The organism is Paracidovorax valerianellae, from assembly GCF_900102625.1.
Lineage (GTDB): Bacteria > Pseudomonadota > Gammaproteobacteria > Burkholderiales > Burkholderiaceae_C > Paracidovorax > Paracidovorax valerianellae.
Genome location: NZ_FMZC01000006.1, coordinates 111,536 through 168,277 on the forward strand (window position 1 = coordinate 111,536; position 56,742 = coordinate 168,277).

Genomic DNA, 56,742 nt, shown 5'->3' on the forward strand with positions numbered 1-56,742 from the left:
TCTTGCGCGTCGTCCAGGTCGGGCACCACGTCGCCGCTCTGGCCCAGCACCTGGCCCAGAATGCTGCCGCCCATGCGCGCCTTGCCGTGGCCCAGGTCGATCAGCACCAGCGTGGTGTCGTCTTCCAACGCGTCGAGCTGCGGCGTGAGCGTGCCGCGCACATCGGTCAGCGTGGCGAAGCCGCTCACGATCAGGCTCACGGGCGACGTCACCTTTTTGGACTCGCCCGCGTCTGCGCCGCTACCGGCGGGGCTCTTCCATACCGTGCGCATGGACAGCGAATCCTTGCCCACCGGGATCGAAATGCCCAGCGCCGGGCACAGCTCCATGCCCACGGCCTTCACGGTGGCGTACAGCGCCGCGTCTTCGCCAGGCTCGCCGCACGCGGCCATCCAATTCGCCGAGAGCTTCACGCGGGGCAGTTCGATGGGCGCCGCCAGGAGGTTGGTGATGGCTTCGGCCACGGCCATGCGGCCCGAGGCGGGCGCGTCGATGGATGCCAGCGGCGTGCGCTCGCCCATGCTCATCGCCTCGCCGGCAAAGCCCTGGAAGTCGGCCAGCGTGACGGCGCAGTCCGCCACCGGCACCTGCCAGGGGCCGACCATCTGGTCGCGGTGCGACAGCCCGCCCACGGTGCGGTCGCCGATGGTAATCAAAAAGCGCTTGCTGGCCACGGTGGGGTGAGCCAGCACGTCGATCACGGCCTTTTGCAGCGGCACGCCCGTGAGGTCGATGGGCGCGAATTCGCGCTGCACCGTCGTCACGTCGCGGTGCATCTTGGGCGGCTTGCCCAGCAGCACTTCCATGGGCATGTCGACCGGATGCTTCTGGTCGGCGGATGGGGAGGCGGTGTCTTCCAGCACCAGCTGGCGGTGCTCGGTGGCCGTGCCGATCACGGCGAAGGGGCAGCGCTCGCGCTCGCAGAAGGCCCGGAACTGCTCCAGGGACTCCGGGGCGATCGCCAGCACGTAGCGCTCCTGGCTTTCGTTCGACCAGATTTCCTTGGGCGCCATGCCCGACTCTTCCAGTTGCACCGCCCGCAGGTCGAAGCGCGCGCCGCGGCCGGCGTCGTTGGTCAGCTCGGGGAAGGCGTTGGACAGGCCGCCCGCGCCCACATCGTGGATCGCAAGGATCGGGTTGGCCGCGCCCTGCGCCCAGCAATGGTTGATGACCTCTTGCGCGCGGCGCTCGATCTCGGGGTTCCCGCGCTGCACGGAATCGAAATCCAGCTCTGCCGCATTGGCACCCGTGGCCATGGAACTGGCGGCACTGCCGCCCATGCCGATGCGCATGCCGGGGCCGCCCAGTTGGATGAGCAGCGAACCGGCAGGGAATTCGATCTTCTGCGTGAGGCCGGCATCGATCGTGCCCAGGCCGCCCGCGATCATGATCGGCTTGTGGTAGCCGCGCGCCACGCCCGCCACCGATTGCTCGTACTCGCGGAAGTAGCCCAGCAGGTTGGGCCGGCCGAATTCATTGTTGAACGCCGCACCGCCCAGGGGGCCTTCCACCATGATCTGCAGCGGGCTGGCGATGTGCTCGGGCTTGCCGAACTCGCCGCCCCAGAGCTTGGAAACCGTGAAGCCCGTCATGCCCGCCTTGGGCTTGGAGCCCCGGCCCGTGGCGCCCTCGTCGCGGATTTCGCCGCCCGCGCCCGTGGAGGCGCCGGGGAACGGCGAGATGGCCGTGGGGTGGTTGTGCGTTTCCACCTTCATCAGCACGTGGTGCGTGGCGCTACTTTTTTCATAGCACACTGCCCTAGTGGTACTTGCGCTGGAGGGCATTTTGGCCAAGAACCGCTCCACGCGGGAGCCTTCCATGACCGAGGCGTTGTCCGAATACGCCACCACCGTGTGCTGCGGCGCCAGCTGGTGCGTGTTGCGGATCATCGCGAACAGGCTCTTGTCCTGCTTCTCGCCGTCGATGGTGAACTGCGCATTGAAGATCTTGTGGCGGCAGTGCTCGCTGTTGGCCTGCGCGAACATCATCAGCTCTACATCGGTGGGGTTGCGCGCCAGGCCCTGGAAGGCATTCACCAGGTAGTCGATCTCGTCGTCGGCCAGCGCCAGGCCCCACTGGGCGTTGGCGGCCTCCAGCGCCGAGCGGCCACCGCCCAGCACATCCACGAAATCCATCGGCGCGGCCGGCAGTTCGGTGAAAAGCGCCGCGGCGCCCGAACGGTCCGCCACGGCGGATTCGGTCATGCGGTCGTGCAGCAGCGCCGCGATCTGGCCGCGCTGCGCGTCGGTCAGCGCAGGCGTGCCGCCCAGCAGGCCGGATTTGAGCGAGACACGGTATTCGGTGATGCGCTCCACGCGCCGGATCGCCAGGCCGCAGTTGCGCGCGATGTCGGTCGCCTTCGACGCCCAGGGCGAAACCGTGCCCAGGCGCGGCGTGACGACGATAGCCGGGCCGTCCGCCGGGCCGCTGTAGGGGTCGCCGTAGGTCAGCAATGCGGCCAGGCGCTCGGTTTCGGCCGGGGTGGGCACCGCGTCGGTGGCCACCAGGTGCACGAAGCGGGCAGCGATGCCCGTGATGCGATCGTGGATGGCTTGCAGCTGGGGCAGCAGCTGGCGCATGCGAAAGGCGCTGAGGGCGTTGCCGCCTTCGAACGTGCTGAGATGCAAGGAGGGCTTCGTGGACGATGTCGGCGAGATCACTTCGGCGGCCTGTTGGTGATGGAAAGGGTGCGGCCCCACCCCGGAACGGCCGGCCGCTGACTGGGGCAGGCACGACGGGGTGCGGAGAATGCTGGAGCCCGGCATTTTACCGGGGGCGGATCGGGTCGCCGCAGAAGCCTTCGCCCTGGCGGGCGTGGGCCCGAGGCGCCGATGGGATAATTGCCCCCTATGAGCATCACCATCAAAGACGCCGAAGGCATTGCCGGCATGCGCGAAGCATGCCGACTGGCTTCGGAAGTGCTGGACTACATTGCGCCCCACATCCAGCCCGGCATGACCACGAATGAAGTCGACCGCCTCGCGGCCGAGTGCATGGCGCAGCAAGGCACCATCTCCGCCACCATCGGCTACCAGCCACCCGGCTACCCGCCCTACCCCAAGTCGCTGTGCACGTCGCTCAACAACGTGGTCTGCCACGGCATCCCGAACGACAAGCCCCTGAAAAAGGGCGACATCATGAACGTGGACGTCACCGTCATCACCAAGGACGGCTGGTATGGCGACAACAGCCGCATGTACCTGATCGGCGACGTCTCCATCGCGGCCAAGCGCCTGTGCAGCCTGACGTACGACGCCATGTGGATCGGCATCCAGAAGGTCAAACCCGGCGCGCGCCTGGGCGACATCGGCCACGCGATCCAGAAATACGCCGAGCACCATGGCCTGTCGGTCGTGCGCGAGTTCTGCGGCCACGGCATCGGGCAGAAATTCCATGAAGAGCCGCAGGTGCTGCACTACGGCTACCCCGGCACGCTGGACGAATTGCTGCCCGGCATGACCTTCACCATCGAACCCATGCTGAACGCCGGCCGCCGTGAGGTCAAAGAGTTCGGCAACGACGGCTGGACCATCGTGACCAAGGACCGCAGCCTGTCGGCCCAGTGGGAACACACCGTGCTGGTGACCGAAACCGGCTACGAAGTGCTCACCCTGTCGGCCGGCTCGCCCCCTCCTCCAGCCTTCGTGACCGCGACCAAGACGTAAACGTCAGGCCATCAGGGCGCGGGGGCGCAGGGCGTGTCGGGGCGTCAGGCATTGAAAGCGCCATGGTCCCGGACGGTCGGCCGGCCTGAAACCCGGCGGTGCGGTGGCTTGGCGCACGGTTCTTGCTTGGGGCCAGTGCTACCCTGCGAACCATGTTGCCCCTGAAGCGCCAGCCTCTTTTGCCGCCGTCCATGACCGACCTGCACACCCTGCGCGACGCCTACCGCCAAGACAAGGCGGCCCTGCTCACGTCGCTGCAATCCGCCGGCGCCACCACGCGCGGCGTCCGCACCCTGTTGCACAAGCTCTCCACGCTGGCGGACCGCCTGCTGCGCCAGTTGTGGCAGCGCGCCGGCATGCCGGACGACCTGGCGCTGCTTGCCGTGGGCGGCTATGGCCGGGCACAGCTCTTTCCGCATTCCGACGTGGACGTGCTCGTCCTGCTGCCCGACGGGTCGTCGCCCGGCGCCGGCAGCGCACTGTGCGCACCCATCGAATCGTTCATCGGCAGTTGCTGGGATGCGGGCCTGGAGATCGGGTCAAGCGTGCGCACGGTGGCCGAATGCCTCACCGAATCCGCTGCCGACGTGACCGTGCAGACCTCGCTGCTGGAAGCCCGGCGCGTCTGCGGCAGCGCCTCGCTGTTCTCGGTCTTCCAGGAGCGCTACGACGCGCAGATGGACGCCGAGGATTTCCTCGTCGCCAAGACGCTGGAGATGCGCCAGCGCCACAACAAATACGAAAACACGCCTTACTCGCTGGAGCCCAACTGCAAGGAGTCGCCCGGCGGGCTGCGCGATCTGCAGACGGTGCTGTGGGTGGCCCGCGCGGCCGGCCTCGGCCGCGACTGGCGCGAGCTGGCCGCCAACGGCATGGCAACCCCTTTCGAGGTGGCCCAGATCGAGCGCAACGAGGCGGTGCTGTTTCTCATCCGCTCACGCTTGCACGCCATCGCCGGGCGGCATGAAGACCGGCTGGTGTTCGATCTGCAGACCGCCGTGGCCGAATCGTTCGGCTACCGCTCGCATTCGCCCGACGGCAAGCGCCTGGCCATGCGCGCGAGCGAAACGCTCATGCGCCGCTACTACTGGGCGGCCAAGGCCGTGTCGCAGCTCAGCCAGATCCTGCTGATGAACATCGAGGAGCGGCTGAGCCCCTCCACGCACGAGTTGCACCGCATCAACGAGCGCTTCTTCGAAAAGGCCGGCCTGATCGAAGTAGCCAGCGACGACCTTTACGAAAAGAACCCGCACGCCATTCTGGAAACGTTCCTGCTCTACGAAACCACGGTGGGGCTGAAGGACCTGTCGGTGCGCACGCTGCGTGCGCTGTACAACGCACGCGGCGTGATGGACAGCGCCTTCCGCCGCGATCCGGTGAACCGCGCGACCTTCATGAAGATCCTGCGGCAGCCTGCCGGCATCACGCACGCGATGCGGCTCATGAACCAGACCTCGGTGCTGGGCCGCTACCTCTGGCCGTTTCGCCGCATCGTCGGCCAGATGCAGCACGACCTGTTCCATGTCTACACCGTGGACCAGCACATCCTGATGGTGCTGCGCAACGTGCGCCGGTTCTTCATGGCCGAGCACGCCCACGAATACCCGTTCTGCTCCCAACTGGCGGGCGGTTGGGACAAGCCCTGGCTGCTGTACCTGGCAGCGCTGTTCCACGACATCGGCAAAGGCCGCGGGGGCGACCACTCCAAGATCGGCGCCGAGGAAGTGCGCCACTTCTGCCGCCAGCACCATGTGGACGAGGAAGACGCGGCGCTGGTGGAGTTTCTCGTGCGCGAGCACCTCGCCATGAGCCAGGTCGCGCAAAAACAGGACCTGTCCGATCCCGACGTGATCGGCGCCTTCGCCCGGCGCGTAGGGAGCGAACGCCACCTGACGGCGCTGTACCTGCTGACCGTGGCCGACATCCGCGGCACCAGTCCCAAGGTGTGGAACGCCTGGAAGGGCAAGCTGCTGGAAGACCTTTACCGTGCCACGCTGCGCGCCCTGGGCGGCCACGCACCCAACGCCGCCGCCGAAATCGAAGCCCGCAAGCGCGAGGCATTGGTGATGCTCGCGCTGCAGGCCCAGCCTTTCGAAGCGCACAAGAAGCTCTGGGACACGCTCGATGTGGGCTACTTCATGCGCCACGAGGCGGCCGACATCGCCTGGCACGCACGCCATCTGTCGCGCCACGTGGGCACCGGCCGCACGGTGGTGCGCGCGCGGCAATCTTTGGCGGGCGAAGGCCTTCAGGTGACGGTGTACGCCACCGACCAGCCCGATCTTTTCGCCCGTATCTGCGGGTATTTCGACCGGGCGGGTTTCAGCATCCTCGATGCGCGTGTGCACACCGCCCATGACGGCTGCGCGCTCGACACGTTCCAGGTGGTCGCTTCTGAGCAGGCGGGGCACTACCGCGAACTCACGCACATGGTGGAAAGCGACCTGGCCCGCGCCATCGAGGACGAAAGCGCAGAACTGCCGGAGCCCGGCCGCAAACGCGTATCGCGCCGCGTGAAGAGCTTTCCGGTGGCGCCGCGCGTCACGCTGCGTCCGGATGAGAAAGCGCAGCGCTGGCTCATCAACATCTCCGCCAGCGACCGCGCCGGACTGCTCTACCTGGTGGCGCGCATCCTGTCGCGCCACCACCTGAGCGTGCAACTGGCCAAGGTCAGCACGCTGGGCGAGCGTGTGGAAGACACCTTCCTCGTGCATGGTCCCGAGCTGCAAAGCAATGCGCGGCAGATCCAGATCGAGACCGAACTGCTGAACGCGCTTTCGGAGTGAGCTCGGGGCGGGTGGCGAGCTGCGAAATCCTGCAGCGGCGCCAGGGCATAAAAGTTCTGGAACGCTATAAATTCAATAGCAATACACCGCCATATTCATTGCGCTGGAGGCACTTTTCATTCAAAGCGCCAACAGCGCACGCTTGCATCGCCGTCAATCGTCTTCGGCGGCATCGATCTCGGGAAACAGCACCTCGGTGTAGCCGAACTGGGTGAAGTCCCGCACCCGCATCGGGTACAGCTTGCCGATCAGGTGATCGCATTCGTGCTGCACCACCCGCGCATGGAAACCCTCCGCCGTGCGGTCGATGGCGTCGCCGTACGGGTCCACGCCTTCGTAGCGGATGCGGGACCAGCGGGGCACCTTGCCACGCAGCCCGGGAACGGACAGGCAGCCTTCCCAGTCCTCTTCTTCCTCATCGCCGAGCGGGGTGATCTGCGGATTGAGCAGCACCGTGCGCGGCACGATGGGGCGGTCGGGATAGCGCGGGTTCGGGCGGTCCGACCCGAAGATCACCAGTTGCAGGTCCACGCCGATCTGCGGGGCGGCGAGGCCGGCGCCATTCACCGCCTCCATGGTCTCCAGCATGTCGCGCACCAGCAGGTGCAGCGCATCAGTATCGAATTCGGTCACGGGCTGGGCCACGCGCAGCAAGCGCGGGTCGCCCATTTTGAGAATGTTTTGAACGGTCATGGGTAAAAAAAGCAAAGCCGACGCCAGGTCGAAAGTGCCGAGCAGCATAGCGCTGCCCGTCGCACCGCGGCAGGCACAATCCGCACATGCCGTCTCCGCCAGAGCCTTTGCCCCCGCCACCGCGCCCTGCCCCGCTGCCCCTGCCGGTGCGCTGGCTGCTGCTGTGCTTCGCGGTGCTGAGCTTGGTGACGGGCATCATCGGCATCTTCGTGCCGGGCCTGCCGACGACGGTGTTCATCCTCATGGCGGGCTGGGCGGCCGCCCGCAGCTCGCCGCGCTTGCACGCCTGGCTGTGGCGACATCCGGTCTTCGGCGCCATGCTGCGCGACTGGGCCAATGGCGGTCAGGTGAGCCGCCGCGCCAAATGGAGTGCCAGCGCGCTCATGGCGCTGGCGGCTGCGGTGCTCATCTTCGGCCACGCCCCACGCTGGGTGGCTGTCAGCGCATCGCTGTGCATGGCCTGCGTGCTCGCGTGGCTGTGGCAGCGGCCAGAGCCGGGCCGCTGAGCGAGTGCGCGGGCAAGCTACCGCCGGTGCGCTCGACGCCCAGGCCCTCGGGAATTTGCTCATTTTTTGTGTATATAATCTAAGTCTTGTTCCTCGATAGCTCAGTTGGTAGAGCGCCGGACTGTTAATCCGTAGGTCCCTGGTTCGAGCCCAGGTCGAGGAGCCAAGATCATCAAGGCCTTGCATGTGTACGCAGGGCCTTTTACATCGTTAGTCAGATACCGAATATTCCTCGATAGCTCAGTTGGTAGAGCGCCGGACTGTTAATCCGTAGGTCCCTGGTTCGAGCCCAGGTCGAGGAGCCATCAAGCCACATCAGTGGCTGACAAAAAGCCCGCTATTCCCATGAATAGCGGGGTTTTTGTTTTGCCAAGGCCAATGGCCACGCCCATCTTGCACATTGGCTTCTGTGGCCAGACGGCACTCACCTACATTGCAGCGTTTTCGTGTTCGGCACCCTTGGCAGGTACATCCCCAGGTTCACAAACCTGGGTACCTCAACCTTTCTCAAGGAGTGAAACCATGCAGAAATCCACCGCCGCCATCGTTCTTGCGCTCGGATTGCTGGGCGCCACCGCGCCGGCGCTGGCACAGTACACAGGCCCCACCTCGGGCGAACGCGCTGCGGCACCGTCAACTACCGGCTATACCGGACCCAGCTCGGTGCGCACGATGACCGTCAAGCAGTTGCTGGACACCGCCACCGATGACCAGCACGTGCGCCTGCAAGGCCGCATCGTGTCGCACGACGGCGGTAAGAACTACACGTTTGCGGACGACAGCGGCCGCATGCCTGTCGAAATTTCGTCCAAGCGCTTTCCAGCGGGCCAACCCATCGGCGCCGACCAGCGCGTCGAACTGGTGGGCGAAGTCGACAAGGACATCCGCAAGATGGATTTCGAGGTGGAGCAGGTTCGCCTCCTGCCTTGACGGTATTTCTCTGAGCGCCAGAGCGGTGCCAACAGGGCCATCCATTGCGGATGGCCTTTTTTTTGCGCACCTGAGATCGTTGGGGCGACGCGAGCAGATCAGGCATGCCAGTTGCCAATCTCGGGCCATGACGCTCCCTATCGATACCCGGCCTGATGTCTATGGACAAGGATGCCCGCACGCGAGCCAATCCTCCGCCGCACAAGTAGCGACGCTAAGGCCGGCCGGGCGACGCCGTGAAATCCCGAAGCTTCCGCAGTGGGACAGCTCCGCCGCCCTGCTTGCCGATCCCTACCGATTCATCGGCAATGCCTGTCGAGCAGCGGGATCGGATGTCGTGCAGGGCCGCATACTGCTCCAGCGAACGCTTTGCATGAGCGGGGCGGCGGCGGCTGAATTGTTCTATGACGCCGGCCGGCTTCAGCGAGAAGGCGCAGCACCGGAACCATTGCAGGCGACGCTCTTCGGCAAAGGCGGTGTTCAAGGCCTGGACGGGTCAGACCACTTGCATCGCAAGGCGCTCTTTATCGCCGCCACAGGCGATGAGCAGGTTCAGGCCTTGCTGCGCATTGCCCGCGCGCGGTGGCCGCACAGCATCCGTCAGTGGGCGGGACACCTTCCGATTTCGCTCTACACCGTGGCGCAGCACTGGCTCATGGAGTCAGCATGCCAGTGGCTCGGCATTCCATTGCCCCCTGCCGACATACCGCGCCGAACCCAGCAGGTCTCCGCACTGTTCGACAGTGCAGCGTCAGGCCTCTGGCGCCACGTCCATGCGCGCCGCGCGCGCCAGCGAACGGAACAATGGCTACAAAAGCTCATCGACACAGAGCGTAGCGGCGAAGCCTGCTTTACCCCAGGCAGTTCCGCACAAGCCGTGGCCTGGTTCCGGGCCACCGATGGCGCCTTGCTGCCTTCACGCGTGGCTGCGGTGGAACTCCTCAATCTCTTGCGGCCAACCGTAGCGGTCTCGGTGTTCGTCGTTTTCTGCGCCCATGCCCTCGAAACGGCCCCATTGAGCCGCGAAATCGTCCGGGAAGGAAAAGACCACCGGTATCGCGCCGCATTCGTTCAGGAAGTACGCCGCATGTATCCCTTCTTCCCAACCGTTGCCGCACGGGTTCGGGAGGATTTCGACTGGGCAGGTTACGCATTCCCGCGCGGTTACCGCGCCATGCTGGATCTTTACGGCACCAATCACGATCCCCGTTGCTGGAACCAACCCAACGACTTCAAGCCCGAGCGTTTCTTTGCGCGTGTGCCCAGCCCGTTCGAGTTCATTCCTCAAGGCGGCGCGGACCGCGTCACTCAGCACCGATGCCCGGGCGAGTCGGTGGCATCGGGCCTCATGGATCTGGTGCTGGAACTGTTGATGAATCAAACGAGATATCGGCTGCCACCGCAAGACCTTGCGCTCGACCTGCAACGGCTCCCCGCCCTGCCCCACGACGGGCTGATGCTGGACCAGTTGAAGGCGCTGTAAAAAAGTTAGGGAACAGTTGTTGGGGCGATGGGAGAAACAGAAAAACTCGAACAACTTCGCGCTGCGTGTGCGCGTGGCGAAGTCATTCTCTTCGTGGGCGCCGGCGTGTCGATGGGCCTGGGATTGCCTCCCTGGAGCGCGCTCATCGAGCACATGGCCGATGAACTGGGCATGGACCCCATCGCATTCGCGGACAAAGGCAGCTATCTGGTTCGGGCCGAATATTTCCGGCTGCAGCGCGGCAGCCTCGAACCGCTGCGCGACTGGATGGCCTGCGAGTGGCACCGCAGCGACATCAGCGTGCAGAACTCACGGGTCCACGCCTTGATCGTGCACGGCGGATTCCGAATCATCTACACCACCAACTACGACCAATGGTTGGAGCGCGCGTTCGAATGTCACGGCGTTCCTCATGTTCCCATCGTGAGCGTTGCCGACCTTGCCAAGGTGAAGCCGGGTGCGACGCAGATCATCAAGTTTCACGGCGACGTCCAGAGCGAGGAGTCCATCGTGCTCGACGAAAGCAGTTATTTTCGGCGGCTTGATTTCGAATCGCCTCTCGACATCAAACTGCGAGCGGACGCGCTGGGCCGATCAGTGCTTTTCATTGGCTACAGCCTGGCCGACATCAACATCCGCTATCTTTTCTATCGCCTGTCGCGGCTGTGGCAATTGTCGGTGCCGGGCGTGCCGCAGCCGCGCTCTTATCTGTTTTCCACGCATCCCAACGAAGTGCAACGCGAAGTCTTGGCGCAATGGGGCATCGACATGCTGTGGATCGAGCGCGCGAATCCGTCGAAAGCGTTGATTGAGTTTCTGGAAGCCATCATCTCCTCCCCACCGGCGGGCCTGCGAGAAGTCGATAGCGATGACAACGAAACGGGAGACGTCGATGGTCAATGATCCATAGCGTTTTACGAACGCCCATCGGAAGGAGTTCGTTCAGAACATTAGGTCAATGCAATGCTGGGCTGTGTGGCCGCGCGTCAGCACGCGCTGGGTGACAATGCTTCGACTATTTCACTTTGCCTGCGCGCATGCCCGCCGATCACCTGCCTTGGCTACAACCCGGAGACGATTTCCCCAGCGTAGAACTCAGCTGGGGTCACGATTCCCCAGCCCCAGGGTTGCTTGCCGCAGGCGGCGGCCTGAGTCCCGCGCAGTTGAGAAATGCTTACCACCAGGGTATTTTTCCGTGGTTCAGTCCTGGGCAACCCATCCTCTGGTGGAGCCCCGATCCCCGCATGGTGCTGCCAGTGGCGGAGTTCCGGCTGCACCGGTCACTGCGCAAGACTTTGCAAAAATTCCAGGCGTCGCCCCACTGCGAGATTCGCGTGGACCACGACTTTGGCGCGGTCATCAAAGCGTGCGCCGGCACTCCACGATCAGGGCAGAACGGCACGTGGATCGTTCCTCAAATGGTGGAGGCGTATCGCGCATTCCATGCCGCTGGCTTTGCGCACAGCATTGAAACCTGGGTCGATGGCCGTCTGGTCGGTGGGCTGTATTGCATCGCGCTCGGCAAAGCCATTTTTGGCGAGTCGATGTTCGCCCACGCCACGGATGCCTCCAAGGTGGCGCTGGCAGCCCTGGTCTGCCTTTGCCGGCACTACGGCGCGCCGCTCATCGATTGCCAGCAGAACACCTCCCACCTCGCCTCCGTGGGAGCCCGTGAAATCGCACGCTCCGAGTTCCTTGACCATGTTGCGAGGGCTTCGAAGGAACCGGCCTTCTCCTGGAAATTCGAGCCCGTATACTGGAACCAGCTGATACCCAACCTCGGGAATGCGGGATGACGCAACTCAACGACCTGCCGCTGCACACCTTGCAGTTCTACGCCACGGCCCCCTATCCATGCAGCTATCTGCCTGCGCGGCAGGCACGCTCGCAGGTCGCCACACCCAGCCATCTGATACAGAACGACGTGTATTCGGACTTGGTAGCATGGGGTTTTCGCCGCAGCGGCATGTTCACGTACCGCCCCTATTGCGACGGGTGCCAGGCCTGCACACCCTTGCGGGTATTGACACAATCCTTCAAGCCGGACCGCAGCCAGCGCCGCGCTTGGGCAAGGCACCAGAATCTGCAGGCCAGAGTGCTCCGGCTGGGCTATGTGCCTGAGCATTACCAGTTGTACCTGCGCTACCAGAACCTTCGCCACTGCGGCGGCGGCATGGACCACGACAGCATCGACCAATACACCCAGTTCCTGCTGCAAAGCCGGGTCAACTCCAGGTTGGTGGAGTTTCGCGAGCCCGATGTCGATGGCGTGACGGGCGCACTGCGCATGGTTTCGATTCTTGACGTGCTGGACGATGGCCTTTCTGCGGTCTATACCTTCTACGACCCTGAACCCGGCTGCAGCTACGGCACATACAACGTGCTCTGGCAGATCGAGCAAGCACGGGTTTTGGGTCTGCCGCACGTCTACCTGGGTTACTGGATTGAAGAGAGCCCGAAAATGAGCTACAAGGCCCGCTTTCTGCCGCATGAATTGCGCGTGGGCGGAGAGTGGCGGCCCGCTGATTGAGCGAGTGTCGAACACCAGCATTTCACAAGATAAAATGCTGGCTTCTCGTCCAATCACATCACCATGAAAAAAGACGATGCAGGCGTCCCCGCCAAACCCAGCGTCCAGGTGCTGGAGCGCATGTTTGCGCTCATCGACGTACTCACCTCGCGCGAAGAGGCCATTTCACTGAAAGAAATCAGTGAAAAGACCGGGCTGCACCCATCGACCGCGCACCGCATCCTCAACGACTTGACGATTGGCCGCTTTGTCGACCGCCCGGAGTCGGGCAGCTATCGCCTGGGCATGCGGCTGCTGGAATTGGGCAATCTCGTCAAAGCACGCTTGAGCGTGCGTGATGCCGCGCTCGCTCCGATGCGCAACTTGCACAAGCTGATCCAGCAACCTGTGAATCTCAGCATGCGCCAGGGCGACGAAATTGTGTATGTGGAGCGCGCATACAGCGAGCGGTCCGGTATGCAGGTGGTTCGAGCCATCGGCGGTAGAGCACCGCTGCATTTGACGTCTACAGGCAAGCTATTTTTGGCGGCAGACGACCCGCAACGTGTTCGTGCCTATGCGATGCGCACCGGGCTGTCAGGGCATACACGAAACAGCATCACACAGCTTCCTGTGCTGGAGCGTGAGCTGGGCAAAGCACGCCAATACGGCATCGCACGCGACAACGAAGAACTGGAACTTGGCGTTCGCTGCATGGCAGCGGGCGTCTATGACGACCAGGCCAATCTGGTGGCGGGTCTGTCGATCTCGGCCCCAGCGGATCGCCTGGACGAAAACTGGTTACCTAAACTCCAGGCGACGGCCAGCGAAATCTCCCAGGCGCTGGGTTACGCCATCCATCGCAGAGACAAAGCGGTCACCGAATAAGAGAAGGCCTCGGAGAGAGGCAGGCACATCAGTCTGCCGCTTTCAACTAGTAACCGAGGCGGCTGCGTCAGCAAAACCGCCGCTTCACCCCGTCTTTATTCCTTGGTGCCGATCGCGTGAAGGGTCGGCACAGTGCCAATCGCAGGCAGTTTTTCCACCCAGGTGCGAACCCGTTCCGCATCGCCGAGGCGGCTGAACTTCCCAGCCGAATCCAGGAACACCATGATCAGCTTGCGGCCCGAGATCTGGGCTTGCATGACCAGGCAGCGGCCTGCTTCGGAGATATAGCCAGTCTTCTGAAGACCAATGTCCCAAACCGGGCTCTTCACCAGCCGGTTGGTGTTGTTGTATTGAAGGGTACGTCGTCCGACGGCCACTTCATAGCTGGGAGACGTGGTCAACTCACGCAGCATTGGATCGCCGTGCGCCACATTCACCAGCGTGGCGAGATCACGGGCACTGGATTGGTTGTGGCTGGAGAGGCCCGTTGGCTCGACATACCGGGTGTCCGTCATGCCGAGCAGTTTCGCCTTGGCATTCATCTGGGCCACGAAAGATTCGAGCCCCCCGGGAAAAGTGCGTCCCAAAGCGTGTGCCGCCCGGTTTTCGCTGGACATGAGGGCCAAATGCATCATCTCCCCACGAGTCAGCGTGGTGCCGACGGCAAGACGTGAACTGCTGAACTTCTCGGTATCCACATCGTCTTGCGTGATGGTGATCGGTTCGTCCATCGGCAGATGCGCCTGAGAGACGAGCAACCCGGTCATCAATTTCGTCAACGAAGCGATGGGCAGAACCGCGTGGTCGTTCTTGCTGAGCAGCACTTCATTGGTGTCTTGGTCGATGACCAAGGCGACGCTTGACTTCAAATCCAGAGGATCTGTCAAGGAGTGCAACCCGGCAACTTGGCCGAACGACAATTTTTCAGGCACGGCAACCATGCGGGCTACCGTCTTGACGCTGCGAGCAGAAACACGTGTGGCCTTGACGTTCGTCACAGCTTTCCGGGAAACGGCTTTGGCAGACCTTGCCACAGGACGCTGTTTGGCGGTCGTCGAAGCCGCCTGCTTCTTGATCTGCACCTTTTTTCGCTCAGCCGCGTGCACCGTGGTGGCCGTGAGCGCAATGCTCATCGCTAGAAACGCGACGGTGCGAAAGAAGCGGGAAGAAGCGCGAGGGCGTACATGCATCAGAATGCTCCAAGCGGTAAAAAGTGTTTGTCAGTGTACAGAATCGAAAAAAGTCGCGCAAGATCAATACCTTGCGCGACCTTTCAATAAAGTGAATGAATTATAAATTCGATGACTAGCCTTGTGCGGCTACCCGATCGGCTTTACTTTGTAATTTGTTCAACGCACTGATGTAGGCTTTGGCTGACGCAACGACGATATCGGGGTCTGCACCGACTCCATTCACCACACGTCCGCTGTTTTGAAGCCGCACGGTCACCTCTCCTTGGCTCTCCGTCGAGCCACTGATGGCATTGACCGAATAGAGCACCATCTCTGCGCCGCTCTTCACATGCGATTCGATGGCCTTGAGCGACGCATCCACCGGGCCATTGCCATCAGACTGGCCCTGAACCTCTTTGCCGGCGACCGTGAACACGATGGTGGCTTGCGGGCGCTCTCCCGTCTCGCTGTGCTGCGACAGCGAAACAAAACCGTACTGCTCCTGCTCGTTGGCAGCGCTTTCGCCGCTGACCAGCGCAAGAATGTCTTCGTCGAAGATCTCGCTCTTGCGGTCTGCCAGTTCCTTGAACTTGGCGAAAGCGCTGTTCACGTCCGTTTCGCTGTCGAGTTGCACGCCCAACTCAAGCAAGCGCTGCTTGAAGGCATTGCGCCCGCTCAACTTGCCCAGCACGATCTTGTTCGCCGACCAGCCAACATCTTCCGCTCGCATGATTTCGTAGGTGTCGCGGGCTTTCAAAACGCCGTCTTGGTGAATGCCGCTTGCATGAGCGAAGGCGTTGGCACCCACCACCGCCTTGTTGGGCTGCACCACGAAACCGGTCGTCTGGCTGACCATGCGGCTGGCGGCCACGATGTGCTGAGCCTCGATGCCGAGTTCCAGTCCAAAGTAGTCCTTGCGCGTCTTGACCGCCATCACGACTTCTTCCAGTGAACAGTTGCCTGCACGCTCCCCGAGGCCGTTGATGGTGCACTCGACCTGGCGTGCTCCGCCGATCTTCACGCCAGCCAGAGAATTCGCCACCGCCATCCCCAGATCGTTATGACAGTGCACAGACCAGATGGCCTTGTCGCTGTTGGGAATGCGCTCACGCAAGGTCTTGATGAAGTTGCCGTACAGCTCGGGAACGGCGTAGCCGACGGTGTCCGGCACGTTGATGGTGGTCGCACCTTCGTTGATCACCGCTTCCAACACGCGGCAGAGAAAATCCATCTCGCTGCGGTAGCCATCTTCGGGACTGAATTCGATGTCCCCGATCAGGTTGCGCGCAAATCGCACCGATTGCTTGGCCTGCTCCAGCACCTGATCAGGCGTCATGCGCAGCTTCTTTTCCATGTGCAAAGGGCTGGTCGCAATGAACGTGTGAATACGGGCGCTGTTGGCCCCCTTCAGAGCCTCGGCGGCCCGAGAAATATCGCGGTCATTCGCACGCGACAGAGAACAAATGGTCGAGTCTTTGATGGCCTGCGCGATGGACTGCACCGCCTCGAAATCCCCATTGGAGCTGGCCGCAAAACCCGCCTCGATCACATCGACCTTCAAGCGCTCGAGTTGGCGCGCGATTCGCAGCTTCTCGTCTTTGGTCATCGATGCACCAGGCGACTGCTCGCCATCGCGCAGCGTGGTGTCGAAAATGATCAGCTTGTCTGCCATTTGTGTTTCTCCAAGAATGGGGGTTCGCCATTTGAAATTCTGGCACGCAATAGAAAAGGCCCGTCGCGAATGCATACGGGCCTTTGGAAAACTGCTCTTGTACGCTAACGTCTCAGCCCGAAAGCAGATGGCGATAGCGGTAGTGCCAGCATTTTCATGCGGCGCAATGTAGCACACCGGTCGTTCGTGAATTCAGCCTGTCATTTGTGCAGGCCGCGCTCATCCGGCTCGTCGGTAGACATGCTGATCACGCTGCTATGTTGGCCTTTTGCCTTGCGCCAGGCATAGACGAAATATCCACTGAGGCCATAAAGCACAAACACGCTGAACAGAACGGTCGGTGGATGGATGTTGATGATGGCAATGCCCAGCGCGATCAGCACGATCACGGCAAAAGGCACGCTTTTCTTCATCTGGATGTCTTTGAAGCTATAGAACGGCACGTTGGTCACCATGGTGAGGCCAGCATACAGAGTGAATCCGAACATGGTCCAGCTGACCTGCGGCCAGCTCATCCACATGTCTTCGCCGCGCCGCACGCCCAGTTCCGTCAACAGCCAGATGAACCCTGCCACCAGCGCTGCAGCGGCTGGCGACGGAAGTCCCTGGAAATAGCGCTTATCCACCACGCCGGTATTCACGTTGAAGCGAGCCAGGCGCAATGCCGCGCATGCGCAGTAAACGAAGGCGGCGATCCATCCCCATCGGCCAAGCCCTTTAAGGGCCCATTCATAGGCGATGAGTGCCGGCGCGGCACCAAAAGACACCATGTCGGACAGCGAATCCATCTGCTCGCCGAAGGCACTTTGCGTGTTGGTCATCCGGGCCACACGGCCATCCAGGCTGTCCAGCACCATCGCGCAGAAAACTCCCACGGCAGCCAGATCGAAACGCCCGTTCATGGCCATCACGATGGAATAGAACCCGCCGAACAGCGCAGCCAGTGTGAACAGGTTGGGCAATATGTAGATGCCTTTGCGCCGCTTGCGCACCACCATGGGCGTGTCATTGGCGAAATCATTGCCCTCGTGCATCAAATCAACCTCCGGCGCCCGCGCATCGGCGCAAGCAGCTATCAAATAAGAGTGTCACAGCCCAATCCCGCCGATCGGCGGACAGCGGAGTGTAGTGCCTGACCAGCTCTGGAATGGCCAAAGAAAAAGGCCACCGCAGTGGCCTCGTTCATGTCATCGCGCTCGCGGATCAAACCGCGGCACGCAGCGACGATCAGTTGCGGGTCTGGTCGACCAGCTTGTTCTTGGCGATCCAAGGCATCATCGCGCGCAGCTTGTTGCCCACCACTTCGATGCTGTGGTCTGCCGTGTTGCGACGGCGGGCCGTCATGCTTGGATAGTTCAGACGGCCTTCCTGAATGAACATTTTTGCGTAGTCGCCGTTCTGAATGCGCTTCAGTGCATTGCGCATGGCAGCGCGCGATTGCTCATTGATCACTTCAGGACCGGTCACGTACTCGCCGTACTCGGCGTTGTTCGAAATCGAGTAGTTCATGTTGGCGATGCCGCCTTCGTAGATCAGGTCCACGATCAGCTTGAGTTCATGCAGGCACTCGAAGTACGCCATTTCAGGCGCGTAGCCGGCTTCCACTAGGGTTTCATAACCCATCTTGATCAGCTCGACCGCACCACCGCAAAGAACTGCCTGTTCGCCGAACAGATCGGTCTCGGTTTCTTCCTTGAAATTGGTTTCGATGATGCCGGCCTTGCCGCCACCATTGGCCATGGCGTATGACAGAGCCAAGTCGCGCGCCTTGCCGGACTGGTCTTGGTGCACAGCCACCAGATGTGGCACGCCGCCGCCCTGGGTGTAGGTATTGCGCACGGTGTGGCCAGGGGCCTTCGGGGCCACCATCCAGACATCCAGATCGGCGCGGGGCACCACTTGGTTGTAGTGCACGTTGAAACCGTGGGCGAAAGCCAGCGACGCGCCTTGCTTGATGTTGGGCGCCACGTTGTTCGTGTAGACCTCTGCGATCTGCTCATCGGGCAGCAGAATCATGACCACATCAGCAGCCTTCACGGCATCGTTCACTTCCAGAACGTTCAGTCCGGCCTTGCCGACCTTGTCCCACGAAGCGCCACCCTTGCGCAGACCGACCACGACTTTCACGCCGCTGTCGTTCAGGTTTTGGGCATGGGCGTGTCCTTGCGAGCCATAGCCGATGATGGCCACGGTCTTGCCTTTGATCAGGCTCAGGTCACAGTCTTTGTCGTAGAAAACTTTCATGTTGGCTCCAGTTGAATCAGTGAGGGGGTAGAGGGAAAAATGAGGAAAGGCGTGGCCGCTCAGACGCGCAAGATGCGTTCGCCACGGCCGATACCGCTGGCACCCGTCCGGACGGTCTCCAAAATGGCAGTCCGATCGATCGCCTGCAAGAACGCATCGTTTTTGGACTGGTCTCCGGTCAACTCGACGGTGTAGCTTTTTTCGGTCACGTCGATGATGCGGCCGCGAAAGATGTCGGCCATGCGCTTCATCTCTTCGCGCTCCTTGCCGACGGCTCGAACCTTGACCATCATGAGTTCCCGCTCGGTGTAAGCGCCTTCGGTCAGGTCCACCACTTTCACTACTTCAATCAGGCGGTTCAAGTGCTTGGTGATCTGCTCAATGACGTCATCCGAGCCTGTGGTCTGGATGGTCATGCGTGAAAGCGATGCATCCTCCGTAGGTGCGACGGTGAGCGATTCGATGTTGTACCCGCGGGCGGAAAACAATCCGACGACGCGCGAAAGCGCGCCGGGTTCGTTTTCGAGCAGGACGGCAATGATGTGTTTCATGGGTGCAGATTCCTCTTTTCGCTGCCCTCCCCTGACGCTGGTAAGCGCCAGACTTGGCAGGCAATAGATTCGTCGTTGGGAAATTGCTATCGAATAGATAGCAGAAAACGCTTGATAGTAAAGCGCTGCGTGCAGATCTGCTTAAAGGTCTTCAGACCCCAAAAGCATTTCCGTAATGCCTTTACCAGACTGCACCATCGGAAAGACGTTTTCCGTGGGATCGGTCCGGAAGTCCATGAAAACCGTGCGGTCCTTGAGTTTGCGTGCTTCGCGCAGGGCAGGCTCCACATCTTCAGGGCGCTCGATCAGCAGACCCACATGGCCATAGGCTTCTGCCAACTTGACGAAATTGGGCAAGGCGTCCATGTAGCTGTGGCTGTAGCGTCCGGAATATTCAATCTCCTGCCACTGCCGCACCATGCCGAGGTAGCGGTTGTTCAACGCGCAGATTTTGATCGGCGTGTTGTATTGCAGGCAAGTCGAGAGCTCTTGAATGTTCATCTGCACCGAGCCTTCGCCCGTGATGCAAAACACCTCCGAGTCAGGCTTGGCCAACTTGATGCCCATGGCGTAAGGAATTCCCACGCCCATCGTGCCCAGCCCGCCGGAGTTGATCCAGCGGCGAGGCTCGTCGAAACGGTAGTACTGAGCGGCCCACATCTGGTGCTGCCCCACGTCAGAGGTGACGTAGGTGTCAGCATCCTTCGTCATGTTCCACAAGGTTTCGACAACGTATTGCGGCTTGATCACCTCGGAGTTGCTGCGGTCGTATTTGAGGCAGTCGCGCTTGCGCCAGCCTTCGATCGTGTCCCACCATGCAGCCAGAGCACCCGCATCGGCCCGGGTGCTGGATTCGCTGACCATGTTGATCAACTCAGTGAGCACGTCCTTGACGTCCCCGACGATAGGAATGTCGACCTTGACGCGCTTGGAAATGCTCGACGGATCGATGTCGATGTGAATGATCTTGCGGTCGTTCTGGGCAAAGTGCTTCACGTTGCCGATGACGCGATCATCGAAGCGCGCACCCACGGCCAGCAGCACATCGCAGTTCTGCATGGCATTGTTGGCTTCGATCGTGCCATGCATGCCCAGCATGCCCAGAAACTTGCGGTCGCTGGCAGGGTAAGCACCCAAGCCCATTAACGTGTTGGTGACCGGATAACCCAGCATGTCCACCAACGTGCGCAATTCTTGCGTGGCGTTGCCCAACAGCACGCCGCCGCCCGTATAAATGTAGGGCCGCTTGGCCGTCAACAGCAGTTGCAGGGCTTTGCGAATCTGACCGCCGTGGCCCTTGCGCACCGGGTTGTAGGAGCGCATTTCGACGCTCTGCGGATAACCGCTGTAAACCACCTTCTTGAAGGACACATCCTTCGGAATATCGACCACCACAGGGCCGGGCCGGCCAGTCCTGGCAATGTGAAAGGCCTTTTTCATCGTCATGGCCAGATCGCGGGCATCTTTGACGAGAAAATTGTGTTTCACGATGGGCCGAGTGATACCCACGGTATCGCATTCCTGGAACGCATCCAGCCCGATGGCGTGCGTGGGCACCTGGCCCGAAATGATGACCATGGGGATGGAGTCCATATAAGCCGTCGCAATGCCGGTCACGGCATTGGTCAACCCAGGGCCTGAAGTGACGAGGGCCACGCCGACCTCGCCCGTCGCGCGGGCATAGCCATCGGCGGCGTGTACTGCGGCCTGCTCATGGCGCACCAGCACGTGCTGAATGGTCTCTTGCTTGTAGAGCGCGTCGTAGATGTAGAGAACCGCGCCGCCCGGATAGCCCCAGATGAATTGCACGCCTTCGGCCTGCAGAGACTTGATGAGGATTTCGGATCCCATGAGATCCTGAGAGGCGGAATGCGAATGGCCCTGCGAGGCAGCGGCCGCCGAAGTGATTTCGGCTTTGGAGATTTCCATGATCAACCTTTGCGAATTTCTCTGACGAAAAACCTTGGGTGCCCCTCATGCGCGCTCTTGTGGAGCCGACTTGGAACTTGAGGCTTCGGACATGGGCGAGATGATTGCTGCGCCGGACCGAGACCCGTTTGCCTTTTGAATTGCAACGCGGATTATGGCACTGCAACATGCATATCGGCCATCGATCGCTGAAAAGATTTGGAATCGATGCGATAAACTCAGCGCTCCCACGCGCCGGTGCTGTCACCAGCGGATAACGCCCCACGAGCGGGCAACTTTCTCTTGGCTACTGAACAAGAACTCTCCAATTTCCTCAAAGGCGTAGAAAAACGGGCGTACAAACGCTCGCTTTATCACGTGCGAAACGAGGAATCGGCACTGGACATTGTTCAGGACAGCATGCTCAAACTGGCCGAGCATTACGGCGACAAGCCTTTGGCTGAGTTGCCCATGCTGTTTCAGCGAATTTTGTCGAACTGCACGCTGGACTGGTTTCGGCGGCAGAAAACGCGAAATGCCCTGTTTTCCAGCATGAGCGATTTCGAAGGGCCCGGCGAAGATGGCGCGGACTTCGACCTGCTGGAAGCTTATTCAGGGCCGGAAGGTGGAGAAACCGCACAGAGCGCAGAAGATCTGACACGGCGTGCCCAGGTCTTTCACAATATCGAGGCAGAAATTCAAGAGTTGCCAGGCCGTCAACGGGAGGCGTTTTTGATGCGTTACTGGGAAGAGATGGATGTTGCGGAAACAGCGGCCGCTATGGGCTGCTCAGAGGGCAGCGTCAAAACGCACTGTTTTCGTGCCATCCAGACCCTCAGCAAAGCACTGAAGGCGAAAGGAATCGAACTATGAATCACCAGTCTTTGACCCATCCTGCGGAAGTGGCAGCCGAGCGTTTTGCGCGCCGCGTCGCCACGCGCCTCAACGATGGAACCGCCGACCTCCCCTACGAGATTTCCGAGCGGCTTCGTGCGGCCCGGGTACAGGCACTCTCGAAGCGCAAGGTGGTTGCGCCCGTCAGGCAGACGGCGCCTGCTGTGCTGACCTCGGGCAACAGTGCCGTGTTGGGCTGGGGCGGTGCAGGCGGCAGCTGGTGGCGAGCGCTGGTATCGGCGGTGCCGATTACCGCTTTGCTGGTCGGCCTGGTGGTGATCAACGTCGCGCAGGATGAAAAAGGCGTGAACGAAGTGGCTGAGGTCGATGCCGCCTTGCTGACCGATGACCTTCCGCCCTCCGCCTACGCCGATCCGGGATTCCTTCAATTCCTCAAGACGTCCGCCAACCAAAATCACTGACCGACCGCCGACTGCATGCCCACCAGCCCTTTGGATGCCCCCCGCCTGATGCCAGCCGCCGTGCTGGCTTTTGCGTTGCTGGGCGCGCTCGTTTTTGGTGGCTGGCAAGCATGGACGCAGGTCGGCATGGCCCCCGTGGCGCCGCTGCCGGCCGAGGCGCTGGCCAGCAAACACACGGCCCGCGGGCCAGAGGTGCGGGTGCAAGACCCCGATAGCGCGGGCTCTGGACCCACGTGGCAAACATTGACAGCGGCCCAGAAAGAAGCGCTCCATCCCTTGGCCGCGCGTTGGACCATGCTCAGTGAAGCTCAAAAACGGCGTTGGATCACTTTGTCGGCCAGCTTTCCTACCTTGTCGCCGCAAGAGCGTGAAAAGATGCTGGGCCGAATGGCCGACTGGGCCAATCTGAGCCTGCAGCAACGCAGCCAGGCACGGCTCAACTACGCAGCCACCAAGAAATTGTCCGTGGACGACAAGTGGGCCCAGTGGGAAGCGTACCAAGCCCTTCCCACCGAAGAAAAGAAACAACTGGCTGCCCGTGCGGCGCCCCGCCCCGCCGGAGCCGCTACGGCCATCAAACCCGTGCCCGCCCGCAAACTGGCACGCGTGCCAGCAGCGACGGTCGCCAATGCGAACCGCCCCAATCCGCCCAAGATTCCGCCAGTGAGTGAGTTTCACCCCACGCAGGCGTTGCCCGTATCCGTGCCAGCGACCGGCACGGCAGTGGCCGTGGAAACGGCACCAGTCGCCGTACCCATCGCCGTTCCTGCTCCGTTGGCGCCACTGAATATGGTTGAACCTGCGCCTGAAGCGCCAGCCGCTACGCCACCGACACCGGCAACAACACCTACTGACAACGGCCCGATCCATCCGCCGCAGTAACCGCGCCATGTCTGCATCAACGCCCCAAAGCGCCATGGCCAGCCATGAACTCCAGTCCTCGACGATGAACGGCATCACGCCGTCACTGCGGCGCCGCATGGCTTGCTGGCTTTACGAAGGCATGCTGATGTTCGGCGTGGTTTTCATTGCCGGCTACCTTTTCGGTACGCTCAGCCAGACCCGCAACGCGCTGGACAACCGCCACGCGCTTCAAGCGTTTCTCTTCGTGATTTTCGGAATTTACTTTGTTTGGTTCTGGGCCAAAGGGCAGACGCTGGCGATGAAAACCTGGCATATCCGCGTGGTGGACCGCGCGGGCAAACCCATCACCCAGACCCGGGCGCTGGGCCGTTACGCATTGAGTTGGCTTTGGTTTTTGCCACCTCTGGCAGCGATCGCCCCTTTTCAGTTGTCCGGCAGTGAATCGGCAGTGATCGTGCTGGGGTGGGTGGTTGTCTGGGCATTGCTGAGCCGGTTTCAGCCGGAGCGGCAGTTCTGGCACGACATCTGGGCCGGCACGCGGCTCGTGCATTTCGAGCACGCCAAAAAGTAATCTGCGCAACCGTGCGCAGTGCGACTTGCCGTCGAGCCCGGCGAAAATGCTGATCTATGTCCGCCCCTTTCACGCCCCATCCCCACAAAGCCCGCACCGGCCTGCATCGCATCTGGCACGCAGGGCAGTATTCGATACAGGGCTTGCGAGCGGGCTGGGCTGAGAAAGCCTTTCGCCTCGAAGCATGCATGGCCCTCGTGTTGCTGCCCTCCTCCTTATGGCTGGGCGGAGGTTGGGTAGAGGTCGCGCTGCTCGCTGGCACGGTGATGCTGGTTTTGATCACCGAGCTGCTGAACTCGGGGATCGAGGCGGCGATCGATCGCATCGGGCCGGAGTTGCACGAACTGTCCAAGCGCGCAAAGGACATGGGCAGTGCCGCCGTCTTGTTGAGTTTGCTGCTGTGTTCAGGCGTCTGGGCCGCAGCGTTGTTTCAGAGGTTTTTTCATGGCTGATCCGTCCTTCTCCTTTTGCGTTTATCTGGGTTCGCGTCCTGGCGAAAACCCGCTGTTCGCCGAATCGGCCATCGCCACCGGTGAATGGATCGGCCGGCACGGCGGCCAATTGGTCTATGGCGGCGGACGCAGCGGTCTGATGGGAACCGTGGCCGAGGCCACGCGGCGCGCCGGTGGCCGGGTGGTGGGCGTCATTCCGCAGGCATTGGTGGACAAGGAATTGGCGAATCGCGACTGCGATGAGTTGCACATCGTCGAGACGATGCACGAGCGCAAAGCCATGATGGCCGAACGCAGCAATGCCTTTCTGGCCTTGCCCGGTGGCATCGGAACATTCGAAGAGCTGTTCGAAGTCTGGACGTGGCGCCAGCTCGGCTATCACGACAAACCCATCGGCCTGCTGAATGTCGACGGCTACTACGACGGCCTGCTGGCCTTCCTGCAAACCAGTGTTGCGAGCGGCCTGATGAGCGACTGGCAGATGGGACTGCTGACCGCCTCCGCCGATCTGGACCAATTGCTTCAGTCCGTGGTGGAAGCCGCGGGCACGCCAACAGGGCAGGTTCCGCTGCGTGCGGTAATCTGAGCGTTCAAGGGAAACGCCGACGGCAAGGTCGGCTCCGCTCAGTCAGCGTGCGATGTCAGACGGCCGCTTCGTCCAGGTCGCCTGTGCGGATGCGCACCACGCGTTCCACAGCGGTCACGAAAATCTTGCCGTCACCGATCTTGCCCGTGCGCGCCACGTTCACGATGGCGTCCACGCAGCGGTCCACGTCGTCGGTCTTCACGACGACTTCCACTTTCACCTTGGGCAGAAAATCGACGACGTATTCGGCGCCGCGGTAGAGCTCGGTGTGCCCCTTCTGACGGCCAAAACCCTTGACCTCGGTGACGGTGAGGCCCGTGACGCCGCACTCGGCCAGGGCTTCGCGGACCTCTTCGAGCTTGAATGGCTTGATGACGGCGGTGATCATTTTCATGGCAGAAACTCCTGGGAAAGGTGAAATGCGGGGGCGCGGCGCAGCCGGGTCGGCGTCGATCGATCAGGCCCGGAAACGGCTGGTGATGGGGTAGCGCCAGTCCTTGCCGAAGCTGCGGCGGGTGATGCGGATGCCGACCGGGGCCTGGCGGCGTTTGTATTCGTTGAGCTTGATCAGGCGCGTCACGCGCTCGACATCGGCCCGGTCATAGCCGGCATCCACGATGGCATCGATCGGTTCGTCGTTTTCCATGTACCGCGCGACGATGGCGTCGAGAACCTCGTAAGGCGGCAGGCTGTCCTGGTCTTTCTGGTCGGGACGCAACTCGGCGCTCGGCGGGCGCGTGATGATGCGCTCGGGAATGGGCTGTGCACCGGTCCCGAAGGGATCGTTTTCGTTGCGCCAGCGCGCCAGCGAAAACACCGCCGTCTTGGCCACGTCCTTGATGACGGCGAAGCCGCCGGCCATGTCTCCGTAAAGCGTGCAGTAGCCGGTCGCCATCTCGCTTTTGTTGCCGGTGGTGAGCACCACCGAGCCGAACTTGTTGGACAGCGCCATGAGCAAGGTGCCGCGGATGCGGGCCTGCAGGTTCTCTTCGGTGGTGTCTTCGGGCAGCCCGGCAAACTCACTGGCAAGCGCGGCCTTGAAGGCCTCGAATTGCGGGGCTATGGAAATCTCGTCATACCTCACGCCCAGCCGCTCGGCCATCTCGCGCGCATCGATCCAGCTGATGTCTGCGGTGTAGGGGGACGGCATCATCACGGCGCGCACCTTGTCCGCGCCCAGCGCATCCACGGCGATGGCCAACACGAGCGCCGAATCGATCCCGCCCGACAACCCGAGCAGCGCGCCGGGAAAGCCGTTCTTGCCGACGTAGTCGCGCACGCCCAGCACCAGCGCGCTCCACAGATCCGATTCCAGCGATGGGAGCGGCGCGACGTCCGCACTCAGCGCCAAGGCCCCTTCCGCCAACTCGGCGCGGATCGAAAAGCGGTGTTCTTCAAAACCAGGCGCCCGGCCCGCCACGAAGCCGCTGGCCTGCAGTGCGAACGAACGCCCCTCGAAGACGACCTCGTCCTGCCCACCGACCAGGTGCGCATAGACCAGCGGCAGACCGGTTTCGGCCACGCGCTCGCGCATGATCTGCTCGCGCTCAGCACTTTTTCCCAGGTGAAACGGTGAGGCGTTGATGGTGGCCAGCAGCTGCGCGCCGGCTTCGGCAGCCCGGCGTGCGGGGCCTTCGAACCAGGCGTCTTCGCAAATCAGCAGCCCGATGCGAAGGCCATCCACTTCGAAGATGCAGGTGCCGCTGCCGGGCAGGAAGTAGCGGCGCTCGTCGAACACGTCGTAGTTGGGCAGTTCCTGCTTGGCATAGGTCTGCTCGATCACGCCATTGCGCAGCACGCTGGCCGCGTTGTGGCTGAGGCCGCCGCCAGCGTCTTCCGATGTGCGCTGCGGATGGCCGACCACGATGGCCAGCCCTTCCAGAGGTGCCGTCTCGCGCGCCACCAGCGCCAGAGCGTCTTCGCAGCCGGACAGGAATGCGGGGCGAAGGTAGAGGTCTTCGGCGGCATAGCCGCACAGTGCCAATTCGGGCGTGAGCAGCAGGCGAGCGCCTGCGGCATGGGCTTGCTGGGCGCAGGCGATGATCTTGCGGGCATTGCCCTGCAGATCGCCCACCACAAAATTAAGCTGGGCGACGCTGATGACGAGTGGCATACGGGGATGGAAAAAGGACTCGGACGATTATGTCACCCGCATTCCACCCGGGCACTGCCCAGGCATGGAAGCCCCGGGTTATCCCCGTTTGCCTTGGAAAACCTTGTGGATAAGTCGTGGTTCGGTCTGTAAGGTTTGCGCAAGTCGTTGTCAGCGCTTGGGAAATATCGCCGTGCTGCCTATTTAAGCAACCACGCACCACTCAACCGCCCTTCCCTTCGCAAGGTACGGGCGCCATATCCGGCAGACGGCGCCCGTCTCCGCTTTCGGCCATGATGGCGACTGCTCTCTACCTGCCGCACTCCACCTTGCCTACACCCGACGACATCGCTTACGTTCTTCGCCTGCACCCTTCACCGGCTGAAGTGGATGCGAAGGCCTGGGACGCGTTGCTGGAATCCCAGCCGCACGCCACGCCCTTCATGCGCCACGCCTATCTGGCGGCGCTGCACACCAGTGAAAGCGCCGTGCCGGACACCGGATGGACCCCCGTGTTCTGCACCCTCTGGCGCGGCGAGGCACTGCACGGCGCCTGCGCGGTGTATGTAAAGCCGCATTCGTATGGCGAATACGTGTTCGACCAAGGCTGGGCAGGCGCCTATGCCCGCCACGGCATGGAGTACTACCCCAAGGCCGTGGTGGCCGTGCCCTTCACCCCGGTGCCGGGAGCACGGCTGCTGGCAGTGGATGCCGCATCGCGGCAGGCGCTGGTGCAAGCACTGGTGCAGTGGTGCGAAGAAACCGGCCTGTCGTCACTGCATCTGCTGTTCACCGCCCCGCAGGATGTGGATGCAGCGCAGGCTGCAGGCTTGATGCTGCGGCACACCGTCCAGTTTCATTGGAAGAACGAAGCCCCCGTGCCCGGCAATCAGGCCGTTTCGCCGACGCCGACGCCTTCGCAGACGGTGGCGGATACCGCGCCAGACAGCACTTCCGAAGCTGAATCAAGCGCATCAGCAGAATCGGATTCGCCGCCGCCCCAGCCGGCACAGCGGTTCGAGTCCTTCGACCATTTCCTGGCCAGCCTGTCGCAGGACAAGCGCAAGAAAATCCGGCAGGAGCGACGCCGGGTGGCCGATGCCGGAGTGACGTTTCGCTGGGTTCGCGGGACTAGCATCACGGAAGCCGACTGGGATTTTTTCTACCGCTGCTATGCGCGCACCTACCGCGAGCACGGCAACCCGCCCTACCTCACCCGAGACTTCTTCCACCGCATGGCGGCCGACATGCCCGATGCCTGGGTGCTGTTCATCGCCGAGAAGGACGATCACCCCATTGCTAGCAGTTTGATAGCTGTCGGCGCAAGCAGCCCTAGGGCAGGAGGCCAAAAAGACGCTGAACTCGTGGCTTTCGGGCGCTATTGGGGTGCGCTGGAACGGGTGGACTGTCTGCACTTCGAAGCCTGCTACTACCAGCCGCTGCAGTGGTGCATCGAGCACGGCGTTCAGCGCTTCGAAGGCGGTGCTCAGGGCGAGCACAAGATGGCGCGGGCGCTGCTGCCCGTACAGGCCACGAGCGCGCATTGGCTGGCGCACCCTGCGTTCGCGGAGGCGGTGGATCGATTCCTGGAGCGGGAAGGCGAAGGCGTTGCGCAATACCTGGAAGAGTTGCAGTCCCGCAACCCGTTCAAGCCGCCGCAATAGCCATAACCTAGCCCTGCATGGATAGGGAAGCGGATGCAGATGCAGATGCGGAGGTATGACCTTTGGCCGGCACTGCCATCTCAGTCAAAAAGCCCTCCAGCGCAATAAACACTAGGGTGATTAGCTATAAAAAATATAGCAATCACTCCCAGTGCCCTTGGGCCGTTCAAGCCGCAGCCACGGACCGCATCAATCCCATTTCGGAGCTGCTGAGCAGGGACTCGATGTCCATGACGATGAGCATGCGCTCGCCGACGGTGGCGATGCCGGTGACGAAGGCCGAGTCCACCTCGCCCTGGAACTGCGGTGCGGGTCGGATGGATTCGGGGGGCAGCGGAACGACGTCGGCCACCGCATCGACGACGGCGCCCATCACGGTGCCGCCGACATTGAGAATGATCACGACCGTGAAGTCGGTGTATTCCGCCTGGGCGCAGCGCAGTTTCAGCCGCAGATCGACGATGGGAACGATCACCCCGCGCAGATCGATCACGCCCTTGATGAAGTCCGGCGCGTGGGCCATGCGGGTGGGTTGCTCGTAAGAGCGGATTTCCTGCACACGCAGGATGTCGATGCCGTATTCCTCCTGACCGAGGCGGAAGGTCAGGTATTCCGCTGCGTTGGCAGCAACGCCCGCAGCATTGCGGGAAGACGAGGAAGCGGGGGTCGACAGCATGTCAGGGTCCTTCACAGAGCGGAGATCGGCGCGGCAGACCCAGTCTGGCGCGCGCGACAAAGGGGCAGCATATCAGCCGACTTGTTACTTGTGCTCACACTTTCCCGATGCCACCGCGTCAATGAAGGCCATTGCTGTGCTAACCAGCTCCGCAATGGCCGACCCCTTCAAGGATTCTCAAGCGAGCAGCAGGGTCACGCCGGTCTTGGCCTGCAAGGCCTCGAACGTCACGCCAGGGGCAAGCTCCACGACCTGAAGGCCCTTGGGTGTCACGTCCATCACGGCGAGGTCGGTGATGATGCGGTCCACCACGCCGACGCCCGTCAAGGGCAGCGTGCATTCAGGCAGGATTTTCAGGTCTTCGGTGCCGTCCTTCTTGCGGGCCACGTGTTCCATGAGCACGATGACGCGCTTGACGCCCGCCACCAGGTCCATGGCGCCGCCCATGCCCTTGACCATCTTGCCGGGAATCATCCAGTTGGCCAGATCGCCCTTTTCGCTGACCTGCATGGCGCCCAGGATGGACAGGTTGACCTTGCCGCCCCGGATCATTGCAAACGACTGGTCGCTTCCGAAGATGGACGAGCCCTTGACGGTGGTGACGGTCTGCTTGCCGGCGTTGATGAGGTCGGCGTCCACCGCGTCTTCGGTGGGAAACGGGCCGATGCCCAGCATGCCGTTCTCGGACTGCAGCCACACTTCCTTGTCGCCCGTGAAGTTGGCCACCAGCGTGGGAATGCCGATTCCCAGGTTGACGTAGAAGCCGTCTTCGAGTTCTTGCGCCGCGCGCGCGGCCATCTGGTCTTGGGTCCAGGGCATCTCAGGCTCCTTCTTTCTTGTTGACGGGCACCGTGACCGTGGGCACGGTCTCGCTGGTCGCAGCGGCCTGGGCGATCACCGCCTGGGCTTCGACCTGGGCGGCGGCGGCATCGACGGGTGCCGCCGTGACGGTGCGCTTTTCGATGCGCTTTTCGGGGTTGGGGTTGTGCACGATGCGGTGCACGTAAATGCCGGGCAGGTGCACGTCGTCCGGAGCGATGTCGCCCGTCTCGACGACCTCTTCCACTTCCACGATGCAGACCTTGCCGGCCGTGGCGGCAGCGGGATTGAAGTTGCGTGCGGTCAGGCGGAACTGCAGGTTGCCGGACTTGTCGGCGCGCCAGGCTTTGACGAGCGACACGTCGGGCACCAGCGAGCGCTCCATCACATAGGTTTCGCCATCGAATTCGCGCAGTTCCTTGCCCTCGGCCACCATGGTGCCCACACCGGTCTTGGTAAAGAAGGCCGGAATGCCAGCGCCGCCCGCACGCAGCTTCTCGGCCAGCGTGCCTTGCGGCGTGAACTCGAGCTCCAGTTCGCCGGCCAGGTACTGGCGTTCGAACTCCTTGTTTTCGCCCACATAGGACGAGATCATTTTCTTGATCTGGCGCGTCTCCAGCAGCTTGCCGAGGCCGAAACCGTCCACGCCGGCGTTGTTGGAGATCACGGTCAGGCCCTTCGCGCCCGAATCGCGCAGGGCGTCGATCAAAGCCTCGGGAATGCCGCAGAGGCCAAAGCCCCCCACCGCCATGAGCTGACCATCGGCCACGACGCCCTGGAGCGCCTCGTCCGCGGAAGGAAATAACTTGTTCACACCTGTCTCCTGTCAATGATGGGATGGACCGCCGTACGATACTACGTACTTTGCTACGTAGTTCTCCCTAAATACTTCCATGGATGTAGCCGATTACCGCCTTGCTTTCGAAATGGCCCCGGTCGGGCTTGTCATCTCGCGCAACCGCACCATGGTGGATTGCAACCGCCATGTGTGCGAAATGTTCGGTGCCTCGCGCGAGGTGCTGATCGGCCAGTCCTTTCGCATTCTGTACCCCAGCGCCGATGAATACGAGCGCCTGGGCAAGCGCATGGAGCCCATCCTGAATGCGCGCGGCCACTACGCCGACAACCGCATCATGAAGCGCGCCAACGGCGAGGTTTTCTGGTGCCATGTGTCAGGCCGGGCGCTCAACCGCGAAGCGCCCCACGAGTCAGGCATCTGGAGCTTCGAAGACCTGAGCTCTCAGCGGCCCGTGAAGGCTGAACTGACCGGCCGCGAGCGCGAGGTGGCGGCACGCCTGCTGGAGGGCCTGACCTCCAAGGAGATCGGCCGGACCCTGGAGATCAGCCACCGCACGGTGGAGATCTACCGCGCACGGCTGATGCGCAAATACGGCGCATCGACGGCGGCCGACCTGGTGCAAAAGCTGATGGCGGGATGACCGTGGCGGCGCTCTGCCGTTAACACTTGCTTGCGCTTGCGCTCCCTGGGTGGGGTATCGCGGCTCGCGGGCGGAAGGTACCGTTTGCGCCTTCCGAATCCCACCGTTTCACACCTTATGGCCACCAGCTTTCAATCTTTTCGCACGGCAGCCGCCTTCGCGGCTTTTGCCGCTTTCAGCGCCGCTTCCCTGACCGCATGCGGCGGCGGTGGGGGCGGCGGCGATGTGACGACACCTCCCGGAACCTCGCCGACGCCAGCACCGGCTCCCGCACCTTCCAGCGGCACCAGCTCCGCAGCCTGCTACAACGCTGCGGATTTCAACGAAGGCACCGTGCTCGTCGAAGAAGGCATCACGAAGATGGACGGCCAACCCGACCTCGCCAGCACGAGCACGACGACGACCGGAGCCCGGCAGGACTTCGCAGGCGCGCGGCCGGTCATGTTCACGCCGCAGTCCACCGGCGCCCTGGGCAATAACCGGCAGTTCCGCGATCGCACAAGCACCAGCGAACTGGCCTATGGCGTGGTTTCTGACACCTCCACCCAGGTGCTGACGCAGGTCTACGATCCACCGGTGTCCACGCCGTTGGACATGCAGCCCGGCCAGGTCGTGAAACGGGACCACAAGAACCAGTTCACGATCGTTCCCAAGGCGGGCTCGGCGCCCAGTTCCTTCTCGGAAACCGTGGAAGACCAGTTCACGTACGTCGGCAGGGAGTCGTTGCAGACCGCCATGGGAAGCTTGAATGTCTGCAAATTCAACAACGACTTCGTCACGGTGGGACCGACCGGGCGGGCCGTGGCCAACATCCAGACCTGGGTGGTTGCAGAGGGTCCTTACCAGGGCCGCCTCGTCAAGATCGCGACGTCCAGCTCCAACGGCAGACCTTCGACTTACGAAGTGACGAAGATCACCTATACGCCCAAATAAGGCGCGCCGAGCCGGCGGCGGGGCCAAGGGTCGCGGGGCCGAAGCTCTGCAGACCTGCCCTCGCTGACCGCGCCGGCATGCTCAGTGGAGTTTCAGCCGTCCGGAGACACGCTGCTGCAGCAGCCGCGCCAATGCCAGCACTGCCGTCTTGCCCAGGCCCAGGATGGCGCGGTGGTGGTTCAAGTGCAGCGAGATGTACATCCACTTCGCGATCAGGCCCTCGACGAAGAAGTTACGGCCCATCAGCCCGCCCATGAGGTTGCCCACGCCCTTGTTGTCGCCCAGCGAAACCAGCGAGCCGAAGTCGCGGTAGGCGAAGGGCTCGGTCACCTCGCGTTCGCGCAGCATCGCGCCGAGCACCTTGGCCAGGTAGTCGGCCTGCTGGTGTGCCGCCTGCGCGCGGGCGGGCACGGTCTTGCCACCCTCCCAGGGGCAGGCCGCGCAATCGCCGAAGGCATAGATGCCGGGCACCGAAGTGCGCAGCCGGTCGTCCACGACGAACTGGTTCAAGCCGTTCACGGCCAGTCCCATGCTGGCGTTGGCCTCGGCGGCCTTGATGCCGGCGGCCCAGACGATCATCTCGGCAGGAATGCTGCCTTCAGTGGTCACCAGCGCGCCGCGGCGCACTTCGGTCACTCGGGTGCCGGTGCGCACGTTGACCTGCTTGCGCTCGAGCGCCAGGCGGGCCTGTGCGGAGATCTTTTCGGGCAGGCCACCCAGGATGCGCGGGCCGCCTTCCACCAAGGTGATGTCAAGACGAAAGCGCTGGCCGTTGCCCAGGCTTTCCTGGATTTCGGCATGGGCTTCCAGCAACTCGGCAGATAGCTCCACGCCAGTCGCGCCGCCGCCGACGATGGCCACTCCCAGCGCACGGCTTTCGGAGAACGAAGCCCGCGCGCAAGAGGCCAGCCAGTCCGCATGAAAGCGCTGCGCATCGCGCACGTTCTCCAGCAGATAGGCGTGCTCCACACCCGGTGTACCGAACGCATTGGAGCCGCTGCCGATGGCCAGCACCAAGCGGGTGTAGCTCACCGTGCGGCGAGGCACGACAACCTCGCCCTGCGCGTCGTGGATTTCGGACAGCGTGATGCCCTTCTTGTCGGCATCGAGCGCCGCCATCTTGCCCATGGCGAAGCTGAAATGGTTGCGGCGGGCCAGCACGGTATAGGACAGCCCTTCCTGGTGCGCATCGAGCGTGCCGGCCGCGACTTCATGCAGTGTGGGCTTCCAGATGTGGAAGGGGCTGCGGTCCACCAGCAGCACCTTCTCGCGCCCCAGACGGGGGCCCAGGCCACGGCCCAGGCGGGCCGCCAATTCCAGGCCGCCCGCGCCGCCCCCCACGATCACGATGTCGAAATGCATTCCATCTCCCGCTTTTTGTGCGATGCAGCAGTTTAGGCCGCTGCGGCGCGCCCCGCGCCCAAAAGGGCTGCTTTGCCGAGATCGGAAGCAAAAAAGCCCGCTGCCATGGGCGCGGGCTTTTCTGAAGAGCGCAGCGGTTTTGAGCGAACCGCCGGTTGCCGGTCAGGCCAGGTCGAACCGATCGAGCTGCGTTACCTTGGTCCAGGCCGCCACGAAGTCGTCCACGAACTTGCGCTGTGCGTCCGCTGCGGCATACACCTCGGCCTGGGCGCGAAGCAGCGCGTTGGAGCCGAACACCAGATCGACGCGGGTGCCGGTCCACTTCACCTCGCCGGTCTTGCGGTCACGGCCTTCGAACACACCGCCGTCCTGGGCCGAGGCCTTCCATTCCGTTCCCATGTCCAGCAGGTTGACGAAGAAGTCGTTCGTCAGCGCACCCGGCGTGCGGGTCAGGACGCCGTGGCGCACGCCCTTGGCGTTGATGTCGATGGCACGCAGGCCGCCGATCAGCACGGTCAATTCCGGCGCCGTGAGGGTCAGCAACTGCGCCTTGTCAAGCAGCAGCACTTCGGCCTGCACGCTGTAGCGGCGCTTCAGGTAGTTGCGAAAGCCATCCGCCACCGGCTCGAGCACAGCGAACGATTCCACATCGGTCTGGTCCTGCCGGGCGTCGGTGCGGCCCGGTGCGAACGGCACGGTCACTTCGACGCCGGCAGCCTTGGCGGCCTGCTCCACACCGGCAGCACCGGCCAGAACGATCAGGTCGGCCAGCGAGATGCGCTTGCCACCGGCCGCCCCGCGGTTGAAGTCGCTCTGGATGCCTTCCAGCACCTGGAGCACCCGGGCCAATTGTTCGGGCCGGTTGGCGTCCCAGTCCTTTTGGGGCGCCAGACGGATGCGGGCGCCGTTGGCGCCGCCGCGCTTGTCGGAACCACGGAAGGTGGACGCCGAAGCCCAGGCCGTGCCCACCAGTTCGGACACGGTCAGGCCCGAGGCCAGCACCTGCGACTTGAGCGCCGCCACATCGGCCGCTTCCACCAGCGGATGGTCCACTGCAGGCACCGGGTCTTGCCAGATCAGCACTTCCTTCGGCACTTCAGGGCCGAGGTAGCGCGCACGCGGTCCCATGTCGCGGTGGGTGAGCTTGAACCAGGCCCGGGCGAAGGCTTCGGCGAAGGCTTGCGGGTTGTCCAGGAAGCGGCGCGAAATCTTCTCGTAGGCCGGGTCCATGCGCAGCGATAGGTCGGTCGTCAGCATGGTGGGCAGGCGCTTTTTCGTCGGATCGTGCGCATCGGGAATGGTGGCTTCAGCGTTCTTGGCCTGCCACTGGTGTGCGCCAGCCGGGCTCTTGGTGAGCTCCCATTCGAACTTGAAGAGGTTCTCGAAGAATTCGTTGCCCCACTGCGCAGGCGTGCTCGTCCAGGTGACTTCCAGGCCGCTGGTGATCGCATCGCCGGCCTTGCCGGAGCCGAAGCTGCTGGCCCAGCCCAAGCCCTGGTGCTCCAGGCCTGCCGCTTCCGGCTCGGCACCGACGTGGTCGGCTGCGCCCGCGCCGTGCGTCTTGCCGAAGGTGTGGCCGCCGGCGATCAGCGCGACGGTTTCCTCATCGTCCATCGCCATGCGGCCGAAGGTTTCGCGGATGTCATGTGCTGCGGCGATGGGGTCGGGGTTGCCTTCCGGGCCTTCCGGGTTCACGTAGATCAGGCCCATCTGCACGGCGGCCAGCGGGTTTTCGAGGTGGCGGCCCTGGCTGTCGGTGCGGTCGCTTTCCTGGCCATGCATGGCGGGGTCGGCCACCAGCGTGCCGTCGCCCGGCGTGCCCTTGCCGTAACGGGCATCGCCGCCCAGCCACGTCTTTTCGCTGCCCCAGTACACGTCCTGATCGGGTTCCCAGGTGTCTTCACGGCCACCGGCGAAACCGAAGGTGCGAAAGCCCATGGTTTCCAGCGCGACGTTGCCGGTCAGCACCAGCAGATCGGCCCAGGAGATCTTCTGGCCGTACTTCTGCTTGATGGGCCACAGCAGGCGGCGGGACTTGTCGATGTTGACGTTGTCGGGCCAGCTGTTGAGCGGCGCGAAACGCTGCTGACCCCGCCCTGCACCGCCGCGGCCATCGCCCGTGCGGTACGTGCCGGCCGCGTGCCAGGCCATGCGCACGAACTGCGGACCGTAGTGGCCGAAGTCTGCCGGCCACCAATCCTGCGAATCGGTCATCAATGCACGCAGATCTTTCTTGAGCGCTTCGTAATCCAGCGAGCCGAAGGCTTCGGCGTAGTCGAACCCGCCACCCAGCGGGTCGGACTTGGACGAATGCTGGTGCAGCAGATCGACGCGCAACTGGTTCGGCCACCAATCCTTGTTGATGGTCCCGCCTGTCGCGGAGGCGGCATGGAACGGGCACTTCTTGGTCTCTTCGGTCATGGAGCGATCCTCTCGGCTGTTGATGGGTGAATGCTAGAGATCGGCCAACTTGGTGAACAGCCAATTAATCGCATGCGAGGCATAGTTTTTTTAACCACTGGGCGTGATTCGCCCTCTGCCCGGGCCGCCCCTTGCAGGCTTTACTGACGCGTCAATCCCCGCATCCAAAGGCATCGAACAGCACCGATCGCGCCCAGCGGTGGCCCGGCGAGCGGTGCGTGCGCTCGTGCCATGCCGCGGTTTTCGCAAAGCCTGGAATGGGCAACGGCGGCTCGCGCACGATCAAGCCCGCAGCGTCGGTGACGAGCCGCTGCGGCACCACGGCGATCAAATCGCTGTTGCGCAGGATTTCAGGCAGCACGAGAAAGCTGGTGACCGACAGCAGCACGCGCCGCTCCCGCCCCACACCGGCCAGCGCTTCATCGGTCGCGCCGCGAAAGCTGCCGCCGTCGTAAGAGATCAGCACGTGGTCCAGCGCACAGAAGCAATCCAGGCTGAGCGGCCCGCCGCGGGCGTCCGGATGGTCTTCGCGCATTACGCAGACATAGCGCTCGTCGAACAGGTGGCGCGAGTACAGGCCTGGCGGGGTGTTGGCGGGCGATACCAGCGCCAGATCGATGTCGCCGCGCTCCAGCCGGTCTTGCACGGGCAGGTGCTGCGCAGGCACCACTGCCACGCGCATGTGCGGAGCGCAGCGCCGCAGCCGGCCCAGAAACGGCACGACCACTGCCTGCAGCGCGTAGTCGGTCGCGGCGATGGTCAGCGTCATGGTGGCGGTGGCCGGATCGAAGGCCGAAGGCTGCAGCAGCGCCTCCACGCTGCCAAGCAAATCCTTTACCGGCCCGGCCAGCTCCTGCGCCCGCAGCGTGGGGGCGATGCCGCGCTGCGTGCGCACGAAGAGCGGGTCGCCGAAGCTCTCACGCAGCCGGGTGAGCATGCCGCTCACCGCCGGCTGCGTGAGGGATAACCGCTGGGCGGCGCGGGTCACGCTGCGCTCGTCCAGCAGCGCGTCCAGGGCCTTGAGCAGGTTCAGGTCCATTGCCTTGATATCGATTGCCATGATGTCAAAAATCAGAAAGATCGATTGGATTTATTTCAGGATGGTACGCATCATCCGGGGCCTGCGATAGGCATCGCCACCGAAACCCGGCCTCCACGGCTTTTCACTTTCGGTATAGGGCTGCCAGCCGTCGCTGCATCCGCTTTTCTTTCGTCTTTCAAAAAGAACACCATGTCTGCACTTTTCACCCCCTTCTCGCTCAAGGGCGTCACCTTGCGCAACCGCATCGCCATTCCGCCGATGTGCCAGTACAGCGCCATCGACGGCCTGACCAACGATTGGCACCAGGTGCACTACCCGTCGATCGCCCGCGGAGGCGCTGGCCTGGTCATCGTCGAAGCCACGGGCGTGTCGCCCGAAGGCCGCATCACCCCCGGTTGCACCGGTCTCTGGAATGACCAGCAGGTCGAAGGCATGGCCCGCATCGTGGCAGGCATCAAGGCGGCCGGTGCAGTGCCTGGCATCCAGATCGGCCACGCGGGCCGCAAGGCGAGCGCCAACAAGCCCTGGGAAGGCGACGACCACATTCCTGAAGGCGCACCGGGCAGCTGGCAACCCATCGCGCCCTCGGCCATTGCCTACGGCGAAGGCCTGCCGCGCGTGCCGCAGGCCATGACGCCGGAGGACATCGCCCGCGTTCAGGCCGACTTCGTCGCAGCGGCCCGCCGGGCCCGCGAGGCGGGCTTCGAATGGCTGGAACTGCACTTCGCCCATGGCTACCTGGCGCAGAGCTTCTTTTCGCCGCACAGCAACCAGCGCACCGATGCGTATGGCGGCAGTTTCGACCACCACGCCCGTTTCCTGCTGGAAACCGTGGAGGCCGTGCGCAAGGTTTGGCCGGACCACCTGCCGCTCACGGCGCGCTTCGGTGTCATCGAATACGACGGCCGCGACGAGGAAACGCTGGCCGAATCCATCGAACTGGTGCGCCAGATGCGCGAGCGCGGGCTCGACCTGCTCAACGTCAGCGTGAACTTTGTCATTCCAGGCACCGCCATTCCGTGGGCCACGCCCGCATTCCTGGCGCCGATCGCCCAACGCGTGAGCCGCGAAGCCGGCCTGCCCGTCGCGTCGTCATGGGGCATCGACGATCCGCGCATCGCCGAGCGCGTGGTCGCCGACGATGAAATGGCCCTGGTGATGATCGGCCGCGCCCACCTGGCCAACCCGCACTACGCCTACCACCTGGCGCAGGTGCTGGGCGTGGACCAGCCCGATTGGAAGCTGCCCGCACCCTATGCGCACTGGCTGTCGCGCTACCGCGGCGCGGGGCGTTCGGCCCGGGTGCAGTAAGCCGCACACGCGATTGGAACCGGGCTGCGCATTCGCAGCCTTTGCTATAAATTTAATAGCTACCTGCCGTCGTATTTATTGCGCTGGTGGCCATTTTGGCTTGGACCACCCGGCCATGAATGTCCCCCGTTCCGAACGCTGGATCGGTGCTGGCCCTGCCCTGTTCTCAGTCGTTCAGTCGCCGGTCACACGGCAGCAATCGCCGGCACGCGGGCCAGCACTTCCAGCAGGTTTCTCGCAGCGCCCAATCCCATGTTCACGTAGGCATCGCTGGTCACGCCGCCGATGTGCGGGCTCAGGATGAAGTTCGGCTCGCCCTGGAACAGGTGGCCCGCCGTCATCGGCTCCACGGCGAAGCTGTCCAGCCCCGCGGCCATCACCTGGCCGGAGCGCACCGCGTCCAGCAGCGCGGCTTCGTCGATGAGCCCTCCCCGTGCGGTGTTCACCACGATCACGCCGCGCCGGCACATGGCCAGCGTGGCGGCGTTCAGCATGCCCCGGTTGTCGTCGGTGAGGGGGCAGTGCAGCGAAATCGCATCGGCCTCGCGCCAGATCGTCTCCAGCGGCACGCTCTGCACATGCTCGGGCAGGTTGGTGGCGAACGGATCGAACCCGATCACACGCATTCCCAGCGCGTCGGCCATCTTCGCGAAGCGCAGCCCGATGGCGCCCAGGCCCACCACGCCCACGGTGCGCCCGGAAAGCTCCAGGCTCTTGTGCGTGGCCTTGTCCCAGTGGCCGGCATGCATGCGCGCATCGAGCCGCACCACCGACTTGGCGCAGGCCAGCAACAGCGCCAGCGCCTGCTCGGCCACCGCTGCGGCGTTGGCGCCTGCAGCGGCCACCACCGCCACGCCGCGCGCTTTGGCGGCCACTTTGTCGATGGTGTCCGTGCCGCTGCCGTGCTTGGAAATCACCTTGAGCGAGGGCGCCGCGTCCATCACCGCCGGGCCGACCTTGCCGTAGCGCACGATGATGGCGGCGGGATCATGCTGCCTGCACAGCGCCACCAGGTCGTCTTCGGTGGGCGCCTTGCCGGCATAGACGATCTCGAAATCCTGAAGCAGATCGAGGGCTTGCTGCGCCAGGTCGGCGCCCGTCACAAGGATGGTGGCGCTCACAGCGATTCCCCTTCCTGCAGCACGCCGGCGGCGCGCAGGGCGGCGGGCAGCCATTTGGACGCCGTGTCGCCACGGGCGATGGCCTCGATGCGCGCGGCCTCGTCGGCCACCTTCTTGTCGGCCAGCGCCATCATGGCCGGCGCCTTGGCCCGCTCGATGACCACCACGCCATCTGCATCGCCCACCACCAGGTCGCCCGGGTTCACCACCGTGCCGCCCGCCGAGATGGGATGGTTGATGCGGCCGGGAACGTACTTGGTGGGGCCGGCGGGATTGAAGCCGGCGCTGAACACGGGAAAGCCCAGGTCCAGCAGTTCCAGCTTGTCGCGGATCGCACCGTCCACGATCACGCCGGCCAGGCCGATCTTCTTGCAGGCGCTGAGCATCAGCGTTCCCATCAGCGCGGCGGTCTGGTCGCCTTTGCCGTCGATCACCAGCACATCGCCCGGTTTCGCGAGCGCGATGGCCGCGTGGACCATGAGGTTGTCGCCCGGCCGCACTTCGACGGTGAAGGCGGGGCCGGCAACTTTCATGTCCTGATGGACGGGGGCCACGCGAGCATGCATGGTGCCGCGGCGGCCGGCCACGTCGGCCAGGATGGCCGCCTGGAAAGTCGCGGCCTTGGCGACGACCTCGGCGCTGACGCGCTCGATGTCACGGATGACTTCTGGGAGTTGGCTCATGGTGGTTCCAAAAGAGGATGGGTCAGGAAGAAAAAAGCACTGATCAGTTGTCGCCATTCGCTGCACCCCAGCTCTGGCCGAAAACGGGCAGGCGCGGCAAAGCGGTCTCGGCACATGGCGAGGGTTCGGTGACGGTGGGAAGGGAGCCGCTCGCGGCGACTCGCGTACGGCTCGTGTTCGGTTGGAGCTGGGGCCGCTTCAGTCCAGGCTGGCGCCCGAGTCCTTGACGATCTTGGCCCAGCGGGGCACTTCGGCCTTCAGCAACGTGCTGAACTTCTCCGGCGTGCCGCCCAGCACGTCGCCGCCTTCGGACCGCAGCTTTTCGGCGACGTCGGGCTGGGTGAGCGCCTGGTTGATGGCCTTGTTCAGTTGCTGGACGATGGCCGCAGGCGTGCCCGCTGGCGCCAGCACGCCGTACCAGGAGGCGGCCTCGAAATCCTTGTATCCGGACTCGGCCAGCGTCGGGGTCTGCGGCAGTTGTTCGGAGCGCTTGAGCGACGTGATCGTGACCGCGCGCAGCTTGCCGTTGCGCACCTGCCCCAGCAGCGTGGGCACGGCCGACATGTACAGGTCGATCTGTCCGCCCACCAGGTCGGTCATGGCCTGCGAGGCGCCCTTGTACGGCACGTGGCGCAGCTTGATGCCGGCGGCGTTTTCGGCCAGTTCGCCCGCCAGATGCGCCACCGTGCCGTTGCCCGAGTAGCCGAGCGTGATGCCGTCGGGCTTGGCCTTGGCGGCCGCCACCACATCCGCAAACGTCTTGTAGGGCGAGTTGACCGGCGCGGCCATCACGATGGGCGCCGAAGACACCAGTGCCACCGGGGCCAGGTCCTTCAGCGGGTCGTAGGGCAGCTTGGCGTACAGAGACGGGTTGATGGCCAGGTTGCTGGTCTGCCCCATGACGAGCGTGTAGCCGTCCGGCGCGGATTTGGCCACGGCATCCACGCCCAGGTTGCCGCCGGCGCCGGGCCGGTTGTCGACCACGACGTTCCAGCGGTTCTGGTCCGCGAGCTTTTGCGCCACCGTGCGGGCGATCATGTCCGTACCCCCGCCCGGCGGAAACGGCACGACCAGGCGGATGGGCTTGTTGGGGTAGGCCTGGGCCAGCGCCGGAGCGGCAGGCAGCGCGGTGGCGGCGATGCCCACCACAGTGGCGAGCAGGCGTGCGTTCAGAGAACGCGAAAGCGTGGAAAAGGGCATAGCTGGTTGTCTCCGTTATGTGAATCGATCACCTCGGGCTTGGCCCGGGTGTGGCACCGACTTTAAGAAAACGTTTCAACCCATACAATGCCGTTTCGCACAGCGCAACGAATGGCACCATGAGCAACTCCGCCAAAACCGCTTCTCCACCGGCCTCGGCCAGCCAGCGCAAGCCATCCAAACCACCCTCCACGGGCGACACCACATCACACAGCGCAGACGCTCCCGCTGCCGAGGGACGCGGCCCAGGCGAAGCCAGCAGCGCCCATGGCGTCATCGCCGTGACACGGGCTCTTCAGTTGCTGGAAGCCTTCGCACTCGGCGAATCCCGCCTGTCGCTGGCGGAGTTGAGCCGCCGTTGCGCGCTGCACAAGACCACCGTGCTGCGGCTGGCGCGCACGCTGGCGCAGTCCGGGTTCATGGTGCAGCGCGAAGACGGCGATTGGCGGCTGGGGCCCGCTGCGGGCTGGCTCGGAGCGCGGTATCAGGCGGGCTTCGACGTCCAGAACGTGCTGGAGCCCGCGTTGCGCGAACTCACGCAGGCCAGCGGCGAAAGCGCCGCGTTCTACGTGCGCGAAGGCAACGTGCGCACCTGCCTCGTTCGCGTCGAGGGCCCGCAGGCGCTGCGCCACCACGCCCGCATGGGCGAGGGCCTGCCGCTGGACAAGGGCTCGCCCGGCCGCGTGATCCTGGCGTTTTCCGGCGAGCCCGGCGAGGTGTACGAGCAGATCCGCAAGCAGGGCTACCACTGGTCCATCAGCGAGCGCGAACAGGGCGTGTCCACCGTGTCAGCGCCGGTGTTCGGCATGCATTGGCGGCTGATGGGCTCGGTGTGCATTTCCGGGCCCGCATCGCGCCTGGCCGCGCCCCGGCTCGAAGCCCTGGCGCAGACCGTGGTGGCTGCGGCCAACCGGCTTTCCTATGCGCTGGCCGGCAGCACGGCGGCCGCCGCTTCGCCGGTTCAGGCCCGCCCGAGCCAGTGGCATCCGTGATAGCTTTTAGGGCTGCCAGCCATCACAATGAAGGAGACAAACCTTGACCCGCTACCCCTTTCCCGACCTTGCTACCTTGCCCGAAGACATCCGCGCGCGCATTCTCGAAGTGCAGGAAAAAGCCGGCTTCGTGCCCAACGTGTTCCTGGCGTTCGCGCGCCGCCCGGCCGAGTGGCGCGCATTCTTCGCCTACCACGACGCCCTCATGCTCAAGGAAGAAGGCAGCCTGACCAAGGGCGAGCGCGAGATGGTCGTCACCGCGACCAGCGCCGTGAACCAGTGCCTTTATTGCGTGGTCGCGCACGGGGCCATTCTGCGCATCTACGAAAAGAAACCCCTGGTGGCCGACCAGGTGGCGGTGAACCACCGCAAGGCCGACATCAGCCCGCGCCAGCGCGCCATGCTCGACTTCGCGATGAAGGTGTGCAGCCGCTCGCACGAGATCGAAGACGCCGACTTCACCGCGCTGCACGCGCATGGGTTCGACGATGAGGACATCTGGGACATCGCGGCCATCACCGCGTTCTTCGGGCTGTCGAATCGCATGGCGAGCTTTGCCGGAATGCAGCCCAATCCCGAGTTCTACCTGATGGGCCGAGTCCCGCGCCAAAAATAGCCTGCCGCCGAAAAGGCGTTGACCCGCCCCCACGGCGTCCTCCATACTGGGCCGAAGCCATTCAGGCAAGAGCTGCGATCAGCAGCCATTTCGGCTTTTAAATACCCGTAAGAGGGGGAGGAAAACCATGGAACTCGCGTTTCGGAACGCGTGCGCACCCGCGCCCGCCACCACCATTCTGGCCGCCGCACTGGCGTGCTTCGCGGCACTGCCCGCACAGGCCCAGACAGACACCGCACGGGGGGTGGCCAACCCGCCCCTGCTGGAGCTGCAGCGCAAGGCGCCCCGCACCCTGCGGCTTTCTACCAGCCAGGCCACGCGGGCCCCCGTATCCCACGAAGCATCGCTCGACCTGAACGTCGTCTACACCGACGGCAAGCTGTGGAACCCCGCGGAGCAGCGCTTCGACAAGGTGCACCTGCGCAGCTACCAGGGCACCCGCGTCGATCCGAAGGCGCCCTTCGTCTCGCCCATGCTGGAGATCCGCCCCGGCGACACCATCCGCATCCGCCTGAACAACCAGCTGCCGCCCGACCCGAGCTGCACCACCTTCAGCGGCGGGGTCAACACGCCGCATTGCTTCAACGGCACCAACCTTCACACCCACGGCCTGTGGGTGAACCCGGCGGGCAACGGCGATAACGTGCTGATCTCGATCAACCCGACGGTGAGCTTCGAGTACGAATACAACATTCCCTCGGACCACCCCGCAGGCACGTTCTGGTACCACACGCACCGCCACGGCTCCACCGCGCTGCAAGTGGCCAGCGGCATGGCGGGCGCCCTGGTCATCCGCGGTGACAGGCCGCCCACGCCCACGCAGACCGGCGATGTGGACACGCTGCTGCGCCCCACGGCCCGCCAATCGTTCAAGGAACGGGTGGTGGTGCTGCAGCAGATTCAATACGCCTGCCGCGACCAGAACAATCGCATCCAGTTCAACCCCGACGGCACCTACCGCTGCAACGAAGGCGACGTCGGCACCATCGAGCACTACAAGGCCGTGGACGCGGAAGACAAGGACCAGTTCGGCCCCGGCACCTGGCCGGCCTCGGGCCGCTACACCAGCATCAACGGCCAGGTGCTGCCCAACTTCGAAGGCGCCAAGGCCGGGCAGATCGAGCGCTGGCGCACCATCCACGGCGGCGTGCGCGACACCATCAACCTGGAGTTCCGCAAGCTGCGGCCCGGTGCGCGCAGCGCCCAGGCCTTGAAGGCCAGCGAGCACGACGCCTACATCGAACAGAACTGCACCGGCGCCCCGCTGCCCCAGCACTTGATCGCGGCCGACGGCCTGACCACGGCCGCCGTCATCAGCAGCACCCAGACCATCTACCAGCCCGCTTACCGCTGGGACACGCTGATGGTGTTCCCGGAAGCAGGCGACTACTGCGTGATCGACGGCGCCTCGCCCCCCTCGGCCAGCGTGAACCAGGCACCGCCTTCGCGCCAGCTGCTCGGCGTCGTCAGCAAGGTGGCACCGGGCAATCCTGTGGCGAAGAACGTGTCTGGCTATGTGACTGCGGAACTGGTGGCGGCGGCTGCGGCCAACCTGCCCAGCGACGTGCAGGGCAAAGTCATCGCCGATTTGAAGAACGGCATGCGGCTCTCCAGCTTCGTGCCCCATCCCACCGTGCAGGACAGCGAGGTCACCGGTAAGCAGACGCTGGCTTTCAACATCGACCTGACCACCAAGCCGATCCAGTTCCAGGTGGACGGTAAACCGTTCGATCCGAACCGCATCGACCGCGTGCTGACGCTGGGCGGCGTGGACGAATGGACGCTGCAATCGGACTTCGTGAGCCACCCGTTCCACATCCACGTGAATCCGTTCCAGATCGTCAAGATCCTCGATCCGGACGGCAAGGATGTCTCCGGGCCTGACGCGCAAGACGATGCCGGCGGCGCGATCGACCCGCAGTACCGGGGACTCAAAGGCGTCTGGAAAGACACGCTCTGGGTCAAGAACATCGCGACCAAGGAAAAGCCCGACGGCAAATACACGCTCATCGTGCGCACGCGCTACCAACGCTACATCGGCGACTACGTGCTGCACTGCCACATCCTGGACCATGAAGACCAGGGAATGATGCAGATCGTCCGGGTGGCGGTGCCCGACGGGGCCGGTGGTGCGAGCAAGGGCCACCACTGAACGAGCGGCGCATTGCATTGGATTTCACTGATAAACAAACGAGGGAGTAATCGACATGATCAGCAAAAGAAACGCACTGAAAACAGTGGTCGCCGTCGGCGCCGTCAGCACCTTCTCGGGCATGGTGCCCGGGCTGGTGAAGACCGTGGCCGCGGCAAAACTTCGCATCCGCCGCTGCGTCAACACCATGGCGCTGGACGATCCGGACCTGTCCGCGTACCGGGACTTCGTGGGCATCATGCGGGCCCAGCCGCAAACCGCGCGGGTCAGCTGGCGGGGTTTCGCCAACCAGCACGGGGACGCGCACAACTTCAAATATTGCCCGCACGGCGACTGGTACTTCCTGCCCTGGCACCGCGGTTTCGTCGAGATGTATGAAAAAACGGCCGCTGCCCTGACCCGCCACCCCGAGTTCGCCATGCCGTACTGGGACTGGACCGCGCTGCGTGAACTGCCGGCCGCCTTCACCGACAAGACCTACCAGGGCGAGCCCAATCCGCTGTACGTCCCGGGCAAAGGCGACGACCCGTCCATGGTGCGCAACCCCCTCACCGGCGCCAATGCCCTGACCGACGAGCTGGTCGGTCCGAAGGTGATCAGCAGCATTTACCAGGAAACGAACTACGAGGCCTTCGGCACCAGCCGTTCAGTCGATCGAAGCAACCCGAACAAGCCGATCGTGCAGAACAACCTCGATCCCAAATGGGTGCCCATGGGTGGCGGCAGCCAGGGCATTCTGGAGCGCACGCCGCACAACAACGTGCATAACAACATCGGCGGATTCATGCCGGAGTCGAACTCGCCGCGTGACCCGATTTTCATGATGCACCACAGCAACATCGACCGCATCTGGGCCTCATGGAACGCGCTCGGCCGCCAGAATTCGACCGATCCGCTGTGGCTGAACATGCCGTTTCGCGACAACTACATCGCGCCCAACGGCACGTTCTATACCAAGAAGGTGAGCGACCTGCTGAGCACCGCCGCGCTGGGCTACACCTACGACACGCTTCCCGAACCCGACAACCAGCCCGCCGATCCGCAGCGCCGGGCCAACCTGTCTGCGCTGTTCAATCCTGCCGCTGGCGGCAACCTCCTGCGCGTGAAGAAAACCGACATGGCGGCCGCAGTGGCCGCCACTTCGGTGGGCGTGCCGTTCCAGCTGGGTGCCAATGCCCTGGCGCCACTGCAGGCCTCGCCCTTGGCGCCCCCTACCGGCGCACCCCGCGAAGTCGTGGCCGTGATTTCGGACATCCGCATCGCGGACAACGTGCGTGCGATCCGGGTCTTCGTCAATCGCGGTACGGTCGGGCCGGAGGTGCCGGTCACCGACCCGCACTTCGTGACGACGCTCAGCTTCCTCAGGCATGGGCACGGCCACGGCGACGGAGATCACGGGAGCAACCTGCCCTCGACCCTCGTCAACCTGACCGAGACGCTGCGGCGCCTGGCGCAGACGCAGGGGCTGCAGAACGACACGGTGACGGTGCAATTGGTCGCGCTGCCGGTCGCGGGCACCCCGCCTTCGCAAGTCGGCACGGTCGTGCCCGGCTCGATCGAGATCGCGCTCATCTGACGCGGCATCCCGGTAGCGAAACATGGCCAGCCCTTCCCCCATGACCATCATGCTGGCCATGGCGCTCACCGGGGCGCCAGCCTCGGCTGCGCACGCCATGGGTCAGCCTCCACCCGCTGCCGCCGCCAAAGCCGTGGCCACCGGCGCGGTGCCTGCCCAGGTGTGCGTGACTCCTTCAGCGACCGATCTGCGGGCGTTGCAGGAAGACCGCCAGCGCGCCGTGATCGTGCTCAACGCATTCGAACCGCCCCAACCGCGCACGGGGCGCCTGATTGCATCGCTGCTCGCCGGTAGCCCGCAGACTCCCCGGGAGATCACCCGTTTTGCAGTCCACCCGCTGCAAGCCTTCACGGCCGCGCAGCCACAGCGCAGCCAGCGATTCCTGGTGTCGCTGGCGGGGTATGCCCATCAGCTTCAGGCAGGCCGGCCCGTGTGCCTTCAGATCGGATTCGATGCAGGCTCTCATCCCGCCGAAGGGGGCCGGGCCGAGGTGTCCATCGAACTCTCCCCCGTTTGATCCGGAGCATCCGCGCGCAACAGCCCCCACAGCATGCGCACCAGTTCGTCCTCGAACGCGGGCTGGCCCAGCAAAGGGGAGTCTTCCAGCGCGGCGCTGCGGATCGTGCCCATGATGGCCCGCGTCGCCACGAACATCATGGCCGGGCTGGGCGGCCGCACCGAGGTGTCACCGACTTCGATGAGGCGTGCCAGTGCCAATGCATTGCGCTCGGCCCCTTCGCGCAACGCGGCCGTCACGCGGTCGTGATGGTCGATGCGCCAGCCCAGCCGCACCATGCCGCGCCGCAGCCGGGAGTGGCCGCCGGTGCCGAACGCGGTCACCAGCAGGCGGACCATGTCGCGCAGCACGCCGCGCACATCGCGTTGCTCGGCCACGGCGTCATCGAGCAGTTCGCGCAACTGCTGCTGAACGCGGTTGCGCTCGCGCTCCACCATGGCCAGCAAGATGGCTTCCTTCGACGGAAAGTACTGGTAGAGCGTACCGATCGAAAAGCCCGCCACCTGGGCGACCTTGTTGGTGGTCACGCACTCCTCCCCTTCCTTCTCGACGATCTGGGCCGTGGCACCAAAAATCGCTTCGATGGTCTGCCGTGCACGCGCCTGCGTGGGTTGGCGGCGCATGTTCGCGGGTGTGTCGGAGGGGGAGGATTTCTTCACGGGGGTGGCTTTCGGCAAACAGGCGACCGGGCATCCTGCGATCTGCGATCGAGCGATGCAGCGCGTGCCTGAAAACTGAATGGTGCTCAGAAAGTGCAGCGGGAGCAAGGGCGCGGAACGCACGGTCTTCAGCCGTGCTGCCCGCTCAGGCTGTCGGTGCTACCGATGCGGTCGATTGCCGCTCGATCAGCCGAAAGCCCAGATCGAAAATCGACTCGGTGCCCGCCTTGCCGCGACAGCGATCGACGATCAACTGCGCGGCAAGCCGGCCGATTTCAGGGCCGTCGACATGCACGGTGGTGATGGACGGCACCATGTGCTCACCAAAATCGGCGTTGCCGAAGCCGCACACGGCCAGATCCTGCGGCACCCGCAGCCCGCGGGCCTGCGCCTCCACCAGGACGCCATGCGCCAGGGTGTCCGAACTGCAGCACACGGCCTGCAGGCCCGGCTCGGTGTCGAGTAGCTCCGACAGCGCCCGCCTGCCCAACGCCAGGCTGCTGGGCGCAGGCACCACGGCCGTGGGCACCTCGCGGCCCAGCGTTGCGATGAAGCCTTCGCGGCGCAGCATGGCGCGGTGATCGCCGCCGGTTGCGATGCCGACCCGTTGCCAGCCCTTCGACAGGAAATACCCCGCGACCGCGCCCCCCACCTTCAGGTGCGAAAAGCCCACCACCATGTCCACCGGGCGGTCGCTCAGGTCCCAGGTCTCGACCACCGGAATGCCGGATCGGCGCAGCCGGTCGCGCGCCCGCTGCGACTGCACCAGCCCGGTCATCACCAGGCCATCGGGCTGGCGGCCGATCATGGTGTTCAGCACGGCTTCCTCGCGCTCGGCGTCGTACGCGGTCTGGCCCAGGATGAGCTGGTAGCCCTCGGCAGCCAGCGCGGTCGTGAGGGTCTGTACCGTGGGCAGGAACTGAGACACCGACAGCGCCGGCACCACCGCTGCCACCATCAGGCTGCGGCGTGATTTCAGCCCCCCGGCCAGCAGGTTGGGGATGTAGCCGGTGGCCTCCACGGCCTCCTGCACGCGCGCCTTTGTCTTCTCGGACACCACACCCGGATTGCTCAGCGCACGCGATGCGGTGATCAGCGACACGCCAGCGGCCTTGGCCACGTCGTGGAGCGTGACCGCCTTGAAATGGGAGGGGGCATTCATGGCAATGGCGAGGCAATCGATCGGCAAAAGAAGACGGGGACCATACCGCATCCGGGCACCAAGGCAGCGGCGCGGCGCGGTACAAGCAGTTCATCCCACACATGGCGGAAAACCCCGAGAGGAAAGGCTTGATCATCCAAAATGACAACGATATCATTCATCAAAACCAGCAGAGGTGAAGTTCATCAAAGATGCCTTTCGTGAATCGATTTTTCGAGACGCAGCCTCTAAAACAAGAATGACAACGTTCACATCCATCCAGGAGACAAACCATGAAACGCTTCCTCGCCGCACTTTCCCTCGGTGTGCTCGCCATCGGCGCCCACGCGCAGGCCTGGCCTGAAAAGCCCGTCACGCTGGTGGTGCCCTTCCCACCCGGCGGCTCGACCGATCAAGTCGCGCGGGCGGTCGGGCCCCGGCTCACCGAGAAATTCAAGCAGTCCTTTCTGGTGGACAACCGGCCCGGCGCCACCGGCACCATCGGCGCCACCTATGTGCAGCGCGCCGCGCCGGACGGCTACACCTTCCTGGTGACTTCACTGGGGCCGCTGGTCATCGTGCCGCACTTGCTCAAGGGCTTGCAGTACGACGCCATGAACGGCTTCGACCTGATCACCGTGGCCGTGCAGTCGCCCAACGTGCTCGTCGTGCCGGCCAGCTCCCCGCACAAGACGGTGGCCGACGTCATCGCCTATGAAAAAGCCAACCCCGGCAAGATGAGCTTCGCCTCGGCAGGCAACGGCTCCAGCGACCACCTGACCGCCGAACTCTTCTGGCAGCAGACCGGAACGAAGGGCGTGCACATTCCCTACAAAGGCGGCGCACCGGCCCATACGGACCTGATCGGCGGGCAGGTCGATGCGTCGTTCCAGAACATCAACGCCGTGGCGCAGTACATCAAGGCCGGCAAGATGCGCGCGCTGGCCATCACCAGCCCCAAGCGCTCGCCAGTGCTGCCCGACGTGCCCACGCTGGCCGAAGCGGGCGTGCCCAATGTCGAGGTCGCATCTTGGCAGGCCATCGTCGCGCCCAAGGGCTTGCCGCCCGCCCTGCGGGAAAAGGCCCACGCCGCGTTCGTCGAAGCGCTCAAGGACCCGAAAGTGCGCGAGCAGTTCACATCGATCGGCTTTGAAATGGTGACCAACACGCCCGAGCAGTTCACCGCCTTCCAGCAGCAGGAGTCCGCGCGCTGGAAGAAGGTGATCGAGATCGGAAAGATCTCCATCGACTGAGCCACTGCCCGTACCCACTCGTCCCTCGCTCCGCTTTTCATCCTGATTCGTCATCCGCCCACACCATGGCCACTCCTTCTTCCTCGTCCGCCGACAGCATCACATGGGTCCGCATTTCTTCGTGCTACCTGCCTTTGGCCAACCCCATCAGCGACGCCAAGGTGCTGACCGGGCGCCAGAAGCCGATGACCGAGATCGCCATGCTGTTCGCCGAGATCGAAACGAAGGACGGCCACCAGGGCCTGGGATTCAGCTACTCCAAGCGGGCGGGCGGGCCGGGGCAGTTCGCGCATGCGCAGGAGGTCGCGCCGGCCTTGCTGGGCGAAGACCCGAGCGATATTTCCCGGCTGTGGACCAAGCTGTGCTGGGCGGGCGCGTCGGTGGGCCGCAGCGGCATGGCGGTGCAGGCCATCGGGGCGTTCGACGTGGCGCTGTATGACCTGAAGGCACGCCGCGCGGGGCTCTCGCTCTCCAAACTGCTGGGCTCGCAGCGCGAGTCCGTGCGGTGCTACAACACCTCGGGCGGCTTTCTGCACACGCCGCTCGACCAGTTGCTGCAAAACGCCAGCGCCTCGCGCGAACGGGGCATCGGCGGCATCAAGCTCAAGGTGGGCCAGCCCGACCACGCCCTGGACATCCAGCGCGTCGAGGCCGTGCGAAAGCACCTGGGCGATGCCATGCCCATCATGGTCGATGCCAACCAGCAGTGGGACCGGCCCACCGCCCAGCGCATGTGCCGTGTCTTCGAGGCGTTCAACCTCGTCTGGATCGAAGAGCCGCTGGACGCCTACGACTTCGAAGGCCATGCAGCGCTCGCCGCGCAGTTCGATACCCCCATCGCCACCGGCGAAATGCTGACCAGCGCGGCCGAGCATGGCGAACTGATCCGCCACCGCGCCGCCGACTACCTCATGCCCGACGCGCCGCGCGTGGGAGGCATCACGCCCTTTCTCAAGATCGCCGCGCAGGCCGAACACGCAGGGCTGAGCCTGGGGCCGCACTTCGCGATGGAACTGCACGTGCACCTGGGCGCCGTGTACGCCACCGAGCCCTGGGTGGAACACTTCGACTGGCTGGAGCCGCTGTTCAACGAACGCCTTGAAATCCGCGATGGGCGCATGCTCGTGCCCACGCGCCCCGGCCTCGGCCTGAGCCTGAGCGAGCAGGCCCGCGGCTGGACGCGCGCCACGGCGGAGTTCGGTGCGCGAGCCTGACACTGCGCCATACAACCACCGACTGCAGCCGACCACTGGCAATCCACCGCTGCGGTAAAAAAGCGAACCCACGATACCGACAGACCCCATGACCGAAACCGCTACGCCTTCCCCCACCACTTCACGACCACCGCTGACGATCAAGATGCACGCGGCGGACAATGTCGCCATCGTGGCCAACGACGGCGGACTGCCCGCGGGCACCGTGCTCGCCAACGGCCTCACGCTGGTGGACAAAGTGCCCCAGGCGCACAAGGTCGCGCTCGAAGACATTCCCCAAGGCGGCGCAGTGCGCCGCTACAACGTGCCCATCGGCTACGCCATCCAGCCCATCCCCGCCGGAAGCTGGGTGCATGAGCGCCTGCTGCACATGCCAGAGGCCTTGTCGCTGGAGGGCCTGCCCATGGCCACCGTGCGCCCCGAGCCGTTGCCGCCGCTGACCGGCTACACCTTCGAGGGCTACCGCAATGCCGACGGCTCGGTGGGCACCCGCAACATCCTGGCGATCACCCAGACGGTGCAGTGCGTGGCGGGCGTTACCGAATTCGCGGTCGCGCGCATCAAGGCCGAGCTGCTGCCGCGCTTTCCCAACGTGGACGATGTGGTGGCGCTGGAGCACACCTACGGTTGCGGCGTGGCCATCGACGCGCCGGATGCCGTCATTCCGATCCGCACGCTGCGCAACATCAGCCTCAACCCCAACTTCGGCGGCGAGGTGATGGTGGTCAGCCTGGGCTGCGAAAAGCTGCAGCCCGAGCGCCTGCTGCCGCCCGGCAGCATTCCGCTGGTGGACGAGCGCAACGTTGCCGACGTGGGTGCGAGCGCCGAGCCCAAGCTCGATGTGGTGTGCCTGCAGGATGATGCGCACGTGGGCTTCATGTCCATGATCGATTCCGTCATGCGCCAGGCCGAGATCCACCTGGAGCGCCTGAACGCCCGCCGCCGCGAGACCGTGCCCGCCTCCGAACTGGTCGTGGGCGTGCAGTGCGGCGGCAGCGACGCCTTCAGCGGCGTCACCGCCAACCCGGCCGTGGGTTTCTGCACCGACCTGCTGGTGCGCGCGGGCGCCACCGTCATGTTCTCGGAAGTGACCGAGGTGCGCGACGGCATCGACCAGCTCACCTCGCGCGCCAGCACGCCCGAAGTGGCCGAAGCCATGATCCGCGAGATGGCCTGGTACGACGCCTACCTGGACAAGGGCCGGGTGGACCGCAGCGCCAACACCACGCCGGGCAACAAGAAGGGTGGCCTGTCCAACATCGTGGAAAAGGCCATGGGCTCGATCGTCAAGTCCGGCAGCGCGCCGATCTCGGGCGTGGTCTCACCGGGCAACAAGGCCACGCAAAAGGGATTGCTCTACGCCGCTACGCCGGCCAGCGACTTCATCTGCGGCACGCTGCAACTGGCCGCGGGCATGAACCTTCACGTGTTCACCACCGGGCGGGGCACGCCCTATGGCTTGGCCGAGGTGCCGGTCATCAAGGTGGCCACGCGCAGCGACCTGGCACGGCGCTGGCACGACCTAATGGACATCAACGCCGGGCGCATCGCGGACGGCCAGGCCAGCATCGAAGACGTGGGCTGGGAAATGTTCCACCTCATGCTCGATGTAGCCAGCGGGCGCAAGAAGACCTGGGCCGAGCAGTGGAAGCTGCACAACGCGCTCGTGCTGTTCAACCCGGCGCCGGTGACCTGAGCGAGCACTCAGGGCGCTTCGGCGCTGCTCTGCAGCGCCGGGCGATTGAATCGCGTTAATCGCGTTAAACACGTCAATCGCATCAATCGCATCCATCCCGTCATTCGCTGACCAGCGCGCGCATCCAGGGCGGAAGGTCCACGGCTTTTTTCTGGGGAAAGTCCACCCAGATCGTCGTGGCTCCACCGGCCGCGCAGATGACGCCCGGGCGATCCACCCGCTCCATCGTGCCCCACGTCTCGAAGGTCGTGCGGGCCGGATCGCTCACATAGAGCTTGAGCAGCACCTCGGCCGGGTATTCGAGCTGGTGATAGAAATTGCAGAACGCATTGACGATCACCGGCCCCTGGCCCTGTGGATCGGGGTTGCAGCCAGCCGACACCATCCAGTCGATGCGGGCCGTCTCCAGATAACGGAAATAGACGGTGTTGTTCACATGGCCCATGGCGTCCATGTCGCCCCACCGCACAGGGAAGCGCATCGAATGCACGAGTTTCTTGGCTTCGGGAATTTCGATCTTCATCGGTTGCCTTGAGGGTTGCCAGATTGCCGGACAACGATGGCGTGCAGGCCGCCCGGCGCTAAGAACAGGGAAGAGCTGCACAGCGTATCGCACCGGCCCGGGCACGGCGCGCGATGGCTGTCACCCCGGCGGCAGCGGCTCGTCGTGAACCTGAGCAGCTGCCCTCCAAAACCGCAATGCCTGCACCGAGTTCAGGGTGAGGATGGCGCATTTTCAGAGGCAGCAGCGCTTTTGCCGCCCTGCGCCCTGCCCGCTTCAAAACCTGAGCGTTAGGCGAGTAGCGCTGGCGGCCCAAAACTGAATAATTCTCAGAAACGCCGCTCCGGCCACCACGCCGGCACCTGCCGTCTTTGAAAGCCGCGATCCATGCCCATGACGATGCCCCCCTCCCCTGACCAAACCACCACCACGGCGGCCCCCAGCGCCACCCAATTGCCCGTGCGCAAGCTCGAGGTGGATCTGCAGCAGGGCTTTGCCCGCCACTGGCACGGCGGCGATGCGTTTCGCACGCAGTTCTTCAATGCGCTGTCGATGAGCTTTCCGGTGGGCGAACAGTTCTTCATCGATTCGGTGCGCGGCGCGGCGCCGCTGCTGCCCGATCCTGGCGGCGCTCAAGCGGCCGAGATCCAGGCGATGCTGCGCGGCTTCATCGGGCAAGAGGCGACGCACCGGCACATCCACGGGCTCTACAACGCCGAGCTGGAGCGACAGGGCCTGCAAAACCGCTGGCAGCACTGGGCACGCCAACGCATCGCCCGTCTGCACGAGCGCACGTCCAATCCTTTGCATGCGCTGGCAGTCACCTGCGCGTACGAGCATTTCACGGCCCTGCTGGCGGACGGCACCCTGCGCCACGCGCGGTGGCTCGACGGTGCCGACGCCACGCTGCAGACCGTGTGGCGCTGGCACGCCGCCGAAGAGACGGAACACCGCGCCGTGGCCTTCGACCTGTACCGCGCGGTGGGCGGCAGCAATGCCTGGCGGGTGCGCTGGTACGTTTACGTGGGACTGGTGTTCATGGTCGATGCGATGCGCCAGACGGCGATCAACCTGCACCGGGACGGCACGCTCTGGCGCCCGTCCACGGCCTGGAGCGCGCTGCGGTTCTTCTGGGGCCGCGACGGCGTGGCCTGGCGCACGCTGCCGGCGCTCGTGCGCTACCTGCGCCGCGACTTCCACCCCGACCAGGAGCATGCCCAGCCCACGGCGGCGGCGCTGGCCCAGCAATGGCTTTCGTCGAACGCCGCACGCTTTCGCGTGGTATCACGCAGCTGAAAACCGATTGCTCCAATTGCTATTACTTTCATAGCAATACACCCTAGTGGTTATTGCGCTGGAGGCAGATTTGGCCACAAGGCCTTCCCTGGCGATCCATCACCGCCCCATCACCATGCCGTCACCGCACCGGCGCCGCTGAGAATTCGCCGCGCTGCAGTTGCGACACATCGTTGCCCTGCGCGTCCTTCGCGCCCAGGTCGGCCCCCTTGGCCGCCAGCGCCTGCAGCAGTTCGGTGCGTTGGAACAGGGCCGCGTACATGGCGGCGGTCTGTCCGGCGTTGTTGCGCTGGTCGGGCGCGCAATCGGCCTGCACCAGGCGCCGGGCAATCGCCACCTCGCCCTTGAAGATGGCACCCATCAGCGCCGTGTTGCCGCGCAAGTCCTGCACGCACGGATCGGCACCGGCCTTCAGCAACTGCTCCACCGCTTCGCGGTGCCCGTGGTAGGCCGCCAGGATGAGCGCGGTGTAGCCTTTGTCGTCCCGCACGTTCAGGTCGTAGCGCGCCGTAATGAACTCGGCGAGCATCTCGCCGCGCCCGTCGCGCGCCGCCTCGAAGAAATAACGGCGCAGCTGCTGCTGGATCTGCGCCGGGTCGTTGGTGGTGGTGGCCGGCGCGGGGGCCGTTGGCGCGTATCCAGCGGCTGATGCCGCAACAGCCGCCGGGGCACTCGCTGCGACCCGCGCATCCGTGGGCGCCGCGCCGGCGGCGCCGAAAGCCGCCACGCACAGCACGGCCATGATGTGCTGGCGCAATGGTTGAACTGGCATGCCCGTGTTCTCCTTCAAAAGCGTTGCGCCGGGCCGCTGGCCGAGGGGCCTGCGGCCCGGCGATCGTCTTGCGACGCCAGCGACATGGGGCTCTGCGAGCCCGCCCCGGAGTCGCGGCCGCTGGGTGGTGGATCAGTCCTGCAGCGCGGAAGCCAGTTGCTTCACCCGCGCCAGGTCACCCTTGGCGACGCGGGCCACACCCGTGCCGTACTCAGGATCGGCCTTGTACAGGAACGACAGGATGATGTGCTTGCTCTCCGCATCGGTGCCCGCCAGCGATTCGCCGAAGCTCTGGATCAGGTCCTGGCGGTCCTTCTTGCCGTAGCTGCGGTACAGATCGCCAGCCTGCTTGAAGTTCTGCTCCTTGCCGATCTTGGCCTGCTGGGTGGTGCCGGTCAGGGGCAGCTGGCTGTAGCGGGCGGCGGGGTCTTGCGGGCGGGGTTCCAGGCGGCTGGGTTCATAGTTCACGCCGCTGGTCGTCTGGCCAGCGTTCGACGTGCCGTCCTGGTTGCCGTTGTTCACGGCCACGCGGGGGCGGTTCACCGGCAGGCTCAGGCCGTTGGTGCCGATGCGGTAGAGCTGCGTATCGGCATACGAGAACACGCGGCCCTGCAGCAGGCGGTCTTCGGACGGCTCGATGCCGGGCACCACGTTGGCCGGGGCCATGGCCACCTGCTCGGTTTCCTGGAAGAAGTTGTCCACGTTCTTGTTCAGCACCATCTGGCCGACCTTGCGCTCGGGCACATCGGGCCAGATCTTGGTGGCGTCCAGCGGGTTGAAGTCGAACCTGGCCAATT

The 56,742-nt window shown here is 64.1% G+C and carries 53 protein-coding genes and 2 tRNA genes (2 of these 55 only partly in view); 30 read left to right on the forward strand and 25 right to left on the reverse strand.

Annotation, left to right across the window (positions count from 1 at the left end; all coding sequences use genetic code 11):
- On the reverse strand, positions 1-2,627 hold the 5' portion of the coding sequence (gene purL, locus BLT03_RS11700; protein ID WP_271466376.1) for a phosphoribosylformylglycinamidine synthase. The gene continues 1,396 nt to the left of window position 1, outside the view; the window shows 2,627 of its 4,023 coding nt (coding positions 1-2,627); the start codon lies at positions 2,625-2,627; its stop codon lies beyond the left edge, outside the window.
- A gap of 222 nt (positions 2,628-2,849) precedes the next feature.
- Between purL and map the strand changes: the two genes are divergently transcribed.
- A complete protein-coding gene (map, locus tag BLT03_RS11705; RefSeq protein ID WP_092743802.1) occupies positions 2,850-3,665 on the forward strand; it encodes a type I methionyl aminopeptidase in 816 nt (271 codons plus the stop codon).
- A gap of 191 nt (positions 3,666-3,856) precedes the next feature.
- Positions 3,857-6,451, forward strand: coding sequence for a [protein-PII] uridylyltransferase (locus tag BLT03_RS11710; RefSeq protein WP_092743804.1), 2,595 nt, complete (start codon positions 3,857-3,859; stop codon positions 6,449-6,451).
- A gap of 153 nt (positions 6,452-6,604) precedes the next feature.
- Here the strand turns inward: BLT03_RS11710 and def are convergent, their stop codons facing one another.
- Complete coding sequence (gene def / locus BLT03_RS11715) at positions 6,605-7,144, reverse strand: peptide deformylase (RefSeq protein ID WP_092744006.1); 540 nt, start codon at positions 7,142-7,144, stop codon at positions 6,605-6,607.
- 86 nt (positions 7,145-7,230) lie between these two features.
- On the opposite strand from def, the gene BLT03_RS11720 reads away from it, so the two are divergent.
- The 9 genes from BLT03_RS11720 (at position 7,231) to BLT03_RS11760 (ending at position 13,460) form a co-directional block, all read left to right on the forward strand.
- Positions 7,231-7,650, forward strand: a complete 420-nt coding sequence (locus BLT03_RS11720) for a YbaN family protein (protein ID WP_092743806.1) — start codon at positions 7,231-7,233, stop codon at positions 7,648-7,650.
- 90 nt (positions 7,651-7,740) lie between these two features.
- A tRNA-Asn gene (locus BLT03_RS11725) sits at positions 7,741-7,816 on the forward strand.
- A 63-nt stretch (positions 7,817-7,879) separates the two neighbouring features.
- Positions 7,880-7,955 (forward strand) — tRNA-Asn (locus BLT03_RS11730).
- Positions 7,956-8,172: 217 nt separating this feature from the next.
- Positions 8,173-8,580 carry a YgiW/YdeI family stress tolerance OB fold protein gene (locus tag BLT03_RS11735; RefSeq protein ID WP_092743808.1) on the forward strand — a complete coding sequence of 136 codons (408 nt, stop codon included), beginning with the start codon at positions 8,173-8,175 and terminating at the stop codon, positions 8,578-8,580.
- A gap of 127 nt (positions 8,581-8,707) precedes the next feature.
- A complete protein-coding gene (locus BLT03_RS11740) occupies positions 8,708-10,063 on the forward strand; it encodes a cytochrome P450 (protein WP_245711343.1) in 1,356 nt (451 codons plus the stop codon).
- A gap of 27 nt (positions 10,064-10,090) precedes the next feature.
- On the forward strand, positions 10,091-10,966 hold the full coding sequence (locus tag BLT03_RS11745; RefSeq protein WP_092743810.1) for an SIR2 family protein: 876 nt from the start codon (positions 10,091-10,093) through the stop codon (positions 10,964-10,966).
- A 134-nt stretch (positions 10,967-11,100) separates the two neighbouring features.
- Complete coding sequence (gene aat / locus BLT03_RS11750; protein WP_092743812.1) at positions 11,101-11,859, forward strand: leucyl/phenylalanyl-tRNA--protein transferase; 759 nt, start codon at positions 11,101-11,103, stop codon at positions 11,857-11,859.
- Positions 11,856-12,593: an arginyltransferase gene (locus BLT03_RS11755; protein WP_092743814.1), complete on the forward strand. Its 738-nt coding sequence runs from the start codon at positions 11,856-11,858 to the stop codon at positions 12,591-12,593. Before aat ends, BLT03_RS11755 begins: the two co-directional genes overlap by 4 nt.
- Before the next feature lie 63 nt (positions 12,594-12,656).
- A complete protein-coding gene (locus BLT03_RS11760) occupies positions 12,657-13,460 on the forward strand; it encodes an IclR family transcriptional regulator (RefSeq protein WP_092743817.1) in 804 nt (267 codons plus the stop codon).
- A gap of 95 nt (positions 13,461-13,555) precedes the next feature.
- On the opposite strand, the gene BLT03_RS11765 is transcribed toward BLT03_RS11760, so the two are convergent.
- From BLT03_RS11765 to BLT03_RS11790, 6 genes are all read right to left on the reverse strand, one after another.
- Entirely contained in the window at positions 13,556-14,650 is a 1,095-nt protein-coding gene (locus tag BLT03_RS11765; protein WP_092743819.1) for a serine hydrolase, read from the reverse strand.
- Between the two features lie 115 nt (positions 14,651-14,765).
- Positions 14,766-16,304 carry a 2-isopropylmalate synthase gene (locus tag BLT03_RS11770; protein WP_092743821.1) on the reverse strand — a complete coding sequence of 513 codons (1,539 nt, stop codon included), beginning with the start codon at positions 16,302-16,304 and terminating at the stop codon, positions 14,766-14,768.
- A gap of 200 nt (positions 16,305-16,504) precedes the next feature.
- Entirely contained in the window at positions 16,505-17,338 is an 834-nt protein-coding gene (gene pssA / locus BLT03_RS11775; protein WP_092743823.1) for a CDP-diacylglycerol--serine O-phosphatidyltransferase, read from the reverse strand.
- Positions 17,339-17,531: 193 nt separating this feature from the next.
- Positions 17,532-18,548 carry a ketol-acid reductoisomerase gene (ilvC, locus tag BLT03_RS11780; RefSeq protein ID WP_092743825.1) on the reverse strand — a complete coding sequence of 339 codons (1,017 nt, stop codon included), beginning with the start codon at positions 18,546-18,548 and terminating at the stop codon, positions 17,532-17,534.
- A 59-nt stretch (positions 18,549-18,607) separates the two neighbouring features.
- Complete coding sequence (ilvN, locus tag BLT03_RS11785; protein ID WP_092743827.1) at positions 18,608-19,099, reverse strand: acetolactate synthase small subunit; 492 nt, start codon at positions 19,097-19,099, stop codon at positions 18,608-18,610.
- Between the two features lie 141 nt (positions 19,100-19,240).
- A complete protein-coding gene (locus tag BLT03_RS11790; RefSeq protein WP_092743829.1) occupies positions 19,241-21,028 on the reverse strand; it encodes an acetolactate synthase 3 catalytic subunit in 1,788 nt (595 codons plus the stop codon).
- A gap of 282 nt (positions 21,029-21,310) precedes the next feature.
- Here BLT03_RS11790 and BLT03_RS11795 point away from each other — a divergent pair, with 282 nt between their 5' ends.
- From BLT03_RS11795 to BLT03_RS11820, 6 genes are read left to right on the forward strand one after another with little or no spacing between them, the layout of a single operon-like run.
- Positions 21,311-21,880, forward strand: a complete 570-nt coding sequence (locus BLT03_RS11795; protein WP_092743831.1) for an RNA polymerase sigma factor — start codon at positions 21,311-21,313, stop codon at positions 21,878-21,880.
- Entirely contained in the window at positions 21,877-22,323 is a 447-nt protein-coding gene (locus BLT03_RS11800) for a DUF3619 family protein (protein WP_092743833.1), read from the forward strand. The genes BLT03_RS11795 and BLT03_RS11800 overlap by 4 nt, the downstream gene beginning before the upstream one ends.
- Positions 22,324-22,338: 15 nt before the next feature.
- Positions 22,339-23,205, forward strand: coding sequence for a DUF3106 domain-containing protein (locus tag BLT03_RS11805; RefSeq protein WP_092743834.1), 867 nt, complete (start codon positions 22,339-22,341; stop codon positions 23,203-23,205).
- 34 nt (positions 23,206-23,239) lie between these two features.
- Entirely contained in the window at positions 23,240-23,758 is a 519-nt protein-coding gene (locus BLT03_RS11810) for an RDD family protein (RefSeq protein ID WP_092743836.1), read from the forward strand.
- A gap of 56 nt (positions 23,759-23,814) precedes the next feature.
- A complete protein-coding gene (locus BLT03_RS11815) occupies positions 23,815-24,210 on the forward strand; it encodes a diacylglycerol kinase (protein WP_092743838.1) in 396 nt (131 codons plus the stop codon).
- Positions 24,203-24,796, forward strand: a complete 594-nt coding sequence (locus BLT03_RS11820; protein ID WP_092743840.1) for an LOG family protein — start codon at positions 24,203-24,205, stop codon at positions 24,794-24,796. The genes BLT03_RS11815 and BLT03_RS11820 overlap by 8 nt, the downstream gene beginning before the upstream one ends.
- A gap of 55 nt (positions 24,797-24,851) precedes the next feature.
- On the opposite strand, the gene BLT03_RS11825 is transcribed toward BLT03_RS11820, so the two are convergent.
- Positions 24,852-25,190, reverse strand: coding sequence for a P-II family nitrogen regulator (locus tag BLT03_RS11825; protein WP_092743842.1), 339 nt, complete (start codon positions 25,188-25,190; stop codon positions 24,852-24,854).
- Between the two features lie 63 nt (positions 25,191-25,253).
- Complete coding sequence (locus tag BLT03_RS11830) at positions 25,254-26,909, reverse strand: NAD+ synthase (protein WP_092743844.1); 1,656 nt, start codon at positions 26,907-26,909, stop codon at positions 25,254-25,256.
- 275 nt (positions 26,910-27,184) lie between these two features.
- On the opposite strand from BLT03_RS11830, the gene BLT03_RS11835 reads away from it, so the two are divergent.
- Positions 27,185-28,552 carry a GNAT family N-acetyltransferase gene (locus tag BLT03_RS11835; protein WP_092744010.1) on the forward strand — a complete coding sequence of 456 codons (1,368 nt, stop codon included), beginning with the start codon at positions 27,185-27,187 and terminating at the stop codon, positions 28,550-28,552.
- 166 nt (positions 28,553-28,718) lie between these two features.
- Here the strand turns inward: BLT03_RS11835 and BLT03_RS11840 are convergent, their stop codons facing one another.
- The 3 genes from BLT03_RS11840 to BLT03_RS11850 all read right to left on the reverse strand — a co-directional run bounded on the left by BLT03_RS11840 (position 28,719) and on the right by BLT03_RS11850 (position 30,861).
- On the reverse strand, positions 28,719-29,228 hold the full coding sequence (locus BLT03_RS11840; protein ID WP_092743846.1) for a chemotaxis protein CheW: 510 nt from the start codon (positions 29,226-29,228) through the stop codon (positions 28,719-28,721).
- 177 nt (positions 29,229-29,405) lie between these two features.
- Complete coding sequence (locus tag BLT03_RS11845) at positions 29,406-30,047, reverse strand: 3-oxoacid CoA-transferase subunit B (RefSeq protein ID WP_092743848.1); 642 nt, start codon at positions 30,045-30,047, stop codon at positions 29,406-29,408.
- A gap of 1 nt (position 30,048) precedes the next feature.
- Entirely contained in the window at positions 30,049-30,861 is an 813-nt protein-coding gene (locus tag BLT03_RS11850; protein WP_092743850.1) for a CoA transferase subunit A, read from the reverse strand.
- A 79-nt stretch (positions 30,862-30,940) separates the two neighbouring features.
- Here BLT03_RS11850 and BLT03_RS11855 point away from each other — a divergent pair, with 79 nt between their 5' ends.
- Together BLT03_RS11855 and BLT03_RS11860 are read left to right on the forward strand one after the other, a co-directional pair.
- Positions 30,941-31,486, forward strand: coding sequence for a PAS and helix-turn-helix domain-containing protein (locus tag BLT03_RS11855; protein ID WP_092743852.1), 546 nt, complete (start codon positions 30,941-30,943; stop codon positions 31,484-31,486).
- Positions 31,487-31,711: 225 nt separating this feature from the next.
- Positions 31,712-32,419, forward strand: coding sequence for a hypothetical protein (locus BLT03_RS11860; RefSeq protein WP_281243293.1), 708 nt, complete (start codon positions 31,712-31,714; stop codon positions 32,417-32,419).
- A gap of 81 nt (positions 32,420-32,500) precedes the next feature.
- On the opposite strand, the gene BLT03_RS11865 is transcribed toward BLT03_RS11860, so the two are convergent.
- The 3 genes from BLT03_RS11865 to BLT03_RS11875 all read right to left on the reverse strand — a co-directional run bounded on the left by BLT03_RS11865 (position 32,501) and on the right by BLT03_RS11875 (position 37,262).
- Positions 32,501-33,781: an NAD(P)/FAD-dependent oxidoreductase gene (locus BLT03_RS11865; protein ID WP_092743854.1), complete on the reverse strand. Its 1,281-nt coding sequence runs from the start codon at positions 33,779-33,781 to the stop codon at positions 32,501-32,503.
- Between the two features lie 162 nt (positions 33,782-33,943).
- Positions 33,944-36,202, reverse strand: coding sequence for a catalase/peroxidase HPI (gene katG / locus BLT03_RS11870; protein WP_092743856.1), 2,259 nt, complete (start codon positions 36,200-36,202; stop codon positions 33,944-33,946).
- Between the two features lie 151 nt (positions 36,203-36,353).
- On the reverse strand, positions 36,354-37,262 hold the full coding sequence (locus BLT03_RS11875; RefSeq protein ID WP_092743858.1) for a LysR family transcriptional regulator: 909 nt from the start codon (positions 37,260-37,262) through the stop codon (positions 36,354-36,356).
- 171 nt (positions 37,263-37,433) lie between these two features.
- On the opposite strand from BLT03_RS11875, the gene BLT03_RS11880 reads away from it, so the two are divergent.
- Positions 37,434-38,555 (forward strand): NADH:flavin oxidoreductase/NADH oxidase, encoded by a 1,122-nt coding sequence (locus tag BLT03_RS11880; protein ID WP_092743860.1) that lies wholly within the window; start codon positions 37,434-37,436, stop codon positions 38,553-38,555.
- A gap of 185 nt (positions 38,556-38,740) precedes the next feature.
- Here the strand turns inward: BLT03_RS11880 and BLT03_RS11885 are convergent, their stop codons facing one another.
- From BLT03_RS11885 to BLT03_RS11895, 3 genes are all read right to left on the reverse strand, one after another.
- Positions 38,741-39,730 carry an NAD(P)-dependent oxidoreductase gene (locus BLT03_RS11885; protein ID WP_092743862.1) on the reverse strand — a complete coding sequence of 330 codons (990 nt, stop codon included), beginning with the start codon at positions 39,728-39,730 and terminating at the stop codon, positions 38,741-38,743.
- Positions 39,673-40,359, reverse strand: coding sequence for an RraA family protein (locus tag BLT03_RS11890; protein WP_092743864.1), 687 nt, complete (start codon positions 40,357-40,359; stop codon positions 39,673-39,675). Before BLT03_RS11890 ends, BLT03_RS11885 begins: the two co-directional genes overlap by 58 nt.
- A 198-nt stretch (positions 40,360-40,557) precedes the next feature.
- Positions 40,558-41,559, reverse strand: coding sequence for a tripartite tricarboxylate transporter substrate binding protein (locus BLT03_RS11895; RefSeq protein ID WP_092743866.1), 1,002 nt, complete (start codon positions 41,557-41,559; stop codon positions 40,558-40,560).
- A 119-nt stretch (positions 41,560-41,678) separates the two neighbouring features.
- Between BLT03_RS11895 and BLT03_RS11900 the strand changes: the two genes are divergently transcribed.
- The 5 genes from BLT03_RS11900 to BLT03_RS11920 all read left to right on the forward strand — a co-directional run bounded on the left by BLT03_RS11900 (position 41,679) and on the right by BLT03_RS11920 (position 47,412).
- Positions 41,679-42,551 carry an IclR family transcriptional regulator gene (locus BLT03_RS11900; protein WP_245711344.1) on the forward strand — a complete coding sequence of 291 codons (873 nt, stop codon included), beginning with the start codon at positions 41,679-41,681 and terminating at the stop codon, positions 42,549-42,551.
- A gap of 43 nt (positions 42,552-42,594) precedes the next feature.
- Positions 42,595-43,167, forward strand: a complete 573-nt coding sequence (locus BLT03_RS11905) for a peroxidase-related enzyme (protein ID WP_092743868.1) — start codon at positions 42,595-42,597, stop codon at positions 43,165-43,167.
- A gap of 127 nt (positions 43,168-43,294) precedes the next feature.
- The gene (locus BLT03_RS11910; RefSeq protein ID WP_092743870.1) at positions 43,295-45,319 is read left to right on the forward strand and encodes a multicopper oxidase family protein; all 2,025 of its coding nucleotides are present in this window, start codon (positions 43,295-43,297) and stop codon (positions 45,317-45,319) included.
- 55 nt (positions 45,320-45,374) lie between these two features.
- Entirely contained in the window at positions 45,375-46,895 is a 1,521-nt protein-coding gene (locus BLT03_RS11915) for a tyrosinase family protein (protein ID WP_092743872.1), read from the forward strand.
- Between the two features lie 22 nt (positions 46,896-46,917).
- The gene (locus BLT03_RS11920) at positions 46,918-47,412 is read left to right on the forward strand and encodes a hypothetical protein (protein WP_139160381.1); all 495 of its coding nucleotides are present in this window, start codon (positions 46,918-46,920) and stop codon (positions 47,410-47,412) included.
- Here BLT03_RS11920 and BLT03_RS11925 read toward each other — a convergent pair.
- From BLT03_RS11925 to BLT03_RS24465, 3 genes are all read right to left on the reverse strand, one after another.
- On the reverse strand, positions 47,358-48,071 hold the full coding sequence (locus tag BLT03_RS11925) for a TetR/AcrR family transcriptional regulator (protein ID WP_245711345.1): 714 nt from the start codon (positions 48,069-48,071) through the stop codon (positions 47,358-47,360). The genes BLT03_RS11920 and BLT03_RS11925 overlap by 55 nt on opposite strands.
- Positions 48,072-48,216: 145 nt before the next feature.
- Entirely contained in the window at positions 48,217-49,233 is a 1,017-nt protein-coding gene (locus BLT03_RS11930; RefSeq protein ID WP_092743878.1) for a LacI family DNA-binding transcriptional regulator, read from the reverse strand.
- Complete coding sequence (locus tag BLT03_RS24465) at positions 49,230-49,394, reverse strand: hypothetical protein (protein ID WP_175537739.1); 165 nt, start codon at positions 49,392-49,394, stop codon at positions 49,230-49,232. Before BLT03_RS24465 ends, BLT03_RS11930 begins: the two co-directional genes overlap by 4 nt.
- A gap of 111 nt (positions 49,395-49,505) precedes the next feature.
- Between BLT03_RS24465 and BLT03_RS11935 the strand changes: the two genes are divergently transcribed.
- The 3 genes from BLT03_RS11935 (at position 49,506) to garD (ending at position 53,375) form a co-directional block, all read left to right on the forward strand.
- Complete coding sequence (locus BLT03_RS11935) at positions 49,506-50,465, forward strand: Bug family tripartite tricarboxylate transporter substrate binding protein (RefSeq protein WP_092743880.1); 960 nt, start codon at positions 49,506-49,508, stop codon at positions 50,463-50,465.
- Positions 50,466-50,530: 65 nt separating this feature from the next.
- Positions 50,531-51,679 carry an L-talarate/galactarate dehydratase gene (locus BLT03_RS11940; protein WP_092743882.1) on the forward strand — a complete coding sequence of 383 codons (1,149 nt, stop codon included), beginning with the start codon at positions 50,531-50,533 and terminating at the stop codon, positions 51,677-51,679.
- Between the two features lie 88 nt (positions 51,680-51,767).
- Positions 51,768-53,375 carry a galactarate dehydratase gene (gene garD, locus BLT03_RS11945; RefSeq protein ID WP_092743884.1) on the forward strand — a complete coding sequence of 536 codons (1,608 nt, stop codon included), beginning with the start codon at positions 51,768-51,770 and terminating at the stop codon, positions 53,373-53,375.
- A 100-nt stretch (positions 53,376-53,475) separates the two neighbouring features.
- On the opposite strand, the gene BLT03_RS11950 is transcribed toward garD, so the two are convergent.
- Positions 53,476-53,898 (reverse strand): acyl-CoA thioesterase, encoded by a 423-nt coding sequence (locus tag BLT03_RS11950; RefSeq protein ID WP_092743886.1) that lies wholly within the window; start codon positions 53,896-53,898, stop codon positions 53,476-53,478.
- Positions 53,899-54,276: 378 nt separating this feature from the next.
- On the opposite strand from BLT03_RS11950, the gene BLT03_RS11955 reads away from it, so the two are divergent.
- Positions 54,277-55,173: a metal-dependent hydrolase gene (locus BLT03_RS11955; RefSeq protein WP_092744016.1), complete on the forward strand. Its 897-nt coding sequence runs from the start codon at positions 54,277-54,279 to the stop codon at positions 55,171-55,173.
- Between the two features lie 121 nt (positions 55,174-55,294).
- Here BLT03_RS11955 and BLT03_RS11960 read toward each other — a convergent pair whose 3' ends face one another.
- Positions 55,295-55,945 (reverse strand): ankyrin repeat domain-containing protein, encoded by a 651-nt coding sequence (locus tag BLT03_RS11960; protein ID WP_245711346.1) that lies wholly within the window; start codon positions 55,943-55,945, stop codon positions 55,295-55,297.
- A gap of 132 nt (positions 55,946-56,077) precedes the next feature.
- Positions 56,078-56,742 carry the end of a catalase KatB gene (gene katB, locus BLT03_RS11965; RefSeq protein ID WP_092743888.1) on the reverse strand. 859 nt of this gene lie beyond the right edge of the window, so the window shows 665 of its 1,524 coding nt (coding positions 860-1,524); its start codon lies off the right edge, out of view — the gene reads right to left on this strand; it ends in the stop codon at positions 56,078-56,080.

Coding starts and splice junctions, on each gene's coding strand:
- map (WP_092743802.1), top strand. CDS start 2,850: ATGAGCATCACCATCAAAGACGCCGAAGGCATTGCCGGCATGCGCGAA.
- BLT03_RS11710 (WP_092743804.1), top strand. CDS start 3,857: ATGACCGACCTGCACACCCTGCGCGACGCCTACCGCCAAGACAAGGCG.
- def (WP_092744006.1), bottom strand. CDS start 7,144: ATGACCGTTCAAAACATTCTCAAAATGGGCGACCCGCGCTTGCTGCGC.
- BLT03_RS11720 (WP_092743806.1), top strand. CDS start 7,231: ATGCCGTCTCCGCCAGAGCCTTTGCCCCCGCCACCGCGCCCTGCCCCG.
- BLT03_RS11735 (WP_092743808.1), top strand. CDS start 8,173: ATGCAGAAATCCACCGCCGCCATCGTTCTTGCGCTCGGATTGCTGGGC.
- BLT03_RS11740 (WP_245711343.1), top strand. CDS start 8,708: ATGACGCTCCCTATCGATACCCGGCCTGATGTCTATGGACAAGGATGC.
- BLT03_RS11745 (WP_092743810.1), top strand. CDS start 10,091: ATGGGAGAAACAGAAAAACTCGAACAACTTCGCGCTGCGTGTGCGCGT.
- aat (WP_092743812.1), top strand. CDS start 11,101: ATGCCCGCCGATCACCTGCCTTGGCTACAACCCGGAGACGATTTCCCC.
- BLT03_RS11755 (WP_092743814.1), top strand. CDS start 11,856: ATGACGCAACTCAACGACCTGCCGCTGCACACCTTGCAGTTCTACGCC.
- BLT03_RS11760 (WP_092743817.1), top strand. CDS start 12,657: ATGAAAAAAGACGATGCAGGCGTCCCCGCCAAACCCAGCGTCCAGGTG.
- BLT03_RS11765 (WP_092743819.1), bottom strand. CDS start 14,650: ATGCATGTACGCCCTCGCGCTTCTTCCCGCTTCTTTCGCACCGTCGCG.
- BLT03_RS11770 (WP_092743821.1), bottom strand. CDS start 16,304: ATGGCAGACAAGCTGATCATTTTCGACACCACGCTGCGCGATGGCGAG.
- pssA (WP_092743823.1), bottom strand. CDS start 17,338: ATGCACGAGGGCAATGATTTCGCCAATGACACGCCCATGGTGGTGCGC.
- ilvC (WP_092743825.1), bottom strand. CDS start 18,548: ATGAAAGTTTTCTACGACAAAGACTGTGACCTGAGCCTGATCAAAGGC.
- ilvN (WP_092743827.1), bottom strand. CDS start 19,099: ATGAAACACATCATTGCCGTCCTGCTCGAAAACGAACCCGGCGCGCTT.
- BLT03_RS11790 (WP_092743829.1), bottom strand. CDS start 21,028: ATGGAAATCTCCAAAGCCGAAATCACTTCGGCGGCCGCTGCCTCGCAG.
- BLT03_RS11800 (WP_092743833.1), top strand. CDS start 21,877: ATGAATCACCAGTCTTTGACCCATCCTGCGGAAGTGGCAGCCGAGCGT.
- BLT03_RS11805 (WP_092743834.1), top strand. CDS start 22,339: ATGCCCACCAGCCCTTTGGATGCCCCCCGCCTGATGCCAGCCGCCGTG.
- BLT03_RS11810 (WP_092743836.1), top strand. CDS start 23,240: ATGGCCAGCCATGAACTCCAGTCCTCGACGATGAACGGCATCACGCCG.
- BLT03_RS11815 (WP_092743838.1), top strand. CDS start 23,815: ATGTCCGCCCCTTTCACGCCCCATCCCCACAAAGCCCGCACCGGCCTG.
- BLT03_RS11820 (WP_092743840.1), top strand. CDS start 24,203: ATGGCTGATCCGTCCTTCTCCTTTTGCGTTTATCTGGGTTCGCGTCCT.
- BLT03_RS11825 (WP_092743842.1), bottom strand. CDS start 25,190: ATGAAAATGATCACCGCCGTCATCAAGCCATTCAAGCTCGAAGAGGTC.
- BLT03_RS11830 (WP_092743844.1), bottom strand. CDS start 26,909: ATGCCACTCGTCATCAGCGTCGCCCAGCTTAATTTTGTGGTGGGCGAT.
- BLT03_RS11835 (WP_092744010.1), top strand. CDS start 27,185: ATGGCGACTGCTCTCTACCTGCCGCACTCCACCTTGCCTACACCCGAC.
- BLT03_RS11840 (WP_092743846.1), bottom strand. CDS start 29,228: ATGCTGTCGACCCCCGCTTCCTCGTCTTCCCGCAATGCTGCGGGCGTT.
- BLT03_RS11845 (WP_092743848.1), bottom strand. CDS start 30,047: ATGCCCTGGACCCAAGACCAGATGGCCGCGCGCGCGGCGCAAGAACTC.
- BLT03_RS11855 (WP_092743852.1), top strand. CDS start 30,941: ATGGATGTAGCCGATTACCGCCTTGCTTTCGAAATGGCCCCGGTCGGG.
- BLT03_RS11865 (WP_092743854.1), bottom strand. CDS start 33,781: ATGCATTTCGACATCGTGATCGTGGGGGGCGGCGCGGGCGGCCTGGAA.
- katG (WP_092743856.1), bottom strand. CDS start 36,202: ATGACCGAAGAGACCAAGAAGTGCCCGTTCCATGCCGCCTCCGCGACA.
- BLT03_RS11875 (WP_092743858.1), bottom strand. CDS start 37,262: ATGGCAATCGATATCAAGGCAATGGACCTGAACCTGCTCAAGGCCCTG.
- BLT03_RS11880 (WP_092743860.1), top strand. CDS start 37,434: ATGTCTGCACTTTTCACCCCCTTCTCGCTCAAGGGCGTCACCTTGCGC.
- BLT03_RS11885 (WP_092743862.1), bottom strand. CDS start 39,730: ATGGCTGCCCGCCGCCCTGCGCGCCGCCGGCGTGCTGCAGGAAGGGGA.
- BLT03_RS11890 (WP_092743864.1), bottom strand. CDS start 40,359: ATGAGCCAACTCCCAGAAGTCATCCGTGACATCGAGCGCGTCAGCGCC.
- BLT03_RS11895 (WP_092743866.1), bottom strand. CDS start 41,559: ATGCCCTTTTCCACGCTTTCGCGTTCTCTGAACGCACGCCTGCTCGCC.
- BLT03_RS11900 (WP_245711344.1), top strand. CDS start 41,679: ATGAGCAACTCCGCCAAAACCGCTTCTCCACCGGCCTCGGCCAGCCAG.
- BLT03_RS11910 (WP_092743870.1), top strand. CDS start 43,295: ATGGAACTCGCGTTTCGGAACGCGTGCGCACCCGCGCCCGCCACCACC.
- BLT03_RS11915 (WP_092743872.1), top strand. CDS start 45,375: ATGATCAGCAAAAGAAACGCACTGAAAACAGTGGTCGCCGTCGGCGCC.
- BLT03_RS11920 (WP_139160381.1), top strand. CDS start 46,918: ATGGCCAGCCCTTCCCCCATGACCATCATGCTGGCCATGGCGCTCACC.
- BLT03_RS11930 (WP_092743878.1), bottom strand. CDS start 49,233: ATGAATGCCCCCTCCCATTTCAAGGCGGTCACGCTCCACGACGTGGCC.
- BLT03_RS24465 (WP_175537739.1), bottom strand. CDS start 49,394: ATGAATGATATCGTTGTCATTTTGGATGATCAAGCCTTTCCTCTCGGG.
- BLT03_RS11935 (WP_092743880.1), top strand. CDS start 49,506: ATGAAACGCTTCCTCGCCGCACTTTCCCTCGGTGTGCTCGCCATCGGC.
- BLT03_RS11940 (WP_092743882.1), top strand. CDS start 50,531: ATGGCCACTCCTTCTTCCTCGTCCGCCGACAGCATCACATGGGTCCGC.
- garD (WP_092743884.1), top strand. CDS start 51,768: ATGACCGAAACCGCTACGCCTTCCCCCACCACTTCACGACCACCGCTG.
- BLT03_RS11950 (WP_092743886.1), bottom strand. CDS start 53,898: ATGAAGATCGAAATTCCCGAAGCCAAGAAACTCGTGCATTCGATGCGC.
- BLT03_RS11955 (WP_092744016.1), top strand. CDS start 54,277: ATGCCCCCCTCCCCTGACCAAACCACCACCACGGCGGCCCCCAGCGCC.
- BLT03_RS11960 (WP_245711346.1), bottom strand. CDS start 55,945: ATGCCAGTTCAACCATTGCGCCAGCACATCATGGCCGTGCTGTGCGTG.